The organism is Mesorhizobium sp. B2-4-17 (assembly GCF_006441275.1).
Taxonomy (GTDB): Bacteria; Pseudomonadota; Alphaproteobacteria; order Rhizobiales; family Rhizobiaceae; genus Mesorhizobium.
This window is the reverse complement of sequence record NZ_VFUX01000040.1, coordinates 1-55,064: the sequence shown is the minus strand read 5'-3', so window position 1 is coordinate 55,064 and position 55,064 is coordinate 1. Positions and strand designations below refer to the sequence as shown.

The following is a 55,064-nucleotide window of genomic DNA, read 5'->3' as shown; positions in this document are numbered from 1 at the left end:
TCTGGATGCCGTTGCTCTCCTGGCGGGTGTAGATCTCGCCCTTGAAGTCGAGCACGCCGATCATCTCGCGGCCGGTCGACTTGTTGAACTCCTCGACCTCCGGCATCGGCTCGGTGAGCAGGTACATGTGCTCCATGGCCAGCACCGGCAGTTCGACGCCGACCATGCGCCCGATCTCGCGCGCCCACAGGCCGCCGCAGTTGACGACATGCTCGGCATGGACCGTGCCCTGTTCGGTGACGACGTTCCAGGTGCCGTCCGGCTGCTGAGTCAGGTCGACGACGCGGTTGCGCAGCACGATCTCGGCGCCGAGTTTCTTGGCCGCCTTGGAGTAGGCGATGGTGGTGCCCGAGGGATCGAGATGGCCTTCGACCGGGTCCCACATGGCGCCGACGAAATTCGTCTCGTCCATCAGCGGGAACATCGCCTTGGCTTCGGACGGGGTGATCAGTTCGGTATCCATGCCGAGATAGCGGCCCTTGGCATGGGCGAGCCGCAGGAAATCCATGCGCTCGGGCGTGTCGGCCATCATCACGCCGCCGGTCAGGTGCAGCGAACAGGACTGGCCGGATATTTCCTCGATCTCCTTGTAGAGCTGGACCGTATAGGCCTGCAGCTTGGCGACGTTGGGATCGCCGTTGAGCGTATGGAAGCCGCCCGCCGCGTGCCAGGACGAGCCGGAGGTCAGCTCCGAACGCTCGATCAGCATGATGTCGGTCCAGCCGGCCTTGGCCAGATGATAAAGAACCGAGCAGCCGACGACGCCGCCGCCAATAACAACCGCTTTTACATGGGATTTCATGAAGATAGGTCCATCTTTGAAGAGATTTAATCGAGAGAGCAGGGCGTGAAAACAAAGCGCAAATCGGATACGGCGATGTTTTCGGTCAGCTTGCCGTCAAGCGCGGCAAGGATGGCTTCCCCCACTCCGTCGCCGCTTCGCGGCGCCACCTCTCCCCCCTCCGGAGGGAGAGGAAAGGCGCCGGCTGGAATCGCCGCGCACCCTTCCTCTCCCCCGTCGATCGGGGGAGAGGTGTCGAGCGCAGCTCGACGGAGTGGGGGTCGACCGTTCGTCAACAACATTGGTCAGAAGTCCGTCGGCGCGCCGCCTTCGGCCGTGCGCTTCGCGACGAAGGCGTTGAGCTCCTCGCGGATGGCTGGATCCATGTAGGGCTCGTCGTAGGAGGCCAGACGTTCCTTCCACACCTTGTTGGCTTTTTCCATCGCTGTCGGCGATCCGGCTTCAGCCCAGGTCTCGAAATTGCGCCAGTCCGACAGGATCGGCGAATAGAAGGCGGTCTTGTAGCGATCCTGGGTGTGCTGGGTGCCGAAGAAGTGGCCGCCCGGGCCGACCGACTGGATGGCGTCGAAGCCCAGCGCTTCTTCCGACAGATCGAGCGGCGTCAGGAACTCGGCCACCATCTGCAGCAGGTCGATGTCCAGAATGGTCTTCTCGTAGGAGCAGCGCAGGCCGCCCTCGAGCCAACCGGCCGCATGCATCATCAGGTTGCCGCCGCCCTGGACCGCGCCCCACAGCGAGAACACGCTCTCATAGGCCGCCTGCGCGTCGACCGTGTTTGCAGCGCAGGTGTTCGAGGTGCGGTAGGGGATCTTGTAGCGGCGTGCAAGCTGACCGCCGACGAGTTGCGCCTTCATGTATTCGGGCGTGCCGAAGGCAGGTGAACCGGACTTCATGTCGACATTGGAGGTGAAGCCGCCATAGCCGACCGGTGCGCCCTTCTTCACCATCTGGGCAAAAGCGATGCCGGACAGCGCCTCGGCGTTCTGCTGCACCAGCGCGCCGGCGATGGTGACCGGGGCCATGGCGCCCGAAAGCGTGAACGGCGTGACGATGACGACCTGGCCCATGCTCGACATCTGGATGATGCCTTCCATCATCGGCACGTCGAGCTTGAGCGGCGAATTGGTGTTGATAATGGTGAATACCGACGGCTCCGCCATCAATTGCTCGCGGCTGATGCCGCGCGCGATGCGAGTGATCTCGATGCCGTCCACATTGCGCTCCTTGCCCAGCGAATAGATGTGGAACACCTTGTCGGTGAGCGTGGCGAGGTCGCGGACGCATTCGAGGTGACGGACCGACGGATGGATGTCGGTCGGCTCGACCGGATAGCCGCCGGTACAGTTCAAGATGTTGTGCATCTGCGCCAGGCGCAGGAAATTGCGGTAGTCCTGCTGGTTGCCGGGCCGGCGGCCGCGATCGATGTCGGAGCAGTTGGGCGCCGACGCCATCATCGAGATGATCAGATTGTTGCCGCCGAAACGCACATTGTGCGCGGGATTGCGAGCATGGATGGTGAATTCGGACGGACAATGGGAGACCAGTTCGAGGATCATGTCGCTGTCGAAGCGTACCCGCTCGCTGCCCTCACGCACGTCGGCGCCATGCGCCTTCATGATGCGGCGGGCCTCGTCGTGCAGCACGTCGACGCCGATTTCCCTGAGCACGCGCAAGGAGGCGAGGTGGATCGATTCCAACTCGTCCTCGGATACCAGCCTGGTCGGCTGCAACGGGTTTTTCAGCTGGCGGAAGGCAGGCTGCTCGAACGCGGCCGAGCCACCGGCGCGTTTTCCGGCGCGGCCGCCCCGACGGGCGCGATCGGTTGCCGGAGCCGGTTCGGCGGGTTGAAGGGCGGCGGTCATGAGGAGCCTCGTAGGATGCGAAAGTGGGCGGCATAATGGACCGGCGGCGGTCCGGCCATTGCGGAGGCGGCGACCACTAGAGCGAGGGAAGCGACATGCCGGAACGGCAGTTGCATGGCGGGGACCTCACCTTGTCACCATGACGCGCCAGCAAGTGCTGAGCGCGGCCGAGTGAATGGATGCCGACGGCGCGCGCGTTACAGTACCGTCTTTTACTTCTGATATACTTGCGGGCTGAACGTCTTTGGAGGGACAGCCCCATGCCTGATGTCGTCAAGGTGCGTGCCGCGACCAACAACGAAGTCGCGTTCCTTTCCTGGGACATAGACGGGATGATCCCGGACTGCCTCGGCTTCGAGATCGTGCGCCTCTATCCCGATACAGGCGAAGAGCGTTGCCTGGCGTCCTGGGTGCCCTTCAAGGGCCAGAGCAACAAGGACTGGATTCCCCAGGATACCGGCGTCTGGCCGGTGCAGAAGACCTTCTGGCGCGATCTCACCGTGCGGCGGCGCCGCGACAGCATCGACGTCAGACCTGACGGTGAATTGATTGCCTATCGGGTGCGCCCGGTAGGCGACATGAAGCCCGGCCTCGATCCAGTGCCGGTGCGACCCGAGCAGGTCGTCGACGGCAAGCCCGCCTACACCGGGCCGGCGCGGCCGCTGGGCTATCTCGGCCAGGGCGCGGTCAGCCCACCGATCTTCCTGGGGCAGATGTTCGGCAAGGCGCGTGTGGCCTTCACCAATGGCGTGCTGTCGACGCAATGGATGTCGCATGCACTGGCGGAAGCCGGCATCAAGGTCGGGCAGCGCGACAAGATCAGGGCGGTGCTGCAGGATCCGACCAGCAAGATACGCGCCTACCTGCATGGCGATGTGCCCGACGTGCTGACCAGCCTGTTGAAACGGGCCAAGACGGACGGCGGCACCGTCCGGCTCGCGCTTTACGAGCTTGGCGACGACGAGCTGTGCGACGCCATCATCGCCGCGAAGGATGTCGTGGAGGTCATTCTTTCCAATTCGGGCAAGGACGACCAGACCAAGGCCTGGGACGCCGGCAACGCGCCCTACAGGAAGCGCCTGCACGACGCGGGCGTGGTGGTGACGGATCGCCTCTTCAATAACAACCACATCGGCCACAACAAGTTTGCCGTCTACCGCGACGCCCAGGGGAAGCCGCAAGCGGTGATGACCGGCAGCACCAACTGGACGTCGACGGGCATTTGCGGGCAGTCCAACAACGCCTTCATCCGCGACGATCCTGCAATGGCCGAAATCTTCGACGCCTACTGGGACCGCATGAAGGCCGACGTGTTTCCGCCGCCGGCCTCGGAAAGCGCTGCCGGCCGCGTGGCACAGACGCAAGGCGTGCCGTTTCGCAAGGAGAACCACATGCCAAACCCGCTGAACGGCGCCACGGCGGCGCTGGACGGCATGACGATCTGGTTTTCGCCGAACGATCCCGACCGCAACAAGAAGGACATCTCGGTGCGGCCGGTGGATCTCGAGGATGTTTTCGCCCGCATCAAGGCTGCGAAGCGGGCGGTGTTGTTTCTGGTGTTCAATCCTTCGCTGCTCGGCGAAAACTCGATCGTCGACCAGGCCGTCGCGGCGGCGAAGGCCGATCCGAAGCTGATCGTGCAGGGCGCGATAAGCGACGAAACCGCCATGCCCAACTATGTCGCGCCGACCAAGGATCCGGTGACCCACAAGTCGAACAAGGATGACAAGGCGCCCTTCGTCTATCCGGAAAAGATCTGGGAGGCGCCGAACGTTTCCATCGTGCGGGCGGCGAACCTGACCGGCGCCACCATCGCCCGCGACTTCCAGGCCGAGGTGCTGACCGTCGGCCATGCGATCGTGCACGACAAGATCGTCATCATCGATCCGATGGAGGAGAACGCCACCGTCATCACCGGCAGCCACAATCTCGGTTACAAGGCCTCTTACGAAAATGACGAGAACCTTGTGATCGTCGAAGGCGACAAGACCTTCGCGGCCGCCTACGCGGTGCACATGCTCGACGTGTTCGACCACTACAAGTTTCGCGCTTGGCGGAGGACGATCGGCAAGGGGCCTTCGGACGATGACGGACTTTCCATCGACGACCAGTGGCTGAAGCCTTACGCCGACGGCAAGAAGGGCGCGATCGCCCGCTATTTCCCGTAGCGTGGCCTGCCGCGCATCTCAGGCTCATCCGATCCAGGCCCGCTCGGCCACGATCGGGCGCACAGGCCGATTGGCGCAAGCGGATTTCGCTTGCCGGCCCTTTCCTTCCCCCGATCGTACCGGTAGCTAATGACGCCTGCCGCGCGGAGGTCAGCCGGCACTTCACATGGATTGACTGCATGGTCGCAACCGGCTCGAGCGAAGGCGAAGCGCGGACGCAGTGGGCAGCGCTCGCCGGCGTCACCGCGGCACTTGCCATGTTCGGCGCCGCGCAGGGGTTGAGCTCGCCGCTGTTCACGCTCCTGATGCAGAAGCAAGGCATGTCGCCAGGGTTGATCGGCCTGTCCGCGGCGACGATGCCGCTCGGGCTGATCCTGTCGGCGTCATTCGTGCCGGCGGCTGTCCGCCTGGTCGGTGCGCGCACGCTGGCGGTCGGCTGCTCGCTGATCGGAGCGCTGTGCTTCCTGGCCATCGGCTATCTGCAGAACTGGGTGGCCTGGTACGTGATCCGCTTTCTGATCGGCGTGGTCATCAACCCGCTCTATATCCTTGGCGAAGTGTGGGCGCTGTCGCTGGCGCCGCCCTCGCGGCGCGGCCGGGTGATGGGCGTGTTCAACACGCTGATGGGAGCCGGCTACGCCGCCGGCCCGTTCACCCTGACACTGGTCGGTACGCAGGGCTGGGCTCCCTTCAGCGTCGGCATTGGCGGTTTCGTGCTCTGCGCCGTCATCCTGCGCCTTGTCTCTTCGAAGCTCACCGGTTTCGAGGATGATGGGCAGCCGGCCGGCAGCTTTGCCGGTTTTGCCCGGCTGGCGCCGGCGCTGCTGCTGGCCGTGCTGGTCTCGGCCGCCGTCCAGCAAAGCACCTATGCGCTGGTCCCGGTGTTCGGTGCTGGCTATGGCCTGCCGGAAGCCGTGCTCGCCGCGCTGGTGATGGCGCTGTCCCTGGGCAACATCCTGCTGCAGATCCCGCTTGGCCTGCTCGCGGAACGCTTCGGCGGCCGCCCCATGATCCTGGCCTGCGCGGTGGCGACGGCGGTTTGCGCGGCGCTGCTGCCGCTCACGATCACGACGCCGCTGATCTGGATGGTGCTGCTGGTGATGGGCGCGGTCGGCTATGGCGTCTATACGATGGCGCTGGTGGAACTCGGCAGCCGCTTCAAGGGCACGCTGCTCGTCACCGGCAATGCGGCTTTCGCCTTGCTGTGGGGCGTAGGCGGCATTGTCGGCCCGCCCGGCGCCGGCCTGCTGATGCAGGGCATCGGCCCGCTGGGCCTGCCCGTGGTGATCGCAGGGCTTGATGCCATGCTGGTCATCTTCGCGCTCTATCGCTCGTCCGTGCGCCGGAGCGGCAAGGCGTGATGGTGGCGGGTTCGGACGAAGTCGCGGGAGGGCCTGAATCTTCTGCTCATATGCGGCAGCTATTGAATATCGGAGATCGCATGTCGATGTTGCATGCCGAAGCAATCGGAGATTCCATGACCAAGCCCATCGCCAAGCCAGAATCCGCTCATGAAGACCCCTTCCTCTGGCTGGAAGACAGGACGAGCAAGCAGTCGCTCGACTGGGTGCACCGCCAGAACGAGATCACGACAGGCGAATTGCAGGGCGATCCATCCTATCAGGCGTCGTTCCAGACGGCGCTCGACCTGATGACGGCGGAGGACAACATCGCTGTCGGTGCGGCCATTGCCGGCCATGTCTATAATTTCTGGCAGGACAAGACCAATGCACTCGGCCTGTGGCGCCGTACGACCGTCGCTTCCTACAAGACCGACAAGCCCGAGTGGGAAACGATCATCGACTTCGACCAGCTCGCGGCTAAGGAGGGGATCAAATGGGTCTTCAGCGGCGCCAGCCGGCTCTATCCGGACTTCAGCCGCTGCCTGCTCTCGATGTCCCCGGACGGCGGCGACGCCAGCGAGATGCGCGAGTTCGACATCGAGACCAAGTCCTTCATCGAGGACGGATTCCGTGCGCCGGCTTCCAAGTCGGGTTTCGGCTGGCTGGACAAGGACACGGTCATCGTCTCGGCGGCCTTCGAGAACGCGGACAAGACCGAATCCGGTTATCCGCGCGTGGTCAAACTGTGGAAGCGCGGCACGAAACTCGAAGACGCGACGCCGATCTTCGAGGGAAAGACCGAGGACCTCGCCGTCGGCGCCGGCGTCGAATTCGACGGCGAGAAACGTCATTTGTTCCTGGCGCGAACGCTCAATTTCTTCGCATCGCACAGTTTCCTGCATCTGCCATCAGGCGAAAACAGGCGCATTCCGCTGCCCGACGACGTCACCGACACAGCGCTTTTCAAGGATCAGCTGGTATTCGGGGTGCGCACCCCCTGGACGGCGTCGGACGGCACGGTGTGCCAGCCGGACGGGCTCTATTCGCTCGATTTCGCGCATTGGATCGAAACCGGCGGTTTTGGCGCCATCGAAACCTTGTTGGCGCCGGCATATCGCGTGTCGATTGCCGGGCTCGCCAGAACGCAGGACCGGTTGTTCATCAGCCTGATGGACAATGTGCGTGGCAAGGTGCTCGTCTGCCAGCGCAAGGACAGCGCCTGGTCGCTGAAGCCCGTCGCACTGCCCGAAAACGGCACTGTCGGCATCAGCCATGCCGAGCATTTCGGCTCCAGCGTGTCCTTCTCCTTCACTGATTTCCTGACGCCGAGTTCAATCATCTGGTCCGATGACGATGGTGAGACGCTTGCGACGGTGAAGTCGCAGCCGGCGCGTTTCGATGCCTCGCCGCTGATCTCGGAGCAGTTCGAGGCGCGCTCGAAGGATGGTACGATGATCCCATACTTCGTCGTGCGGCGTTGCGACCAGAAGGGGCCGGTGCCGACGCTGCTCTACGGCTATGGCGGCTTCGAAGTGCCGCTGCTGCCGGGCTATGCCGGTGTGCGAGGCAGGCTGTGGCTGGAGAAGGGCAACGCCTATGTGCAGGCTTGTATTCGCGGCGGCGGCGAGTTCGGGCCGGCCTGGCACCAGGCCGCATTGAAGGGCAAGCGCCAGAACGGCTTCGATGACTTCGCCGCGGTGGCAGAGGACGTCGTCAGGCGCGGCATCGCCACGGCTGCCTCTCTCGGCATCCAGGGTGGCTCGAATGGCGGGCTGCTGACCGGCGTTTCCCTGACGCAGCACCCGGAACTGTTTGGCGCTGTCATCGTCGAGGTGCCGCTGCTCGACATGCTGCGCTACACCGAATTGCCGCCGGGCGCTTCGTGGATGGCAGAGTATGGCGATCCGTCGAAGCCGGAAGACGCGAAATGGCTATCCGCCTATTCGCCCTATCAACATGTCACTGCCGATACCGCCTATCCGCCGGTGCTCTTGACCACATCGACCGCCGACGACCGGGTTCATCCCGGCCACGCGCGCAAGATGGCGGCCCGCCTCCAGGAGGCCGGGCACGCGAAGGCGCTGTTCTTCGAGGAAACCGAGGGCGGACATGGCGGGCGTGGCGACCGCCGGCCGCAGGCCGCGCAGACGGCGATGAAATACGTGTTCCTGCAGAGGGCGCTGAGCGTCAACCCATAGACACATTCCCTCATGGGCCAAGCGAAGGGTGGTTCACGTCGACCAGCCTTTGCTCTAAGGTGCCGACCATGGCTCTCGTCAGGATATTGGTCAGCGCAGTTGGGGCTCGCGCATTCAGGGTCGCGGTGACACCGTCACCGCGCACGCTGCGCGCCGAGCTTTTGCGGCTGTGCGCCCGCATCGGCTATTCGCCGCCTGCCTGCCTCTGATGCATTCGCCCCGGCGCAGCCGGATTGAATCCAGAGGAAAGATCAGACATGACCTATCAAAATTATTCGCTGAAGCAGCTTCAGCAGATCGACGCCGCGCATCACCTGCATCCCTTCACCGACCATAGGGAATTGCGCGAGGCCGGCTCGCGCGTCATCACTCATGCCAATGGCCCGTTCATTTACGATTCCGAAGGGGCGGAGCTGCTCGACGGCATGGCCGGCCTGTGGTGCGTCAACATCGGCTATGGCCGGGACGAACTGGCCGAAGCCGCCTATGCCCAGATGAAGGAACTGCCTTACTACAATTCCTTCTTCAAATGCTCGACGCCGACGCCGGTGCTGTTGTCCAAGAAGCTGGCCGAAATCGCGCCACGCAACGTCAACCAGGTGTTCTATGGGTCATCCGGTTCGGAGGCCAACGACACCGCGTTGCGTCTTGTGCGCCATTACTGGGCGCTGGAGGGCAAGCCGGAAAAGAACCGCGTCATCTCGCGCAAGATGGCCTATCACGGCTCGACCATCGCCGGCACCTCGCTCGGCGGCATGGATGCCATGCACAAGCAGCTCAACGGGGCCGTGCCCAACATCGTCCATGTGATGATGCCCTATGCCTACGAACTGGCGCTGCCGGGGGAGAGCGACCATGAGTTCGGCCTGCGCGCGGCCAAATCGGTCGAGGATGCCATCCTCGAGGCCGGCGCCGACAAGGTCGCGGCTTTCATCGGCGAGCCGGTGATGGGCGCGGGCGGCGTCAAGATCCCGCCGGCCAGTTACTGGCCCGAAGTGCAGCGCATCTGCCGCAAATACGATGTGCTGTTGATGCTGGACGAGGTCATCACCGGCTATGGCCGCACCGGCGAGTGGTTTGCCGCGCAGACCTTCGGCATCGAACCCGACACGATCACCACGGCAAAGGCGTTGACCTCGGGCTACCAGCCGCTGTCTGCACTCTTGGTCGGCGATCGCATTGCCTCGACGCTGGTCGAGAAGGGGGGCGAGTTCAACCATGGCTACACCTATTCGGGTCACCCCGTGGCCTGCGCCGTGGCGTTGAAGAACCTGGAGATCATCGAACGGGAAGGCCTGGTCGACCGCGTCAGGAACGACACCGGGCCGTATTTCGCCAAGGCCCTGCAAGAGCGCATTGCCGGGCATGACCTGGTTGGCGAAGTGCGCTCGATCGGACTGATGGGTGCGATCGAGATCGTCAAGGACAAGGGGACCAAGGAACGGTTCCTGCCGTCGGGAAGTGCCGCGGTGACGGTCCGCGATCATGCAATCGCCAACGGCATGATGCTGCGCGCCACCGGCGATACAATGATCCTGTCGCCGCCGCTGATCTGGACCTGCGATACGATCGACATGGCCTGCGAACGTATCGGCAAAGCGCTGGATTTGGCACAGGCGGATCTGCGCAAGCGGTAGGCGAAGCTCGACCGGGCGTTTCTTCAAGGAGACGCCCGGTATCGAGAAGATACCATCCTGGCCAGGGAACGATCCCACCTTTGGCGCGTAATGTGAGCGGCGGTCGATCCGGCCGCGAAGGGGGTTTCCATGAGAAAGACCAGACGTCGACGCGTGCAGGAAGCGAACAGCATCGGCGCGGGCCTGATGCTGGCGCCGATGGTGGCGATGATGCGCCTGCCACTGATGGCCATGGAGGCCCGGAGCGGCGAGCCCTGGAGTGCGGAGACGGCAAGGGCGGTCAGCGAGAAGACCGTCGCAATGGCCGAGGGCGCGGTTGCGGCGCAAATGTCGTTTCTGCAGTCGGCGTCCCGTTTCTGGCCGGAGGTTCTTTCCGGCCAGACACCGTCGCTGCTCAACGGCGTCGCGGCTGAACGGTCGATCAGCGCCGCGCTGAAGCCGGCCAGCCGGGCTGTGAAGGCGAATTTTCGCCGGCTTTCGTCAAAGGCTTGAAACGGGTGCTGCGGAACTCTGATTTTCGGGTTGGCCCGATTCCGGGCGGAAAACCGTTTCACACTTTTCCTGGAGTTGCTTTAAAACCGATCGGTATACGCACCGACGGGAGGCAGCATGGCAGCACAACCGCTCAATCAGCCAGCCGAAATCCCGGCCGAGCTAGATCGCTGGAATTGGGGCGCCTTTTTCCTCAACTGGATCTGGGGCATCGGCAACAACACTTTCATCGCGCTGCTGGCGCTGATCCCGGTCGTCAACCTCATCATGATCTTCGTGCTTGGGGCACGCGGCAGCCGCTGGGCCTGGCAGAACAGGACCTGGCGCGATGCCGAACAATTCCGCAGGACGCAGCGCAACTGGGCAATCGCCGGCCTTGCCGTCTGGGTGGTCAGTATAGGCGGCTGCGCGACGATGGTCGGCAGCGTCCCGTTTATGCTCAAAGGTAATGGTGCCTATCACATGACCATGGATGCCATTCGCGCCGACAGCCGTGTGAAAGCCGCCATTGGTGACGATGTGACCGACAATTTCTGGGTCGGCGGACATCTCAACGTCAATGCGAATGGCGCGGGCGATGCCCAGTTCAGCATTCCCGTTCACGGCGCCAAGGGTAAAGGGACCGTATTTTCCCACCTGGTTCGCAATGCAGGCACATGGAGCATGCGCCTGCTCGTGATCAGGGTGGACGGTTTCGATGCGCCGATCGTGTTGACCAATGAAGATCACGTGCCGATCCCGAACGCCGCGATCGGAATATAGGCTCCAGCCCGGATCGGGCGCGGCGGAAATGCAAAAACCGCGCTCCGTCGGGAACGCGGCTTTGCCAGATACGCATGGCGTTTCGCTACTCAACACTTGGCGAAGGGCTCCGGTACGCGAGACCTGATCCGGAGCGCCGGGCGGATGCGATATGTCCGCCTCGCAATCCGTTTTATAGGGACATCGTTACCGCGGAGTTATCGAGAGCTTAAGCAAATCTAAATTTGCGGCCGTCCTGCCGGGCCAACCAGGAAAAAGCCCTTCAAATCCGTTGGTTACGCAGGGGCGCCGCGCAGAAAATTAATTATACCGGAGAAATCGGCGCCGCCATGCCCCTGGGCGTTGAACAGGGCATAGAGTTGTGCCGCTTCAGCACCAAGTGGCGTCACCGCGCCCGCGCCAAGTGCTGCTTCCTGTGACAGTTTCAGGTCCTTCAGCATAAGGGCGGCGGCAAAGCCCGGCTTGTAATCCTTGTTGGCGGGCGAGGTGGGCACCGGGCCGGGCACCGGGCAATAGGTGGTCAGCGACCAGCACTGGCCTGAAGAGGTCGAGGCGACGTCGAACAGCGCCTGATGCGACAGGCCGAGCTTTTCCGCCAGCACGAAGGCCTCGGCGACACCGATCATCGAAATGCCGAGGATCATGTTGTTGCAGATCTTCGCCGCCTGGCCGGCGCCATCGCCGCCGCAATGGACGATGCGGCCGGCCATCGGCTTGAGGATTGGTTCGGCCGTGGCGAATGCATCGTCGGAGCCCCCGGCCATGAAGGTCAGCGTGCCGGCGGTGGCGCCGCCGGTGCCGCCGGAAACAGGGGCGTCGATCGACAGCAGGCCGTGTTTCGCCGCGATGGCATGCGCCTTGCGTGCCGAATCGACGTCAATCGTCGAGGAGTCGATGAACAGCGCGCTTTTTTTTGCCTTGGAGGCGATGTCCTCATAGACCGATAGCACGTGCTTGCCGGCGGGGAGCATAGTGATGACTACATCGGCGTCCTTCACTGCGGCCGGCGCGTTGGCCATGACGATGACGCCGTGTTCCCTCGCGACGGTCAGGCTCTCCGTCACCAGGTCGAAGCCATGCACCGTATGCCCTGCCTTGACCAGGTTCGCGGCCATTGGATTGCCCATATTGCCGAGGCCGATGAAGGCGATGGTGGTCATAGGGGCGCTCCTTGATTTGGGGTGAGGCCTTTAGGCAGTAGGCAGTAGGCAGTAGGCAGTAGGCAGTAGGCAGTAGGCAGTAGGCGACTATTCGGGTGCAAGTTTGATGATAAGTTGGCGAAGCATTTTTCCGATGCCCTCGGTCGCTAACAGCATCTGATTTGTTTGATCGTGCGTGGCTAAGCCGATTCGTTCGGCGATCTGGAGGTGCGTCTCGAACTCTTTCAGGGAGCCTTGGGCAATCCTGAGAAATTGCTGATAAGAGCCTCTATTGTCTCGGCCGTACCCTTCCGCGATGTTCGCAGGAATGGAGTTGGCTGAACGACGGATCTGGCTGGTGAGCCCATATAATTCTTCTTTTGGCCACGTCTTGGTCAACGAGTAGGTAGCGACGGCCAGGTCCATGGCCTGCTGCCACACGATAAGATCCTTGTACGAATTGATCTTGCCGGTCATCTCTGCCTACTGCCTACTGCCTAGTTTCACCTTCCGATCAAGGCGCGTGCTATGATGACGCGCATTATCTCGTTGGTGCCTTCGAGGATCTGGTGGACGCGCAGGTCACGCACCAGCTTCTCGATGCCATAATCATGCAGATAGCCGTAACCGCCGAGCAGTTGCAGCGCATCGTTGGCGACGTTGAAACCGGTGTCGGTGACGAAGCGTTTGGCCATCGCCGACCATTTGCCGGCGTCCGGCGCCTTGCGGTCGAGTTTGGAGGCGGCGGCATAGAGGAAGATGCGCGCGGCCTGCAGTTCTGTCTCCATGTCGGCCAACCTGAACTGCAAAGCCTGGAACTGATTGATTTTCGAGCCGAAGGCCTTGCGCTCGGCCGTGTAGGACAGCGCCTTGTCGAGCGCCGACTGCGCGCCACCCAGCGAACAGGCGGCGATGTTCAGCCGGCCGCCGTCGAGGCCGGCCATGGCGATGCCGAAGCCCGCGCCTTCACCCGACAGAAGGTTTTCGGCCGGCACCTTGCAATCCTCGAAGATGACCTGGCGCGTCGACTGCATGTGCCAGCCCATCTTGTGCTCGTTGGCGCCGAAGGAGAGGCCGGGCGCGTCCTTCGGCACGATGATGGTGGAAATGCCCTTTGGCCCGTCCGCGCCGGTACGCACCATGACGGCATAGAGGTCGCTGTCGCCGGCGCCGGAGATGAATTGCTTGGCGCCGTTGAGGATGTAGTCGCCGCCGCTCTTTACCGCGCGTGTCTTCAGGGCAGCCGCATCCGATCCCGAGCCTGGCTCGGTCAGGCAGTAGCTCGCCAGCCATTCCATCGAGGTCAGCTTGGGCAGGAAGCGCTGGCGCTGCTCCTCATTGCCGAAGCGATCGATCATCGAGGCCACCATGTTGTGGATCGAGATGAAGGACGAAAAGGCCGGGTCGGCGTGCGACAGCGCCTCGAAGATCAGCACGGCATCGAGTCGGCCGAGCGCGGAGCCGCCGACATCGTCCCTTATATAGATGCCGCCGAGGCCGAGCGGCCCGGTTTCGCGGATCACATCGGCGGGGAAATGTTTCCTGCGGTCCCAGTCGAGCGCGTTCGGCGCGACGCGATCGGTGGCGAACGCCTGGGCCATCTCCTGGATGGCGCGCTGTTCCTCGTTGAGTTCGAACTGGCTGGTGCTCGCATCGACCGCGGCGTCCATGGCGTGCTCCCTATATGCTGGCCAGCTAGCCCGCTGGCCTGTCGTTTTTGGCTTTGCGCGCGCACCAATCTAGACCAATGATGCCGCCGCGCAACCCAACCGATCGCGGAGCGGCTGTGCATCAATGCATGTTCGGAGCCAGATGTGACGACAAAATTCGACGAACTGCTGGAACAGTTCCGCGCCTATCTCGCTTCAGTGGACGATGCCCTGGTGCGAGACGCCGTGGCGCGCATTGGCTGGGACATGCCGGCCCGCGCACTGGAGCCACATACGCTCGGCTGCCTGCGCCATCTCGATCGCGCCGCCGAACTGACGCCGCCGGATGCGAAGCCATTGGTGCAATTGCTGGCGCGGCAGCGCAACGATTTGCATTGGGGGCAGACCTATACGGAGGCTGATTTCGGCAAGGCCTTCATCGACAATTACGGCTGGCTGGAAATGTTCGGTACGCGTGGCCATTTCGCCAATGACGAGGTGGCGGCCGGGCTGCTGATCCTCGGACCCGACATCGTCTATCCCGACCACCATCACGTCGCCGAGGAGATCTATATTCCGCTGACCGGTGGCACAGAGTGGCGCATGGGCGAGGGCGGTTTTCGCAAGCGGGAGGCCGGCGAGGTCGTCCACCACGCTTCGAACGTCAATCACGCCATGCGAACGGGCAAGGAGCCGCTGCTGGCGCTCTACATCTGGCGCGGCGGGCCGTTGGCGCAGAAATCCACGATCACCGGAACCGCGACGCAGGGCCGGAACTGATGGCCAGGGCAATCATGCTGCAAGGCACGGGTTCGGATGTCGGCAAGACGGTGCTGGTTGCCGGCCTCTGTCGCGCCGCAAAAAAACGCGGCCTGAAGGTGCGGCCGTTCAAACCGCAGAACATGTCGAACAACGCCGCGGTCGCCGACATTCCCGGCGACAACAGACGTGGCGGCGGCGAGATCGGCCGTGCGCAATGGCTGCAAGCAATCGCTTGCGGCGTCGCGCCGTCAGTCCACATGAACCCGGTGCTGCTCAAGCCTCAGACCGATGTCGGCGCGCAAATCATCGTGCAGGGCAAGGTGTTCGGCGAGGCGAGGGCGCGCGACTACCAGGCGCTGAAGGGCCGGCTGATGGACGCGGTGCTCGATTCCTGGGCGAAGGTCGGTGAGGACGCGGACCTTGTCATTGTCGAGGGTGCCGGCTCGCCGGCCGAAATCAATCTCAGGAGCCGCGACATCGCCAATATGGGCTTTGCCACGCGTGCCAATGTGCCGGTTGTGCTGGTCGGCGATATCGACCGCGGCGGCGTCATCGCCTCGGTTGCCGGTACCCATCTTATCCTGCCGGAAGAGGACCGACGCATGATCGTGGGTTACCTCATCAACAAGTTCCGAGGCGATGTCTCGCTGTTCGATGATGGTCTGAAAGCGATCGAAAAATTCACCGGATGGCGCTGTTTCGGCGTCGTGCCATGGCTGAAGGCGGCGGCAAGGTTGCCTTCGGAGGATTCGGTGGTGCTGGAACGGCTTGCGTCCGGCGAGGCGCGCGCGCTGAAGGTGGCGGTGCCGATGCTTGGCCGCATCGCCAATTTCGACGATCTCGACCCGCTCAAGGCCGAACCTCAGGTCGAAGTGGTGTTCGTACCGCCCGGTACACCGCTGCCGGCCGATGCCGGGCTGGTGGTCATCCCCGGCTCGAAATCGACGATCGGCGATCTCCTGAAATTCCGCGAGAATAGCTGGGATCGCGATTTGTTGGCCCACCGCAGGCGGGGCGGCCATATCGTAGGCATTTGCGGCGGCTTTCAGATGCTTGGCCGTATGGTGCGCGATCCCGATGGTATCGAAGGCAGCGTTACCGAGACCGAAGGGCTCGGCCTGCTCGATATCGAAACGGTGATGGAGCCGGAGAAGACCGTGCGCAATGTCAGCGCGCGATCCGTCCCGTTCGACCTGCCGCTTGAAGGTTACGAAATCCATCTCGGCCGCACCACCGGCCCGGACACAGCGCGGCCGTCGGCGATCATCAATGGCGTCGAGGACGGTGCGATCTCGGCCGATGGCAAAGTGATCGGCACCTATATGCACGGTCTGTTCGGCGCCGACGGCTTTCGTGGAAAATTCCTCGAAAGCCTGGGGATCAAGGGTGGCGGCATCGACTACCGGGCCGGAGTCGAGCGGGCGCTGGACGAGGTCGCGGCCGAGCTGGAAGCCCATCTCGACTGTGACGCGATTTTCGCCCTGGCCCGCTGAGGCGCGCCGATATTCAGGTGATGCCGGCCTGCAAACGCCGGTTTCCTGCGCTTCCGGTGCTCACGTACTTCAAGTACGCTCCGCTCCGGTTCTCGAAACCCGTCATTTTCGGCTCGGCCTGACCTGAACCTCAGCACGCCTTAGGTTTGCTCAGGCCTTCTCGCCGGCCTTCGGCCAGTAAGTGCCGAAGGACCAGACATTGCCTTCCAGGTCGCGGCAGATGAATTCGCGGCTGCCATAGTCGCGGTCGGTTAGTTCCTGGATGATCGTGGCACCGGCTTTCTTTGCCCTGGCGTAGGCGGCATCGGCATCGTCGACGGCGATATAGATCGACTTGCCGCCGCCCGAACCTGGCTCCCCGACCATCTTGCCGTAGTCGTCATCACGCACCGTGCCCAGCATGATCATGGAGGAGCCGAACACCAGTTCGGCATGATGAACGACATCGCCGTCGCCATAGCGGGCACGGACGCTGAAGCCAAAGGCTTCGCACAGCCAGTCGATCATTTTCGCGGCATTCCGATAGCGCAGGGCAGGGTAGAGCCGTGGTGCTTCAGTGCTGCTGTTCATGTCGATCTCCTTCGGTTGGTTGGTCGATACCCAGTCTGGGCGAAGGCCGTTCCAGCGTCTTGAAGAAATGTTACCTGACCGAAAGCGCCGTCGGCGTCTCGCCTGCCAGCTCACGGAATTCGCGCACCAGATGCGCCTGGTCGGCATAACCGCAATCGGCGGCAATGTCGGCCCAGTCAGCGGTTTGCTGCCGCGACAGGCCGAGCGCGCGGTTGAAGCGCACGATGCGCGACAGCGTCTTGGGACCGATGCCGATGGCATTGGAAAAGCTGCCGGCGAGATGTTTGCGGCTCCAGCCCAGTCTCTCGGCGAGCGATGCAATCCGTGTCCGGCCGCCCGATGTGACGATGCGGTCATAGGCCCACGCGATCTCCGGCGGCGTTTCGGCGGCGCTCGCAAGACGGGCGGTGACGAAGGCTTCCGCAAGATCGAAACGCGCCGTCCAGTTCGGCGCGTTGCCAAGCCGTTCGCGCAGCGCCATGCCCTCAATGCCCAGCACGTCGTCGAGCACGACCATGCTGTCGGTCAGCTTGCTCATCGGCAGGCGAAAGAAGCGGCGCGCGCCAAGCGGCGTGAAATTGATCTGGACGCAGCAGGCGGCGCCGAAGGATTCGATCATCAAAGGTCCGGCGAAGAGGCCGGCGGCGAAGCTGGCGAAGCGGTCATTGTCATCAGGCGCCTTGCCAAGGCCGATGGCGAAGGGCTCTGCGAAGCTGATGACCAGCGGCACGGTCAGCGAGGCGTATTCGACATTGCAAAAATGGCCGGCAGCGGTTTCGCGATAGCCGCAAATGTCGGTGACAACGCCCTCAAGCGCGGGATCGGGAAGAAGCCGGCGCATCTCGAAGCGTCCAGATATGGAGCGGTCCTGTTCCGTTCGGCGCTGCATCTCGATTGGCATTGGCCACCCTTCCGCCCGGCCAATCCAACATTATTCGAACAGTGGCTGTCTATCAAACGCCGATCATGACACGCAGCGGGTTGGCCGGGTCGGCCAGCAGTTTCGCCGCCAGTGCCACACACACGATCACCAGCAGCGGCTTGATCAATCTGGCGCCGATGCGCATGGCGAGGCTGGCGCCGAGGCGGGCACCCAGGAACTGGGCAACGCCCATCATCAGGCCGATCTTCCAGGAGATGACGCCGACCGCGGCGAAGACAATGAAGCCGCCGATGTTGGAGGCGAAGTTGAGCAGCTTGGTATGCGCCGTCGCCTTGAGCACGCCATAACCGGCAAGCGCCACAAAGGCCAGCATATAGAAGGAGCCCGCACCAGGCCCGAACAACCCGTCATAAAAGCCGATTGCCGGCACCAGGGTCAGTCCAAAAAGGAAGGGCGACAGGCGCTCGGCCCGGTCGACATCGTTCATGTTGGGCTTCAGGGCGAAGTAGAGCGCAATGGCGATCAACACCAGCGGCAGCAGGGCGCGCAACAGGTCGCCGGGAACGATCGTGGCCAGCAAGGCGCCGACGGCGCTTCCGGCAAGCGCCAGCAGGGCCGGCGGCAATTGCCGGCGCAGGTCGACATGCCCCTTGGAGGCATAGTGGATCGTCGCCGACCCGGAGCCGAACATGCCTTGCAGCTTGTTGGTTCCAAGCGCCTCGACCGGTGAAAAACCGGCAAGCAGCAGTGCCGGGATGGTGATCAGCCCGCCACCGCCGGCAATCGAATCGACAAAGCCCGCGGCAAAAGCGGCGAAAGCGAGCATGGCGACAGTCTGCAGGCTGAGGTCGATCATCGAGATGAGGAAGCGTCACTTCGCTGAGATATCAGGCGTTCGACCACGACGATCCCGTTTGCGCAAGGCTGATTCCGCGCTAATTATTGAAGAGGAATCGGAAAGGGGCTCTGATGGCGTTCGCATTGATGGACCAGATACGCTCTATCTTCGACGGCGACCCTGGCGTGCGCAAGGTGGCGGACGACCCGGTCCTCTCGGCGGAACTGTTGATGTTGTTCCGCATGATCCTGGCGGACGGTACCGTCAGCGAGAGCGAGATGATTGCCTTCCGGCGCATCTGCAAGGATGCTTTCGGTATCCCCGAGACCAGCATCGACAACGTCATCGAATATCTCAATGAGTTCGGTTACGAGACCAATGGCTCGCAGGCGATCGCGCTGTTTCGCGATCTCGACATCGAACGACGCAAGCAATTGGCCCGCCACATGGCCGAGATCGCGAAGGCGGATTCGCAACTGGCCGAGACCGAGGTGCGCCTGCTGCGCCGCACGCTCGACCTGCTCGACATCAGCCCGGTCGATGTGGTGCAGCCGGAAGACTAAGGTCGAACAGCTTGCTCACCCCTGTTCCTGCATTCTTCGCGCGATCGCTCGGTGCAGGTCCGGTGCAGCGGTGACCAGGGCTCGCGCGGCTTCTGACTGCGGGTGATCCAGCACCTCGCTCGTCTTGCCGCGCTCGACGATCTTGCCGTCATGCATGACCAGCACCTCGTCCGTGATGGCGCGGGCGACGGTCAGGTCGTGGGTGATGAAGAGGTAGGCGATACCGAGTTTCTGGTTGAGCCCGGCGAACAAATCGAGGATCTGGGCACGGATCGACACATCGAGCGCCGAAACCGGCTCGTCGGCGACGACCAGCTTGGGACGGGTGATGATGGCGCGGGCGATCGACAGGCGCTGGCGCTGCCCGCCGGAAAATTCATGCGGGTACTTGTCCATGTCGCGCTGGTCCAGGCCGACCTCATGCAGCGCATGCGCGACCATCTCACGGCGCTCGGCGGGCGTCGGTTTTTTGTCCAGTACATGCAAGGGTTCGGCGACCAGTCTTTCGACCTTCTGGCGCGGGTCGAAGGAGCCATAGGGATCCTGGAAGACAACCTGCATGTCGCGCCTGGCCGCTTTCAGCTCGGCTTCGCTCTTGCCGGTGATGGTTTCGCCGCGAAACCGGATCGTGCCCGAACTCGGCCGGTCCAGCGCCAGGATCATGCGCGCGAGTGTCGACTTGCCGCAGCCGGAGCGGCCGACCAGCGCCACCGACTGTCCGGGCGCCATCGACAGGGAAACATCGTCGACGGCACGGATATCAGGCGCGCGCCGAAACAGCGAAGTACGCCGGCCGGGATAGTCGCGGGTCACGCCTTCAACCTGAAGCATGGGTTGGCCCGGCCCGGCGCCGTGTGGCCTGGCGCGTGCCGGTACATGCATCGAGGCTTGCGCCAGCTGGCGCGTATAGGGATGAAGCTGTTCCGACAGCGTGCGCGCGGTGTCTCCGGCCTCCATCACCTCGCCGCCGCGCATGATGGTGATGCGGTCGGCCATCTCGGTCACCACGGCGAGATCGTGCGAGATCAGCAGCAGACCCATGCGGCTCTCCGCGACGAGGTCGTGCAGGAGGTCGAGGATCTGCGCCTGCAGCACGACGTCGAGCGCTGTCGTCGGCTCGTCGGCGATCAGCAGTTTTGGTTTCAGCGCGCAGGCAATGGCGATAACGACACGTTGGCGCTGGCCGCCGGAGAGTTCGTGCGGATAGCGCGACAGCGGGAATTTCGCCGAGGGAAGGCCGACACGGTCGAGCATTTTTCGCGCCCGCTCCTCGGCCTCGGCGCGCGTCGCTTTGGTGTGCCAGCGTATGCCTTCGGCCACCTGTTCGCCGATGGTCTTGACCGGGTTGAGGGCAGTCATCGGCTCCTGGAACACCATGCCGATGTCGTCACCGCGCAGCGCGCACATCTGGTCCTCGGTCGCCGCAAGGATATCGATGCCGTCGAATGTCACGCGTCCGGCGGCACGTGCAGCGTGCGGCAGAAGCCGCATCACGGTCAGCGCGGTCATCGATTTGCCGGAGCCGGACTCGCCGACCAGTCCCATGACCTCGCCAGGCGAGACGGAAAGCTCCATGTCCTTCAGGATTTGCGTATCGCCGATGGTCAGCGACAGATTGTCGATCTCAAGCAGGCTCATCGCTGCCGCCGCGATTTGGGGTCGAGGATGTCGGCGATGCCGTCGCCCAGGAGGTTCAGGCCGAGCACGGTGATGACGATCGCCACGCCGGGGAAGATTGCCGTCCATGGCGCCACCACCATGCGCGTCTGCGCATCGAACAGCATGCGGCCCCAACTCGGCATTGGCGGTTGGGCGCCGAGGCCGAGATAGGAAAGCCCGGCTTCGGCCAGGATGCCCAGAGCGAACTGGATGGTGCCTTGCACCAGGAGCAGCGTGGCGATGTTGGGCAGGACATGTTCGACAGTGATCTGCGTGCTGCTCTTGCCGGCGGCGCGCGCGGCAAGGATGAATTCGCGCGGCCAGATCGCCAGCGCGCCGGCGCGGGCAACGCGGGCAAAGACCGGGATATTGAAGATCCCGATGGCGATGATGGCGTTGACTGCGCCCGGCCCGAAGATGGCGGTGATCATGATCGCCGACAGCAGCGCCGGGAAGGCGAAGACGAGATCGTTGATGCGCATCAGCGCTTCGTCGACGAGGCCGCCGCGGGCCGCGGCAAAGGCGCCGAGCGGCACGCCGACACCCATGCCGATGCCGACCGCGACCAACGCCACGGCAATCGAATTGCGCGCCCCGACCATGATCATCGACAGGATGTCGCGGCCGAAATGGTCGGTGCCGAACCAGTGCGCCAGCGCGGGGCGTTGGGTTTTGTCCGCTATGACCAGCTTCGTCACGTCGTACGGCGTCCAGACATAGGAGACGATGGCCATCGCCAGTATCAGCGCGGTGATGACGAAGCCGCTGACGAAAGCGGTGTTCCTGAACGCCTTGGCCAGGATGCCGCTGAAAGTGTCCTCGGGGATGTCGATGCGCAGCGTCATTGCCGGGTTCTCAGGCGGGGATCGACCACCGCATAGGAAAGGTCGACGACGAGGTTGACGGCAATGACGGCGGCGACCAGCAGCATGACGACGCTTTCGACGACGATCAGGTCGCGCTGGGTGATCGCCTGGAATACCAGTCGGCCGAGCCCGGGTAGGTAGAAGACATTCTCGATGATGATGGTGCCGGCGAGCAGGAAGGCGAATTGCAGGCCAAGGATGGTCAGCACCGGGATCATGGCGTTACGCAGCGCGTGGCGCCACAACACGGCGCGGTAGGGCAGGCCCTTGGCGCGGGCGGTGCGGATATAGTCCTCGTTCAGCACCTCGATCAGCGCCGAGCGGGTGACGCGCGCCAGGATCGCGGCCTGCGGCAAAGCAAGCGCCACCGCCGGTAACAGCAGCGATTTCAGCGCCGGCCAGGCGCCGGCGGCCCAGCCTGGAAAACCGCCGGCCGGCACCAGGTGCAGCCAGACGGCGAAGACATAGATCAGCATCAGTGCGAACCAGAAATTGGGCACGGCCACGCCAAGCTGCGCCGCGCCCATCGCCACCGTGTCGCCGACCCGTCCACGCCGGCTGGCGGAAAACAGCCCGACCGGAATGGCGATGATGGTGGAGAGCGCCAGCGCGATCAGCGCCAGCGGCAGCGATACGGCAAGCCGTTCACGCACGAGATCGATGACCGGCACCGAATAGGTGTAGGATCGGCCGAAATCGAGGCTGAGCAGGCCGCCGGCCCAGTGCAGGTAACGCCAGGCAAGCGGCGCGTCGAGACCCATCTGGTTGCGCAACAGCTCCACCTGGTCGGCGCTGGCGTTCATGCCCAGCATCAGCCGCGCCGGATCGCCGGGGAGGACTTCCAGCACGGCGAACACCACGATGGAAGCCAGCACCAGCGTGGCGATGGCTATTGCGAGGCGCTTGAGAAGGTAGGCGGTCATGGGAGGTGGGGAACCGCAACTTCGTCATCCTGGGGCGAAGCAGGAGCGAAGCGACGTCGCGAAGACCCCAGGATCCATGCCGTGACAGAAGTCGAAGAGCGCGGCGGTCCAAAACCAGCGTTGCCTCTTTCTGTCTCCAACTCACGTTCCCCCAGGTTCTGCGTCGCAGCATCGCTCATAAGTCACGGAATGGATCCTAGGGTCTACGCAGTTCGCTGCGCTATCTGCTCCGCCCTAGGATGACGAACCGTTGTGCGAGCCTCACTCGCTCCATTTCACCTTGGTCAGGTCGTTGGCAGGGATCGGCGCGTTTTCCCACAACCCCTGCAGCTTGGCGTCCCAGACCCCGACCTTGGGCAATTCGTAGAGGAAGCCGACCACGGCATTGTCGGCAAGGATCTTTTGCGCTTCGGCATACAGTTCCTTGCGCTTGGCCTCATCCGAGGTCAGATCCAGATCGGCGATGATCTTGTCGAAGGTCGGGTTGTCGTAATTGAAGTAGTAGTCCTTGCGCGAATAGATGCCGATGTCGTTCGGCTCGGTGTGGGAGACGATGGTCAGGTCGTAGTCTTTCTTGGTGAACACCTGATCCAGCCACTGCGCCCATTCGACCGGAATGATCTCGAGATTGATGCCGACGTCGCGAAGTTCCGAAGCGATGATCTCGCCGCCGAGCCGCGCATAGGAGGGTGGCGGCAGTTTCAATGTGGCCTTGAAGCCGTTCTCCAGCCCGGCCTCCTTCAAGAGTTCCTTGGCCTTGTTGACATTGTGCGGATAGAGACCGGTGAGGTCGACATAATATTTGTTGGCCGGCGACATATGCGAGCCGATCGGCAGACCGAGCCCGGCCGAGGCGCCGTCGATGATCGCCTTGCGGTCAAGCGCGTAGGAGATCGCCTGCCTCACCTGCAGCTTGTCGAAGGGTGGCTTCTTGTTGTTGATGGACAGGATGGTCTCGCCTTCGGTCGCGCCGACCACGACCTTGAAGCGCGGATCGTCCTTGACCTGAGAAACGCTGTCGGGGTCGAAGAAGGGGAAAGCCTGTATGTCGCCGGAAAGCAGCGCCGGCACCGCGGCGGCGGCATCGGGAACGATGCGGAATTCGGCCTTTTCGAGGAAAACAGGGGCGCCCCAGTAATGGTCCGATTTCACGAGGGTGATGGATGAACCCTTGGCCCAGCTCTCGAATTTGAAGGGCCCGGTGCCGATCGGCTTTTCCTTGTTGGTGTCGGCGGATTTCGGCGAAACGATCACCGCGTCGCCCCAGCCCATATTGTAGAGGAACGAGCCCTGCGGGTGGGCGAGCGTGACCTTCACGGTGGCGGGATCGACCACTTCGACTTTGTCGATGGCAGCAAAGAGCTGCTTTTGCGCGTTGATGGAGTTTTCCGCGCGGGCACGGTCGAGCGAAAACTTCACGTCATCGGCACTGAAATCGGTGCCGTCGTGGAATTTCACGCCGGTATGCAGCTTGAAAGTGTAGACCTTGCCGTCGTCTGAAACGGTCCAGCTCTCGGCCAGATCGGGCAGAACTTCGCTGTTCGGGCCGATGCGGGTGAGGCCCTCGAAGACGTTGGCGTATGTGACTTCCCTGATAGCCGCGGCCGCTCCTGCCGTCGGATCGAGATGCGGAGGCTCAAGCGGAATGCCGATGACCAGATCGGTCCTGGCGGCAAACGCCGACGTGGCGGTTGCGAACGCCAGCACGGCAGCGGCCAGTAGGGTCTTCCACAGTTTCATCGCTGAACTCCCCATGTGCTCAGATGCTCAAGCCGGCGGATAGAAGCGTGATTTCGCGCGGGAGTAAATTGCGTTTCGTGCTGTCGCGTCACGCGAAGTGAAATGTTTTTGCGCCGCGGCCTAATCATGCAGCCGTGCCGCGCAGCAGCACGTTGAGGCCGATCGCCATTACCTTGGCCGATTCCACCATGTCCGATATGCCGACCCACTCGTCCGGCCGGTGTGCCAGGTCGAGAATGCCCGGCCCATAGGCGATGCAGTCGTAGATGTGGCCGATCCGCGCAACGTGCTTCTGGTCGTAGGTGCCGGGCGAGATGACGTAATCGGGCTCGCGGTCGAAGATCGCATGAATGCCTTGCGCCACCGCCTTGACCACCGGCGCGTCGCGCTCGGTCATCAGCGGCAACACTTCCATCAAGTCGCGGATCTCGTAGTCGAACTTTTTGCGTTCGCGCTTCAGCCTGTCGAGAATATCAGTCACTTCGCCCTTGACCGTGGCGAGATCCTCTTCGAGCAGGAAGCGGCGGTCGATGGTCAGCCGGCAGGAATCGGGCACGTTGGGCGAGGGCAGGCCGGGCCGGAAATCCTCGGTCTGGCCGCCATGGATGGAGTTGATGTTCATGGTCGAGCGCCTGGCACCTTCAGGCACAACGGGCATGCGCGTCATCTTGCGGTCGAGAGCCGGGAACAGTTCGTCTTCGAAGGCCTGCAGCACGGCGCCCATATGGCGTACCGCATTGTCGCCGAGGAAGGGCATCGAGCCGTGGGCGATCTCACCCTTGGTCTCGATCTCCGCCCACCAGACGCCGCGATGGCCAAGGCAGATGCGGTCCTTGTTCAATGGCTCAGGGATGATGACGTGGTCGACCCTGGGTTTCGAGAAATAACCGAGCCCGGCCAGATGGGCGACGCCGCCGAAGCCACCGGATTCCTCGTCGACCGTGCCCGATATTTCGATGGCGCCGGGAAAATCGGGGAAGACTTCCATGAAGGCTTCGACGGCGATGATGGAGGCGGCCAGGCCACCCTTCATGTCGCAGGCGCCGCGGCCGTAGACCTTGCCGTCCCTGACGATGCCGGCAAAGGGATCGACGGTCCAGCCGTCGCCGGCCTCGACCACGTCGATATGCGAATTGAAGTGGACGCAGGCGCCGGGTGATCTTCCGTCGAAACGGGCCACGACATTGACGCGCGGGTAGCGATCGGTGTCGCCAGGCGTGCCTTCGGCGCGGATGAACTCGGTTTCGAAGCCGCGCTTCTTCAGCCGCGCGCCGATATATTCGGCGCAAGGCCGGTAGGCTTCGCCCGGTGGATTGATGGTTGGAAAACGGATCAGGTCGCCGGTCAGCGCCACCATCTCGTCGCGCCTGATGTCGATTGCCTCGAGGAGTCGCTCGTTCATGCCGCGAGTTGAGCAGCGATCCCTGTGGTTTTGCAAGCCCCTCGATCGAGCCGTGCGGCGCGTCGTTGCGGCAACTATTGCGGGAAATCGTTCAAATTCGCTGCGTTGGATTGGCGAATTGGTCAAGGAGTATGTGCTATCTGTTCATCGCCATTAAAAAAGTGAAAACAACGTGATGGCGGGCAGGCAAGGGGCAATCAAAGGGGTTTGATCGTATGAAAAAGTTCTTTTTCGTGGCAGCGATGCTGGCAACCGCGCTGTTTGGTACATCGATCGCAAGTCAGGCGGCGATGCTGGTGGCGAATATCGACGTGTCGTCGCAGACGATGACCGTCCGGTATGGCTCGGCGGTTTACCGGTGGGCCGTGTCCACCGCCCGTCCGGGCTATTTCACGCCGCGCGGCACTTACCGGCCGCAGCGGACCGCGCGGATGTGGTATTCGCGAAAATACGACATGTCGCCGATGCCTTATTCCGTGTTCTTCCGCGGTGGCTACGCCATCCATGGAACGGGCGCCGTCAGGCAACTCGGCCGCCCGGCTTCGCATGGCTGCGTGCGGCTGCACACGACCAATGCCGCGACCTTCTATACGATGGTGCGGGAAGTGGGCCTCGGCAACACACGCATTGTCGTCAGCAATTAATGTCGTCCAAATCGGCTTCGTCGGCCGGCATAGAACTCGCGTTCTCGCCGGCGGCTGGCTCAAGCGTCTGAGACGGGAGCTGGCTTGGGCCGCCGTTTGCGCCGCCAGTTGCTGATCTCCCAGCGCTTGTGGAACCACATCCACTGGCCAGGATCCTCGCGCACCCAACGCTCGACCACGTCGTTCAGCATCTGGGTGGCGGCGGGGACGTCGACGCTGCCGTCGGCCGTGCGCGGCAAGACCAGCTTGTCCTCGATTTCGAGGCGGAAGCGGTTGCCCGGCAGCCTGACACAGCGTGCCGGATAGACATCGCAATCGTAGTGGCGGGCAAGGGTGCCGAGCACGCGATTGCTTTGACAGGGACGGCCGAAGAAGGTCGTCTTTAGGCCATTGGAGAATTTCTGGTCGACGAGAACGCCAATGTTGCCGCCGTTTTCCAGCACCCCGGCCAAGGCAAACGAGGCGCCGGCCATCGACGGCAGCAGCGATCCCATGGTCGAGCGGCGCGTTGAAAGGATGTAGTCGGCGAGGTAGGGGTTGTTGGGCGGGCGAAACAGCGCCGTGATGTTCATGCCGAAGGTGGCCGCCGCTACCGGCAGCAGCTCGAAATTGCCGAGATGGCCGGTGAAGACGATATGCGGCTGCTTTTCGGCCGCGATCTCGATGAAGTGTTCAGTGCCCCTGACCTCGATGCGGCCGGGCTTGCTGGCGGCCGGGTCATAGTCGAACAGGGCGTCAAGGAAAATGTATTCGGCGGCAAGCCGGGCCATGTTGCCCCACATATCGGAAGCGATGGCCTGGATTTCGCCCTCGCTCTTTTCCGGATAGGCCTTGCGCAAATTGTCGATGGCGACCTGGTGACGCGCAACCCTTGGACCAATGAGGCGTGCGACGCGGTCGGCGAAATTCAGCGCGCTGTCGACCGGCAGCAGGCGCAGCATCGACATGATGATCATCGCGGCGCGTGCAACCAGCCAGTAATTCACTTGGCGCAGCTGCCGACCATAGCGGAACTTCAGGTCGCGGCGAAGCTTCTTGAGCACGGAAATCAGGGCCTAGGCGACGCGCAGGATGATCTTGCCGAAGACGTCGCGGCCTTCCATGCGCTTCAGCGCTGCATCGATATCGTCGAAGCCAACCTCGGTGTCGATGACCGGCGCGACCTGTCCGGCCGCCATCTTCTGCATGGCGTTGGCCATGTTCTCCATGCGGCAGCCGAACGATCCCAGAAGTTTCAACTGCTGCTGGAACAGCTGCATCAGGTTGATCTGCGTCGACACGCCTGATGTCGAGCCGCAGGTCACCAGGCGGCCGCCGCGCTTCAGGCACAGCATCGAGCCGGCAAAGGTATCGGCGCCGACATGTTCGAACACAACGTCGACGCCTTTCTTCTTCGTCAGCTTGCGCACGACGCCTTCGAAACGGTCGTCGCGGTAGTTGATGACATGGTCGGCGCCAAGCGCCTTGGCCTTTTCGATCTTGTCGTTCGACCCGACCGTGGTGATGATCGTGCAGCCCATGCGTTTGGCCAGCTGGATCGCGGCCGAGCCGATGCCGGAGCCGCCGGCATGGATGAGGATGGTCTCGCCGGGCTGAAGCTTCGCATTGTCGAACAGCATGTGCTCGACCGTGCCAAAGGTGACGGGAGCCACCGCGGCGCCGATGTCGCTCACGCCAGGCGGCGCTGGGACCAACAGGCGCGCCGGCAGGTTGATCTTCTCCTGCGCGAAACCGTCTAGGTGGAAGCCGTGGACACCGGAAACATGTTCGCAGAGATTGTCGCGGCCTTCGCGGCAAGCACGGCAAAGGCCGCAGGTGCGGGCGCCGTAGATCGACACCAATTGCCCGGGCAGCAGGCTGGAGACGCCTGGGCCGACCGCCTCGACCTCGCCGGAGGCTTCCGCGCCGACGACCAACGGCAATTTGCGCTTGGCGAAGGCCATGCCGCGCCAGCCCCAGACGTCGATATGGTTGAGCGCCACCGCCTTGACGCGCAGCGTGACTTCGCCGAGTGCGGGCGGCGGGGGAGGCGGCAGGTCCACCGTTTCAAGACGGCGGTCCTCGATAAGTTGCAATGCGCGCATGGAGCCTGTCGGTTCAGTGGGACTGAAAAAGGTCGCTTAGACCGGTTCCCGCGCCATGACAAGGCAAGTGTTCTGGCCGCCGAAGCCGAAGGAGTTCGACAGAACGCTGCGAACCTCGGCATTGCGCTTCTTGTTCGGCACCACGTCGAGCACGATCGCGGGGTCAGGATTGTCGTAATTGATGGTCGGCGGAATGACGCCTTCGCGCATGGTCATCAGCGAGAACGCGGCCTCGACGGCGCCCGCCGCCGACAGCGTGTGGCCGATCATCGACTTGTTCGACGAGATCGGCATCGAGCCGATCCGCTCGCCAAACACGGTCGACAGCGACAGATGCTCCATCTTGTCGTTTTCCGGCGTCGAGGTGCCGTGCGCATTGACGTAGTCGATCTCGTCTTCGCCCAGGCCGGCATCGGCAAGGGCAGCGCGAACGGCCGCGATCGCCGGCGAACCGTCCGGCTTGGAACGGGTGCGGTGGAAATCGTCCGCCTTTTCGCCGCAGCCACGCAAAATGCCAAGAACGGTCGCGCCACGGGCCAGCGCTGCTTCCAGCGATTCCAGCACAAGCGCGCCGGAACCCTCGGCCAGCACGAAGCCGTCGCGGTCCTTGGAAAACGGCTTGGAAGCTTTTTCCGGAATGTCGTTGTGGGTCGACAGCGCCGACAGCAGCGAGAAACGGATCAATGCCTCGGCGGTCGCCGAACCATCGGCGCCGATGGACAGGGCCCGGTCGCATTCGCCGCGACGGATCGCCTCGACACCGAGCTGGATGGCGGTGGCGCCGGAGGCGCAAGCGGTCGACAGCGTGATCGGCAGCCCGCGCGTGCCGAACCGGTCGGCGAGCCGGTCGGCGATCGAGCCGAACTGGGTGGTCTCGAAAATGTCGAGTTCCTTCAGGCCGCGCGCCACCCGCAGCAGCCTTTCGGCGCCGGCGTCGTCCTTGTCGGAATTGTAGAGCGAGAAGCGTTCGTGCCAATCGAGCTCGACCGGCGGCGAGGCGAGGAACAGCGGCCCGCCGAAATCGCTGGAATCGAGACCGGATTCGGCCACGGCTTCACGCGCTGCGGTTTCGGCCAATTCGTAGGTGAGGGGGCTGGCGCCCTTCGAACTCGACGGCAGGAAATCGACCATGCCGGAGATTCGGGTGTTGAGGTGATCGACGGGAAAGCGGGTGATCGGGTGGATGCCCGACTTGCCCGAGGTCAGCGCCGCCCAATTATCGGCCTTGCCGACGCCAAGCGAGGTCACCACGCCGATGCCGGTGACGGCGACGATCGGCCTGCCCATGTGATCTCTGAGATTGGCCATCGGAAGCCCTCAACCTTTTATCGTTACAGCATCGCCGAACAATGCCGCCTTACGCAGCGTTGACCAGCGCCATGCCCTCGAATTGGTGATAGCCGATCGCCGTTGCAAGGACGGTTCCGGGAATGCCTTCGAACGGCTTCTCGGCGGCGGCATCAAAGACAGGGTAGGCGGCCTTGCGGTCGACGGCCAATGCGGCCAGCGCGACGGCGAACGGAAACTGCGCTTCCTTCATGTGCCCGGTCAGCGTTGAGAAACCGCGCGCGGCGATTGCCGGATTGGCATCGAGCGCCGCTTTCTCGGCGGTGGTTGCCGCATGCGCGCCGGACGCGCCCGACATGGCGAGCAACTTGCCGTTCGGCAGCTTCGCCCGGGCGAGCAGTGCGGCGATCTCGGCGTCGAGCTCTCCGCGCGACCGCCTGGCGCGGCCGGAAACGACCGGTCCGAGCTCGGCATAGATATTGCGCCCCCGGCTCATCGCGTGTTCGCGCTGCTCCAGCACAAGGAAGGCACCGCCGGAGCCAGACACCACGCCGCCACCCTCGGCGCCCTGCCTTTGCCAGACAGGCATCCACGGGCCGCGATGCAGATAGCCGGCCAATTCGTAGCCGAGCAACATGTCGGAATGCTCGGTCTGGAAAGCGCCGCCGACCAGGATGTGTGTCGACTGGCCGGAGCGGATGCGCGCGGCGGCCGTCTCGACGGCGGCGACGCCGGCGCCTTCCTCGCCCATGAAGGTTCTGGACGAGCCGGTCACCTTGTGGACGATGGAGATGTTGCCTGCGAGCAGGTTGGAAAGCTGGGCCAGGAACAGGGTAGGCCGCAATTCGGTAGTCAGCTTCTCATTGAGCAGCACATCGCGGTCATTGCGGCTTTCCGAAGCGGCGAGAATGGCGGCATCGACCGCCTCGTCGCGCTCGCCGCCGCCGGCGGCGACAACCATATCCATGGTGGCGCAGAGATCATCATTGCCCTTGATGCCGGCATCGTCGAGGGCAAGTCCGGCCGCATAGGTGCCGAGCCGCTGCCAGGTTTCCATCTGCCGCTGGTCGCCGCGCTTGGCGATCTGGAGGTTCCAGTCGACCTCCGGCAGCGGATGGATGGTGTAGGGCGCAAAGCGCGCCGCTTCGAGCACCGGCTGCAGGCCTGGTTGCGCGAGCTTCTGCCAATGGGCTTCCGGGCCTTCTCCCAATGAGGAGACAAGGCCGATTCCAGTGATGACGACGTCGCGGGGGCTGCTCATGAGCGGCTTTGTGGGTCAGGCGGCGAAGCGCGTCAAGGTCGCGGCGCTCAACTGGCGTCAGGCGGTCTTGGCGGCAACCAGCGCGTCGATCTTGGCGCACAGGTTCTTCATGACGAAGTAATCGTCGGTGGAAGCCTTGCCGTCATTGACTTCCTGGGTCCACTTTTCCAGCGGCACCTTGATGCCGAATTCCTTGTCGATGGCGAAGACGATGTCGAGGAAGTCGAGACTGTCGATACCGAGATCGTCGATCGTGTGGCTTTCGGGCGTGATGGTGTCGATATCGATCTCGCTGGTGTCGGCAATGATCTTGGCGACTTTGTCGAACGTGGTGGACAAGGGCTTTTCCTTCTTTGCGGGCGGAATCTGTCCGCAGCTTGTTTGGGCGCTGTCTAGTCGGTTTTTCCCGGCAGGAAAAGGCCTGATGAGCCGGGCGCAGATGGGAAGCATGCCAAGAAACGCAAGAAGGCCCGTGGGTCAAGCTGGCAGTTCCGCCGGTTGATGTTCCGGCAGCTGCCGGCGATGGCAAACCGCCGCCGTCTTGCCGGTCCTCGGCCGGTCCTCAGAAAGTGACGCGGCCGAGCACGCGCAGGCCGTCGCCCTGCGGCTCGACGACCACGGCCTCGCCCTCGCGCGGCGAGATGCCGGTGAGCGCGACGATGTTTTCCAGGTGGGTGACCATGACCAGATTGTCGGAGCCGGAATAAGCGCGGATTTCCTTCAGGATGCCGGCGATCTGCGCGGCCTTCTGCCCATCGTCGCCCTTCAAGAGGTCGAGCGGCGCGAACAGTTTCGGCTCGGCCTCGAAGGCGATGCGCGCTGTGTCGAGGCAGCGGCAGTAGCGGCTGGAGAGCACGCGCTCAACCGGCGCCGCGCGGGCGGCAAACAGGGCGCCTATCCTGCTCGCCTGCTGCTTGCCGCGCGCCGACAGGTTGACCTGGGTGCCGCAGTTGTCGATGTCGAAATTGGCGGGGTCACTGGTGCCGGTGACCATGGCGTGGCGAAGCAGAACCACATGGCCGCCGTCACGCAGCAGCGCCCACCCGGCATCCGTTGCGTGGGCCGCCACAGGCACAACAAGCAGGAACAACGCCAAGGCCAATCGGAACATCGTCACCTTCCAGGAGCCCGGCATCGGCCTCCGACGATTCGCATATAGGCATTGGAAGGCAGACACAAAGACAAGCCAAGAACCGGCCGCGTTCCGAGCCTCACTTTTTAGCGAGTTGCTTCCTCACCAGATCGATCTTCTGGCCGGCAAGATGACAAACCATACGTTGCGTTTCCAGAAGAGTTCGCCGACTTTCAGATATTCCGGTGGTCATCGCTGGGGCAGCTACTGTGGATATTGCCGCGATTGCGCCCCGGGCATGGCTCGCCTATCCCTGAAAAAATGTCTCCGCTCACAGAAACCGTCCTCTTCGTCTTCAGCCTGGTCGCGCTCGGCTATCTCGCCGGGCTTACCGGCTATCTCAGGCCGGCGAGCGGCGAGGGCATATCCGATTTCGCGGTTTCGGTGGCGATGCCGCTGCTTTTGTTCCAGACCATGGTGAAGGCGGATTTCCACGGCGTGGCGCCCTGGCCGCTGTGGGGCGCCTACTTCACAGCGGCGGCGATCACCTGGACCGCCGGCCATGTCGTCATCACGCGGATATTCGGACGCGATGCCCGCGCCGGCGTCGTCGGAGGCGTCTCGTCGGCCTTTTCCAACATCGTGCTGCTCGGCGCTCCCTTCATCCTCGGCATATTCGGCCCGAGTGGCTTCGAAGTTCTGTCGTTGCTGGTTTGCGTGCACCTGCCGATCATGATGATGGCGTCGATCGTGCTGTTCGAAATGTTCGGCCGCGGCAGTGGCGAGCATGTGCATCCGCTGCGGGTCCTGCACAGTTTCCTGAAGCGGCTGTTCATCAACCCGCTGATCATCGGCATTCTCCTGGGGCTGGCGTGGCGGCTCGGCGGCGTACCATTGCCGGCCCTCATGATGCGGCTGGTCGAGGCCTTGGCAAACACCGCCGGGCCGGTGGCGCTGTTCGCCATGGGGCTCAGCCTGCGCCGCTTCGGCATATCGGGCAATGTGCGGCCGGCACTGGCGCTTTCGGCGCTGAAACTGTTCCTGATGCCGGCGCTGGTTCTGGGCTTCGTCTGGCTGCTCGGCCTGCCGCCCTTGACAGCCAAGGTGGCCGTCGTGGTGGCGGCGCTGCCGTCCGGCATCAATTCCTATCTTATCGCGGTGCAGTTCAACACCGGCCAGGCGCTGGCATCGAACCAGATGACGATCGCCACCGCCTTTGCTGCCGTTACCGCGGCCTTCTGGCTGACGATTGTTTTGCATGTCTTTGGGTAGGATGTGTCGATACACACAGCGAACCACGGTTGCTCTCGTTATGGGCTGGCCCAAGCCCTATATGCCATCTTGCGATTGCTTGCGGGCCTTGCCCTAGGTAAAGAGCAGGCTCCAGTCATGCGCACGCTTCACGCAGAATTCACAGACCGGCCCGTTAGCGCGCCGAACGGAGGATAGACCATGCTTCAGAAAACCAGCCATTTCATGCGGCAGGCCAATCTCATCAATGGCGAATGGGTCCCGGCCGACAGCGGGCAGACGGTCGACGTCACCAACCCGGCCACCGGTCTCAAGATCGGCACGGTGCCGAAGTCGGGCAAGGCCGAAACGCGCCGCGCCATCGAAGCCGCCGATGAGGCATTCAAGACCTGGCGCAAGACCACCGCTCTCGATCGCTCGAAGCTGCTGCGCAAGCTGCATGACGCGATGATGGACAATCAGGACGTGCTGGCCGACCTCTTGACCATCGAGCAGGGCAAGTCGCTGTTCGAATCGAAGGGCGAGATCGGTTCGGCCGCTGCTTATATCCTGTGGTTTGCCGAAGAAGGCCGCCGCGCCTATGGCGACATCGTACCGTCGCCGTGGGCGGACCGCCGTATCCTGGTGACCAAGGAACCAGTCGGCGTCATCGCCGCTATCACGCCGTGGAATTTCCCGTCCTCGATGCTGGCCCGCAAGCTCGGTCCGGCCCTGGCCGCCGGCTGCACCGCCGTCGTCAAGCCGGCCTCGCAGACGCCGTATTCGGGTCTCGCCTGGGGCGCGCTCGTCGAGGAAGTCGGCTTCCCCAAGGGCGTCGTCAACATCCTGACCGGCGCCGCCGGTGAGATCGGCGATGAGATTTGCGCCAATCCGCTGGTCAAGAAGATCACCTTCACCGGCTCGACAGAGGTCGGCAAGATCCTGATCCAGAAATCGTCGACCACGGTCAAGAAGGTGTCGATGGAGCTTGGCGGCAACGCGCCGTTCATCGTCTTCGACGATGCCGACATCGACCGTGCCGTCACGGGCGCCATCACTGCCAAGTACCGTAACTCCGGCCAGACCTGCGTCTGCACCAACCGCTTCCTCGTCCAGGCGGGCGTTTATGACAGGTTCGTCGAGAAGCTGGCCGCGGCCAGCAACGGACTGAAGGTCGGTTCCGGCCTTGAGGAGGGCGTGCAACAGGGACCGCTGATCGACGAGAAGGCGGTCGAGAAGGTCGAGGAATTCATCGCCGACGCCACCTCCAAGGGCGGTAAGGTTGTTGCCGGCGGCAAGCGCCATGCGCTTGGCGGTTCGTTCTTCCAGCCGACGGTGATCGCCGACGCCACGCCCAAGATGCGCTTCATGAAGGAAGAGATTTTTGGCCCGATCGCACCGGTGTTCAAATTCGAGACCGAGGAAGAGGCGGTCGCGCTCGCCAACGACACCGAGTTCGGCCTTGCCTGCTATTTCTACACCGGCGATCTCGGCCGCGCTTTCCGGGTCATGGAAGGCCTGAAATACGGCATGGTCGGCGTCAACGAAGGTCTCATCACCACGCCGGAGGCGCCGTTCGGCGGCGTCAAGGAATCGGGCCTGGGCAAGGAAGGCGGACACCAGGGCATCGAGGATTACCTCGATACCAAATATGTCTGCATCGGCGGCCTCGGCCTCTGATAGAGCTTCCCGGATGGGAAGGCCGTTGGCCCTCCCATCTCTCATGGAAGACCAGCCGAACTTTTCTGGATCAACTGGCGTTTGCGGGCATGGCGATGAAGGACGGCGAGGTTTTCGGCACGACTCAGGCAGGCGAGCCGGTGCGCCGCTTCACGATCAGAGGCGGCGGCCTCACCGCCAATATCATCGGATTTGGCGCCATCGTCCAGGATTTGCGCCTGACCGGGCACGATGCACCGCTGGTGCTCGGCTACGGCAATCTGGAAGCCTATGAAACCGATACTGCCTTCTTCGGCGCGGTGGTTGGCCGCTATGCCAATCGCATCGCCGACGGCCGCTTCACGATTGGCGGCAACCGTTACCAGACGGAACGCAACTTCCTCGGCAAGCATACGCTGCATGGCGGCTCGCAAGGCTATTCGCATCGGCCGTGGGCGGTTTCGCTGCATGGCAGGGACTTCGTCACGCTGACGCTGCACGATCCGGACGGTGCGATGGGTTTTCCCGGCGCGCTCGACGTCACTTGCACCTACCGGTTGAAGATCCCCGGGACGCTCAGCGTCGAACTGACGGCGACCTGCGAGGAGCCGACGCTGTGCAATCTCTCCCAGCACTCCTATTTCAACCTGGATGATGGCGGCGCCGGCGACATCCTCGACCACCGGATGATGCTCAATGCCGGCGCCTATCTGCCGGTTGATGGCGACATGATCCCGACCGGCGTGGTCAAGCCGGTTGACGGCACGCCCTATGATTTCCGTCAGGCACGGCCGTTGCGCATGGAAACCGAGGGCGAGCAGCTTCCCTACGACCGGAATTTCTGCCTTGCCTCGACGCGTGGGCCGCTGAAGCAGGCGTCATGGACGCAAGGGGCGAGTTCAGGTGTCGAAATGGAGGTCTGGACCACGGAGCCCGGTATTCAGCTCTACACTGGTCAGTACGTGACGCCGCGCACCGGGCTGGAGGGGCGCGGCTACAAGCCTTTCTGCGGCTTCTGCCTGGAGCCGCAGACATGGCCGGATGCACCGAACCGGCCGTATTTCCCGCAGGCGACGCTGTGGCCTGGCGCGATCTACCACCATGTGACGGAATACCGGTTCCGCCTGCCTTAAATCTCCGAGGATCAGGTTGGACCTAGGCCGTCGAACGCAGTTCGCAGAGTCTCGAATGGCGCCAGCGCGCCGCTAACCTGCACCACGGCGGCGGCGACACGATGGGCCCGGCGGACGGCTTCCCGAGGGCCATGACCGGCAAGACGCGCCGCGAGATAGCCGCCATTGAAGGAATCGCCGGCGCCGGTCGTGTCGGCGGGGGCAGCGACATGGATCGCGGGCACATCCTCCACTGTCGCGTTTTCGGCAACCAATGCCGGCTGCTCGCCATTCTTGACGACAACTTCGCCGACCTGTCGCCCGAGCCGCTCCGCGGTTGCCCGTGGCGATGCATCATCAAACAGCATCTGCTCGTCGGGGAAGGTCGGCAACGCGATGTCGGTGACATCAAGCGCTTCGACGATCGCCGCCTGCGCGTCCTGGCGGTTGCGCCAGAGCCGTGGCCGGTAATTGGGATCGAAGGCGATCAGCGAGCCAGCCGCCCGCGCCTTGGCCAGGGCCGTCACCAGCGTTTTGCGCGCGGCCTCGTCCAGAATTGCCAAAGTGATTCCGCTGAAGTAGACAAGCGACTGATTTTTCAGGCTTTTCGACAGTGCCTCAGCGTCCGACGCGAGCTGCCGTGCGGCGGCGTCGCCGCGCCAGTAGGTGAAGGAGCGCTCGGCGCCGGTCAACGTGATCGCATAGAGGCCGGGGCGCGCTCCCGGTATCACCGGGCTGGAGCCGATGCCGATGCCGTTTTCGACGAAGAAGCCGATCTGGCCCTGCGAGAAGGGGTCGTCGCCGAAGGCCGAGACATAGGTTGCCGGCCGGTCCCCGCTCAACGCATGCAGCGCCCACAGTGTGTTGAACGTGTCGCCGGCAAAACCCATGCGCCAGTTGGGGCCGGTCTGCCCCGACAATTCGAGCATGCATTCGCCGATCGAGGCGACGCCGTTTCCCGCCATCTGCAATCCTCCAGTGATTTTGGTGCTGTAGCTTTTTGCCGGCGACAGCGCCATGCTTGGCAAGCAGGCTTTTTTCCGCCACAGCGTTTCCCACGGCCTGGCGGGATGCGATCCTCCCGGCAGAACGTTGTCCGCAGAAGAGGAACTGGTTTGGCATCGTTATGGCGTTATCTCCTGGCAGGTCTTGGTCTGGCTGCTCTGCTGGTCGGCGTTCTCGCGATCGTCTATCTGACCGCGCCGCAATCGGCACAGCCCATCGGCCCGGATGTCTCGCGGACAAAGACCACGGACAACGGGCTGTTCATGGCGAGCTTCGCGCCGGAGAGGGGCGTCGTGCGGCAGGGCGAGCTGGAATCCTGGCTGCTGACCTTGAAGACGAAGGCCGGTGCGCCGGTGGAGGGGGCCGCGATCACCATCTCCGGGGGAATGCCGCAGCACAATCACGGCCTTCCGACCAGCCCGCAGGCGACCGACTATCTCGGCGACGGCCGCTATCGCATCGAGGGGGTGAAATTCACGATGAGCGGCTGGTGGCAGCTGCACTTCGCCATCTCGGCCACCGCCGGCTCCGACACGGTGCTGTTCAACGTGGTGCTGTGAGCGATCGATGAAGCGTCTTTTCTTCTTTCTGGCGCTGACAGTGGCGGCCATCCTCGCTGGCTGCGGCAAACCGGATTTCTCCGACGCCGAGAAGAAGACCATCGCTTCTCTGGCGTTGAACACGCTGCCGCTTCTGAAGCCCGACACCACCAACCGTTTTGCCGACGTGCCGGCGGCCGCGGCTTTTGGCTCGACGCTGTTCTTCGACGTAGGGATGAGTCGCGACGGTACGGTGTCCTGCTCGACCTGCCACAAGATCGACCGGCAGTTCCAGGATGACCTGCCGCAGGCGGTGGGCATCGGCCGCACCAACCGCCGCACCATGGCGCTGGCCGGCGTGGCGCGCGACCCCTGGTTGTTCTGGGACGGCCGTCGCGACAGTCTGTGGGCGCAAGCGTTGACGCCGCTGGAAAATCCGCTGGAGCAGGCGGGAAACCGCGCCGCCTATGCGCACTACATCAAGGCGCGCTTCGGCGAACGTTATGAGCGCATCTTCGGGCCGCTGCCCGATTTCTCCGGCATTCCGCTCAATGCCAGCCCGCTTGGAAGCGATGCCGAGAGGGCTGCCTGGAACGCGATGAGCGACGCGCAGCGCGACGCCGTCAACCGCGTCTATGCCAACATAGGCAAGGCGATCGCGGCCTTCGAACGCTCGATCGAACCGGCACAGACGCGTTTCGACCGCTTTGCGCTCGACCTCGTCACAGGCGCCGAGCCGAAAGACGACGCGGCCTTTTCCAGGGAGGAGATCCTTGGGCTGAAACTGTTCATCGGCAAGGCCAATTGCGTGACCTGTCACAACGGCCCGCGCTTCACCGACAACGGCTTTCACAACACGGGCGTGCCGCCTGTCGCAGGTCTGCCGCCGGATCGCGGACGCATCGACGCGGTGGCACAGGTAGAGGCTGACCCGTTCAACTGCTTCGGCGCGTATCGGGATGGCGACGTCAGCGCCTGCGGCGAGTTGCGCTTCATGGTCAAGGACGCGCCGGAACTGATCCGCGCCTACAAGACACCGTCGCTGCGCGGCGCGGCAACACGCCCGCCCTATATGCACGCCGGTCAGTTTTCGTCGCTCGACGAGGTGGTTGCGCACTACGCCAAGGCTGCACCGAGCGTCGAAGGTGTATCCGAAATCCATCCGCTGCAGCTTTCGGATCGCGAGCGCGCGGCGCTGGTGGCGTTCCTGAAGACGCTTTCGGAATAGGCTCTGTTTTCTTATTTGACCATAATCTCGTCCGAAAACCGGCGTCTGCTTTTCGGGATCATGGTCATCGATCCTTCACCGTCTCCATCGCCACGAAGGTGGAGGTCTGCGCGACATGAGGCAGGGCCGAAATACGCTCGCCGAGCACGCGGCGATAGGCGGCAATGTCCCTGGTGCGCACCTTCAGCAGATAGTCGAAGCTCGACGCCATCATGTGGCACTGCTCGATCTCCGGCACGCCCTGAACGGCGCGGTTGAAAGCGTCCAGCGCGGCGGAACGGGTGTCCGACAATTTCACCTGGACGAAGGCGACATGGCCTTCGCCCATGCGCTCCCGATCAATGATCGCCTGGTAGCCTCTGATAAAGCCGTCCTTCTCTAGCCGCTTCACCCGCGCTTGCACGGGTGTCTTGGAAAGACCGACCTTTGCCGCCAGTTCGGACATGGAAAGCCGGCCGTTGCTCGCCAGCGCCGACAGGATGTTCCTGTCGATCCGGTCCAATTGGTCTTCTGTCATGAAAAACATAGTCCGTTTAATGAATTTATGGCGCTATGATAGATCATATGGGCTAAAATGTCGATTTCTTTGGACCGACTAAAATTCGCGCCTGTGCTAGCTTGCGCCATTCGGTCCGGTGACCGCCGGGCCGTTCCCTTATGCTTGCTCATAGGACCGCCATGCCGCTCGACGCCATCCGCCAGCAGATCCGTGCCAACTACCTGCCCGACGAAGACGAGGCGCTGAAGCGTCTGGCGGAGACGACGGGGCTCTCGGCCGAGAACCGCAGGGCGATTTCGGCCCGCGCCGCCGACCTGGTGCGGGCGGTGCGCGGCTCGTCGGATCCACGGCTCATGGAGGTCTTCCTCTCCGCCTATGGCCTCTCCACCAAGGAAGGCGTGGCGCTGATGTGCCTGGCCGAGGCGCTGCTGCGCGTGCCTGATACCGAGACGATGGACGATCTCATCGCCGACAAGATCGCGCCGCACGATTGGTCGGCGCATTCTGGCGGTTCGAGCTCGATCTTCGTCAATGCTTCGACCTGGGCGCTGATGCTAACTGGCCGCGTACTCGACGAGGGCGAGGGCGGCATCGAAGGCACGTTGCGTTCGATGGTGCGGCGATTGGGCGAGCCGGTCATCCGCAAGGCGGTCGCCGCCGCCATGCGCGAAATGGGCGAGCAGTTCGTGCTCGGCCGCACCATCGCGGAAGCCGTCAAGCGCGGCAGGCCGATGATCCAGAAGGGCTATCTCTATTCCTTCGACATGCTGGGCGAGGCCGCCCGCACCGAGGCCGACGCCTTGCGCTACCACAGGGCCTATGCCGACGCCATTTCCTCGCTCGATTCCGGTTCCAACAGCCCCGACATCCGCCAGAACCATGGCATCTCGGTCAAGCTCTCGGCGCTGCATCCACGCTATGAGGTGGCGCAGAAGGAAGAGATGCTGCCGGTCATGGCCGAGCGCCTGCTGACGCTGGCGCTCGCAGCGCGCCATTCGCGCATGGGCCTCAATATCGATGCCGAGGAGGCCGACCGCCTCGATTTGTCGCTCGACGTGATCGAGCGGGTGCTGGCCGAGCCGGAACTCGCCGGCTGGAATGGTTTCGGCGTCGTCGTCCAGGCCTATGGGCCGCGCGCCGCGTTTGCCATCGACTGGCTCTACGCGCTGGCGAAGAAGTACGATCGCACCATCATGGTGCGGCTGGTGAAGGGCGCCTATTGGGACACCGAGATCAAGCGGGCGCAGACGCTTGGGCTTTCCGGCTATCCCGTCTTCACCCGCAAGGCCAACACCGACGTCTCCTACATAGCCTGCGCCAAGAAGCTACTTGGCATGACCGACCGCATCTATCCGCAATTCGCCACGCACAACGCCCACACCGTCGCGGCCATCCTGTCCATGGCGGGAGATCGCGATTGCTTCGAGTTCCAGCGCCTGCATGGCATGGGCGAGGCGCTGCACGAGACGGTGCGCAAGGCCGAAGGCACGCGCTGCCGCATCTATGCGCCGGTCGGCGCGCATTCCGACCTGCTGGCCTATCTGGTTCGCCGGCTGCTGGAGAACGGCGCCAATTCCTCCTTTGTGCACCAACTGACCGACGAGGATGTCGAGCCGGAGGACATTGCCCGCGATCCGCTCGATACGATCGAGCACCAGGGGCCGGCCGCCAATCCGGCGATTACCCGGCCTTCCCAGATATTCGGAGCCGGCCGCCGCAATTCGAAGGGATTCGACATCACCGACACGGTGACGCTCGCGGCAATCGACAAGGCAAGGGCGGCCTTTGCCGGGCCGGACCGCTGGCACGCCAAGCCGATCACGCGCGCCGCGGGCGCCGGCAAGCAGCGCCCGATCGTCAATCCGGCGAAACCCGGCGAGGTGGTCGGCACGGTTCACGAGGCCACCGCCGAGCAGGTCTCGACGGCCGTGCGCATCGCGGTGGAAGCACAGCCGGCCTGGGCTAGACGTCCAGTTGCCGAACGTGCCGCCATCCTCAACCGCGCCGCCGATCTCTATGAAGCCAATGCTGTCGAATTTTTCGCGCTGGCAACCCGCGAAGCCGGCAAGTCGTTGGCCGACGGGGTCGCCGAGGTGCGCGAGGCCGTAGACTTCCTGCGCTACTACGCCGCCGAGGCGGCAAATGCCGAAGCGGGCACCGAGGCGCGGGGCGCCATCGTCTGCATTTCGCCGTGGAATTTCCCGCTCGCCATTTTCACCGGTCAGGTCGCGGCGGCACTCGTCACCGGCAATTCGGTGATCGCCAAGCCGGCCGAGCAGACGCCGCTGATCGCCTTCCGCGCCGTCGAATTGCTGCGCGAGGCCGGCGTGCCGGAAGACGTTATCCAGCTTCTGCCAGGCGACGGCCCGTCGGTCGGCGGGCCGCTGACCGCCGACCCGCGCATTGCAGGTGTCTGCTTCACCGGGTCGACCGAGGTCGCCAAGCTGATCGAAAAGCAGCTGGCCGAGACCGCCGCGCCAGATGCCATGCTGATCGCCGAGACCGGCGGCCTCAACGCCATGATCGTCGATTCCACGGCCCTGCCGGAACAGGCGGTACGCGATATCCTGGCCTCGGCCTTCCAGAGTGCGGGCCAGCGCTGTTCGGCGCTGCGCGTGCTCTATGTGCAGAAGGACGTCGAGAAGAAGATGCTGGAGATGCTGAAGGGCGCGATGGAAGCGCTCAACGTCGGCGATCCCTGGCTGATCTCGACCGATGTCGGTCCGGTCATCGATGACGAGGCCCAGGCCTCGATCAGCGATTATTGCACCAAGAAGGGCCTCGAGGGCAGGCTGATCGCCAAGCTCGAAGCTCCGAAGGACGGCCGCTTCGTGGCGCCGCACGTCTTTCGGGTCAAGGGCATCGAGGAGATGGAGCGCGAGGTATTCGGGCCGGTGCTGCACGTTTCGACGTTCGACGCCGACGAGATCGATGCGGTGATCGCGGCGATCAATCGCAAGGGCTATGGCCTGACCTTCGGCCTGCACACCCGTATCGAAGGCCGCGTGCAGCATTTCGTCGACGGCATCCATGCCGGCAACATCTATGTCAACCGCAACCAGATCGGCGCCGTGGTTGGATCGCAACCGTTCGGCGGCGAGGGGCTGTCCGGTACGGGACCAAAGGCCGGCGGGCCGCACTATCTCCGACGCTTCCGCAAAGGCCCCGAGGCCGGCACGCATGTGCAGGACGGCCACAAGGTGACGGCGACCGAACTGGCCGACAATCTGCCGGATCCGGCGCTTGGCGGCTGGTCGACCCGGCCGGACCGGATCGCCATCCTGCGCAAGCATCTGCGCGGCAAGGGAGCGGCGGCGATCGCTGCCGCCGCCGGCATCGATTTCGGCCAGGTCGATTTGCCCGGGCCGACCGGCGAGGCCAACACGCTGTCGCTGTCGCCGCGCGGCCGGGTGCTGTGCCTCGGTCCCGACGCTGATACGCTGCTTGCCCAGACCATCCAGGCGCTCGCCGCCGGCAATGCGGTGCTTGCCGTGGCACCCGGAGCGCCGGCCGCACTTTCCGCATTGATCGGGAAAGGCCTGCCTCTGGCCGCGATCGATGGCCGGCCCGATCCGGTCGAGGCGCGGTCGTTACGCGTCGATGTCGTTGCTTTTTCCGGGACGCCCGAGGCGGCGCGCATCGTGCGCAAGGTCATTGCCGAGCGCAGCGGACCGATCGTGCCGCTGGTCAGCGAGGTGCTCAATCCGGCGGCCTATGCGCATGAGCGGGCTGTCTGCGTCGACACCACGGCGGCGGGCGGTAATGCGAGCCTGCTCGCCGCGGCCTGAGCCGGCGCGGCTGGCCTCGACGGGCGTGCCGCGGCACGGAAATTTTCCGACCTCGTGGCCCAAACCGTGTGCGACGCGAAAAGCGTATAGCCTTCCGCTATGCGGCCGGCGCGCGGCGCTCTAGCATGTCGATGCCGAGCAGGTTGCGCACATTCGGCCGCGCCGCCACGAGGTCGGCGATCGTGTAGCGGGCCAGCACGGCGAAGAAGGCGTTGAGCGCCTCGCGCAACGCCGAATTCAGCGCGCAGCTGTCGACCAGCGGGCATTCGGCGGCGTCGTTCTCGAAACATTCGGCCATGGCGAAGCTTTCCTCGGTGACGCGCACGACGTCGAACAGGCTGATCGCCTCGGCTGCGCGGCCAAGCCGGACGCCGCCATTCCTGCCGCGCACGGTCTCGACAAGGCCGTTCTCGACCAGTGGCTGCAGGATCTTGAAAAGGAAAAGCTCCGATACGGAATAGGCGGCCGCGATCTCTGGAATGCGGCTCAACCGGTCATTATTGGCGGCACAGTACATCAGGATGCGCATGGCATAGTTGGTTTGGCGCGTTAGCCGCATCTTGTCCTCGCTAGGCGCTGGCGCAACCCACGCCAGATTCCAAAACTTTGCCGCGCGGCTCCCATCCGGAATTCGAATTCGCCACGCTGGCCTCGATCCGAATATGGCTTATACCTTGGAATAATTCCAGACTGCCATCGTTTGATAGATGAATATTCTCGTCAACTTTATGTGCGCAGTGGAGCGAAAAGCTTAGGAAAACGGTCGTCGCGGGCATTTTGGCGGCCGAAGCACTAGATAGGCTGGGATCGACGAGGAGCGGCTCATCATGTCTCAATCGGCCCAGTCCCTGGCGCCCGTCCGTTTCGACACCGACGCGGCCGCCAAACTCTCCGCGCTGCGGCGAACCAAATTCATCGCCACGGCCGCTCTGGCGCTTTGCGTGCTGGTGTTTGCGCTGGCCAAGTCGTTCCAGGGCACCTATCCGTGGCTGGGGTTCGTCGCTGCCTTCGCCGAGGCGGCGACCATTGGCGGCCTCGCCGACTGGTACGCGGTGGTGGCGCTGTTCAGGCGGCCGCTCGGGCTGCCGATCCCGCACACCGCCATCATTCCGGAAAACCAGAACCGCATCGCCGATAATCTCGGCCGCTTCATCGAGGTCAACTTCCTGGCGCCGGAACCGGTGCGGGAAAAGCTGGCCGAGGTCGATTTTTCAGCGCTGGTCGCCGACTGGCTGGCCGACGCCGAGCGCGCCGCCGGCCTGTCGCGCTTCGTCGTGCGGCTGGTGCCGCAGACGCTTGCCGCCGTCGAGCAATCCGGATTGCGCGGCTTCGTCACCAGCCGCATGCTCGAGCAGATCGAAAAGGTGCCGTTGGCGCCACTGGCCGCCGAACTGTTGTCGGCACTCACCGATGACCGCCGACACCAGAAGCTGTTCGACGAATTCATCAAGGTGATCGGCCGTTTCCTCAACGATGAGCAGGCGCTGGCGACGATGCGCGAGAAGATCCGCGAGGAACTGCCATCGCTGTTCAACCTGTTCAGGGCCGACGCCTATCTGCTGAAGAAGATCGTCGCCTCCGCGGGCTCCCTGCTCGACGAGGTCCGGGCCGATCCCAACCATCCAATGCGCGCCGAGTTCGACCGATTCGCGCAAGGCTTCGTCGAGCGGCTGCGGACGTCGAAGCAGTATGCCAGGCGTGCCGAGAAGATGAAGCACGATTTCCTCGCCAGACCGGAAGTCAGGGCGCTGGCCGGCGATATGTGGGAGAGCCTCAGCCTGTTCATCGAACAGGACGCCAAGGCGCCGAATTCGGTGATCCGCGCGCATCTCGCCAACATGTTCGTCGAGGTCGGGCGGCACCTTGCCGGCGATGCGCAGATCCGGGCCGACATGAACCAGGGGTTCGTCGTGGCGCTGGCCTCCTTCGTCGAGAGCCAGAAGAGCGGCGTGTCGAAATTCATCGCCGATCAGGTCAAGCGCTGGGACCTGGCGCAACTGACGCGGCTGATCGAGATGAACATCGGCAGGGACCTGCAATATATCCGCTTTAACGGCATGATCATCGGCGGACTGGCGGGCATCGTGCTCTACACGATCGAGCTGCTGCTCCCGGTCAATTGATGCGCCTCGCTCGCCAGGCCTGTGTTCGAAATGGACATACGGCAGCCCAGTGCTATTCTCCCGACGAGGGCACCGCATCCGCGGCAACAGGGGAGAAGACACTCATGGCAAAGCAACCGGAATCCGATTCCTTCATGGACATGTTCGGCAGGTTCGGCCGTGACCTGAAGGTGCCCAATGTCGATGTCGAGGCGATCCTCGCCCATCACCGCAAGAACCTCGAAGCCTTGGAGAAATCGGCGCGCGTCAGTGCCGCCGGAGCGTCCTCGCTGCTGTCAAGACAACGCGAGATGCTGCAGGACACGCTGCGCGAGGTTGCCGACATGGCGCAGAGCTACCGGGCGCCGGGGAACCCCCAGGAACTCCTGGCCAAGCAGACGGAGTTCGCCAGGAAATCCTTCGAGGCCGCCCTGAAAAATGCCGGTGAAGTGGCCGAATTGGCGAGGGAATCGGGCACCGAATCGATCGATATCCTGCGTGCGCGCATCAAGGAGGCGATGGAGGAAATCCGCGCCGGCTATGGGCAGAAGTAAGGCTTCGATGGGCTGCGGTTCCGCCTTCGGCCGGGGGCGCCGGTTCGCAATCCCGCAACCTTGCGCATAGTTGCACCAGCGCAACGCTATCGCTCACGCCCGTTCTTGACAGTCAGAAAATCCGAATTCGACCTGCCATTGCAAGGCAAGCCATGGCACGAATCGGCCGGAATTCAGCGGAACGGAATCATGCGCGACGAATTGACAGAAGCAGTCAGTTCGTGGTCCGGAGGCGCTGCAAGCTATCGGGAAAGCAGGAATGACTGAAGTACGGCCTAAAACGCCGCCAACCTACGAGCAGTTGAGGACGATGTCCGGCCAGGAGCTCGGCGTCTCGGAATGGACCACGGTCGACCAGAACCGTATCAACCAGTTCGCCGAATGCACCGGCGACCATCAATGGATTCATGTCGACCCCGAACGGGCGCGGCGGCAGAGCCCGTTTCGCACGACGATCGCGCATGGCTATCTGACGCTGTCGATCATCGGCGCGCTGGCGCTCGGCATGGGCATCGTGCCGGAAAATACGCAGGCCGCCTTCAATTACGGCTTCGACAAGGTGCGCTTCCTGGCACCGGTCAAGGTCGGTGCGCGCATCCGGCTGCGCACCACGCTGCTTTCCATGGAAGACAGAGGGCCTGGCCAGTACCTGATGAAGGCCGCCAACACCGTCGAGATCGAGGGTGAGGAGAAGCCCGCCTTGACGGCGGAGACGCTGGTCATGCTCTATGAGCGCCGTAAACGGGCAGGGGCCTGAGCGGTGTCCGCCCAAAGCCCCCCGCAGGTCACGCAATCCCGGGCTGCGGACGGCCGGAAATGCGCAACGATAAGAGCGCAAGCAACAGTGCAGCCAGCGCCAGGGCGGTTGCCGTCTCGAAGGTGACCTGCATTCCCCGGGCGGCCGAGGCGGAATTCACCACGTCCTGACCTGTTCCTTGCCGAGCACCGGCCGATGCGACCGCGAATATTGCGCCCATCAGGGAAGCGCCGGTGATGAGGCCTAGATTGCGCGACAGGTTGAGCAACCCCGATATGACACCACGCTCGCCGGCGCCGACACCGCTCATGACAGCCGCGTTGTTGGATGTCTGGAACAGGGCGTAGCCGAAGCAGGTGACGGTGATCGGACCGACATAGCTGGCAATGCCGAGCGTCGTCATGGCGAGCGACAGAAGGGCTGTACCCGTGGCGAGGCTGATCAGGCCGGCGACCATCATCCTGTGGGCGCCAAGCCGATCCGAAAGGCGCCCGGCCAGCAGCGCCGACAGGGTCGAGACGAGCGGCCCGGTCGACAGCACCACGCCGACCGTCGCGGCATCGAGTCCCAGCCCCCGCGACAGATAGAACGGGCCGACGACCAGGGTCGCCATCATCACCGTGGCGACGATGAAGCCCATGGCCAGGCTGGCGCTGAGCCGCAGATCCCGGAAGCCGGCAAGCTGGACCAGAGGGTTCTTCACGCTCCTCTGTGCGACAGCGAACAGCACGATGCCGAGGGCGGTGACAGCCAGCAGGCCGACATTGAGCACGCCGAAATTACCCCGGCCAAGCGTCATGGCCATCGCATAGGCGGCCAGCGTCAAGCCCAGCAGGACAGTGCCTGTCGCGTCGAACTTGCCTTGTTGGGCTGCCTTGTTGCCGGCAGGCAGCGCGCGCCAGGCGAGGGCGAAGGTCAGCAGGCCCAGCGGGACATTGACCAGGAAGATCGCCCGCCAGCCGAGGCCGGCGATCAGCAGACCGCCGAGCGACGGGCCGAGTGTGGTGCCGATCGCGGACATGGCGCCAAGCAGGCCCATGGCACTGCCGGTCCTTTCCCTGCTCACGGTCTCCGCGACAAAGGCCAGCGTCAGCGCCATCATCAGCGCCGCGCCAAGTCCCTGCACGGCTCGGGCGGCGATCAGCAGCCAGAGCGTCGGCGCGAGCCCGCAGAGCACCGATGCCGATGTGAACAGCGCGATACCGCCGAGCAGCAACGGCCGGCGCCCGAACATGTCGGCCAGTCGCCCGGCGCTGACGATCAGCGTGGTGATGGCAAGGAGATAGGCGAGAACCACCCATTGCACGGCTTGAAATGGCGCGCCGAACACCTGCATCAGCGAGGGCAGCCCGACGCTGGCAATGCTGGTTCCCAACGATGACAGCAGCGTGGCGAGCGACAGGCTTGCCAGTGCCCTGCCGGCGGATTTTTGTGAAGTTGATATCGGCCTCTCCCGATTTTGCTTCGCGACTGCCATGGCGATCTCCTTTGCGCTTGCTCCGAACCGGAGCTGTTGGAGATCTAGTCTTGTGGATGATATGGCGGAAGGCGCAGCATTTGCATGATATTCGTGCATCAGACGCTACATCATGTTATGAACCATTGATGGCGTCACCCGATCTCAATCTGCTCTTCGCACTCGACGCCTTGCTGGCGGAAGGCAGCGTGGCGCGGGCCGCGCGTCGTCTGCGGCTCAGCCCCTCGGCAATGAGCCGGACGCTGGCGCGGTTGCGCGAGGCAACGGGCGATCCGCTTCTGGTCCGAGCCGGGCGCGGCCTGGTGGCGACGCCGCGAGCGGAGGAGTTGCGGCGGCAGGTCGGCCGTGCCGTCCAGGACGCGGAGGCGCTGCTGCGTCCCGCCGAGTTGCTTGATCTTCGGCGCTTGGACAGGGTCTTTACGCTGCGTACCAACGAGGGTTTCGTCGAGGAGTTCGGGCCTCGTCTCGTCGCCCGCGTCGAGGCCGATGCGCCGAGGGTGCGGCTGCGTTTCGCCGCGAAGTCCAATAAGGACGCGATGTCGCTGCGCGACGCGGCGATCGACCTGGAAATCGGTGTCGCCGGCGAAACCGGACCCGAAGTGCGCATCCAGGCGCTGTTTCGCGACCGATTCATCGGTGCCGTGCGAGCTGACCATCGCCTGAGCGAGGGCACGGTGGCGCCCGAGCGCTATGCGGCGGGCCGGCATATCAGCGTTTCCCGGCGTGGCCGCGAGAAGGGGCCGATCGACGAAGCCTTGGGCACGTTTGGCCTGCAGCGGACGATCGTGTGCATGGTCTCGGGTTTCTCGGCGGCACTCGCCCTGGCACGCGCCTCGGACCTGATTGCCAGCGTGCCCGAACGGCACACTGCCGGCGCGCGGGCCGGGATGCACAGTTTTGCACTCCCGGTCGCCACCGTGGAAGTCACCATCTCCATGCTCTGGCACCCACGTCTCGATGCCGACCCGGCGCAACGCTGGTTGCGTGAGTGCGTGCGGGAGGTCTGCGCCGGCCGCTGATCAAAGAGGGCCTGAGATCACCGCTTCATCGCGGTTTCCAGCACTTTGAAAATCCGCTCGTCTCCACACTGGGCGACGTTGAAGCGCAGGAAACGGCTCGCTGTCTGCGACAGGCTGAACGCATTGCCTGGCGCCAGCACGACATTGTCGGCGAGGGCGCGGCGTGCGACTTCGGCCGCGTCAACGCCATCGGGCAGGCCGCACCACAGGAACAGGCCGGCCGGCTGGTCGATCCAGGGCGTGATGCCGATTGCCTTCAGCCGGGCGCCGGTCTCGACCATGGCGCGCGCAAGCTTCACGCGCAGCAAATCCATATGCTTGCGGTAGCTGCCATCCTTCAGCAGCATCAGGGCCAGTTCGGCCGCCAGCCGTCCGCCGCCGAAGGTCGTGGCGATCTTGAGGTCGGTAAGGCCATCGATCCAGTCGCGGGGCGCGGCGATGAAACCGCAGCGGATCGACGCCGACAGCGTCTTGGAGAAACTGCCGATGTGGACGACGCGGCTGAGACCATCGAACGCCGCCAGCCTCGGGGCAGGGGCGTGCTCGAAATCGGCGAAGATGTCGTCTTCGACAATGGTCAGGTCCGACTGATCGGCGAGCTTCAACAGACGGTGCGCTGTGACTGGCGACAGGATCGCACCGGTCGGGTTGTGGATGGCGGAGTTGGTGATGTAGAGGCGCGGCCGGTGTTCGGCAAGCGCCTGCGCAAACAGCTCGATATCCGGTCCTGACGGCGTATAGGGAACGCTGACGACCTTGGCGCGATGGGCGCGCAGCAAAGCGTGGAAATTGAAATAGCAGGGGTCGTCGACCAGCACCGTGTCGCCAGGTTCGATCAGGAACCGGCACAGGAGGTCGATGGCCTGCGTGCCCGATTCCGTCAGCATGATCTGTTTGGGGGAGGCTTCGATGCCATACCCGGCCATGCGGCGCGCCAGCAGCTGCCGCAGTGGCGGCAGGCCAAGCGGCGTTCCGTAATCGGCAAGCGCGATATCTTCGGCACGCGCCACCGTGCGCAGGGCGCGGCGCAAGCCGGCCTGGGGCATCCAGGAGGCCGGCAGCCAGCCGCAGCCGGGTTTCAGGGCCTCGCCGCTGGCATCCAGCGACTGGCGTGACACCCAGAGCGGATCGACGGCACGGTCGAGCCGAGGACCGATCTCGGCCAGCGACAACGGCGCCAGCGATCCGGCGGCGTAGAAGCCGGAGCCCGGCCGGGAGCGGATCGCGCCCTCGGCGGCGAGCCGCTCATAGGCTTCGACGACGGTGGACTTTGACACCTGCATGGATTTTGCGAAGGCCCGGATCGAGGGCAGCCGGGCTCCCGGTGTCAGGCTGCGCGCGGCAATCCTCTGACGGATGGTCGCCATGACACTCTCCACCAGAGTTTGTGAGCCATTGGTTTCGAAGGCGATATCCGTCATCCGTACTGTCCGATTGACCATTACAGTTTCGCGAAATTGTACCCCATTGTCTCTGGCTGCACCATGGACTTCCGGCCGATAGAGGCAAAAGAAATAGGAGCCTGCAATGGACAAGACCGCGAGCGGTTGGATGAATGGACTTATCGGCGTGCTGATCTTCAGCGGCTCGCTGCCGGCGACGCGCGTGGCGGTCGCGGATTTCGATCCAACATTCCTGACATCGGCCCGGGCGGCGATTGCCGGATTGCTTGGCCTGGCGATGCTGCTTCTGTTCCGGCAGAAACGTCCGGAGCGCGGGGATCTGCTGTCTTTGGTGATCGTCGCGCTTGGGGTGGTGGTCGGTTTCCCCCTGTTGACCGCGCTGGCGCTGAAGCACGTCACCTCCGCGCATTCCATCATCTTCGTCGGCCTGCTGCCGTTGGCGACCGCGATCTTCGGTGTGTTGCGCGGCGGCGACCGTCCCCACCCGGGCTTCTGGCTGTTTTCATGTCTGGGCAGCGCGCTGGTCGCGGGTTTCGCCCTGGTCCAGGGCGTGACCGCTTCACCGGTCGGCGATGGTCTGATGCTCGCCGCCATCATCGTCTGCGGGCTGGGCTACGCCGAAGGGGCCGCGTTGTCGCGCCGGCTTGGCGGCTGGCAGGTGATTTGCTGGGCGCTGACGCTGTCGCTGCCGATCATGCTGGTGCTGACTTTCGCGACGCTGCCGCAGTCCTTTGCCGATGTCGGCTCCCATGCCTGGATTGGTCTCGCCTATGTCTCGCTGTTCAGCATGCTGATCGGCTTCGTGTTCTGGTATCGCGGCCTGGCGCAAGGCGGCATAGCGGCGGTCGGCCAGTTGCAGCTGCTGCAGCCTTTCTTCGGCCTTGCGCTGGCGGCGACCCTGCTGCACGAGAAGGTCAGCCCGCTGATGATCGTCGTCACGCTCGGCGTGGTTCTTTGTGTTGTCGGTGCGAAGAAGTTTGCGCGGTAATTCGGGAAGATATTCCCGCACCTAGAACTTCGTCACCACCCCAATGCCGATGCCCTCGAAGCCACCCATCGCCATCAACGCCGCCGGGGCTTCGTCAAGGCTGATCTTCTTGCCGACCAGAAGTTCGGGCTTGAGCTTGCTGGTGCGGATCATCTCCATCAGTGCTGGGTAGCGATAGGCCTGCATGCCGTGGCTGCCGAGGATTTCGAGCTCGAAGGCGATCACCTTGTCCATTGGCACTTGCGGGCGGGCGTGCTCGCCCAGCATCAAGCCGACCTGCACGTGGCGGCCGCGCCGGCGCAGATTGGCGATCGAATTGAACGATGTCGTGGGGTGGCCGAGCGCGTCCATCGACATATGCGCGCCGCCATTGGTGATCTGCTTGACCGCTTTGACCACATTCGGCGTCGTCGAGGCGTTGATGGTGGCGACCGCGCCGATCTTCCTGGCGAAGTCCAGCTTCTCGTCGGAGAGATCGATGCCAATGACATTGGCGCCCATCGAACTGGCGATCATGATCGCCGACAGGCCGACGCCGCCGCAGCCGTGCACCGCTACCCATTCGCCCGGTTTCACCCGGCCCTGATCGACGATGGCGCGGAACGAGGTAACGAAGCGGCAGCCGAGGCTGGCGGCGGTGGCGAATTCCATCTCGTCGGGCAGGCGCACCAGATTGGTGTCGGCATGCTCGATGGCGACATATTCGGCGAAGGAGCCCCAGGCATTGAAGCCGGGCTGGGACTGGTGCTCGCAGACCTGGTGATTGCCCGACGTGCATTCGAAGCAATGGCCGCAGCCGACGGCGAACGGCACCGTGACGCGTTCGCCCGCTTTCCAGCGGGTGACATGCTTGCCGGCGGCAACCACGACCCCGGCCAATTCGTGGCCCGGTACATGCGGCAGGCGGATATCGGCGTCATGACCCATCCAGCCATGCCAGTCGCTGCGGCAGAGCCCGGTCGCCTCGACCTTGATGACGACGCCGTCGGTTGTCGGCTTCGGATCGGGAACGGTCTGGATCGTCGGTGCTTCGCCGAATTTCTCGAAGACGACGGCTTTCATAGGTAACTCCACCCTTGAAACGGCATACGCTACCGGAAACGATAGACGATTCCCTGACCGGTCAAGCGGAAATCGATTCCGCCAGAGCGGCAGCAATTCCGCAGGCTTGCCTATTCGGCATCGATCTGGTTCTGCGGCGCAGCTTTCTGGAAGGCTGGCAGCGCCATGCAGGCGGCGTTGATGCGCGCGATGGTCGGGTAGGGCGCCAGGTCGACACCGAAGCGCGCATTGCTGGTGACCTGTGCCGAGAGGCAGATGTCGGCCAGCCCCGGCGCTTCGCCATGGCAGAATGTTCCGGTCCACGGCGAGGAGGCCAGAATCTTTTCAAGCGGCCCGAAGCCTTCGTTGACCCAGTGGCGGAACCAGTTGGTGATGTCCTGGTCGCCAGCGCCGAAAAGGGTGCGCAGCGAGGTCAGCACGCGCAGATTGTTCACCGGGTGGATGTCGCAGGCGATCATCTGCGCCAGCATCCTGACACGCGCCCGGTCCGACGGATCCTTCGGCAGCAATGGCGGATGGGGCTGCGTCTCGTCGAGGAATTCGATGATCGCCAGCGATTGCGTCAGCATCATGCCGTCGTTCCATACGATTGTCGGGACCAGCCCCTGCGGATTGAGCGCGAGATAGGCGGGCTCCAGATGCTCGCCGTGGCGCAGGTGATGCGGGACGTAGTCATAGCTCAGCCCCTTCATCTCCAGCGCGATCCGCACCCGGTGTGAGGTGGAGGAGCGATAGTAATTGTGCAGGACGATGTCGCTCATGATCCGGGCTGGCCGATGGCGATCTCGATCGTACCAATGCCGTCGACGCCGCCGGTCATCGTCTCGCCCGGCTTGACCGCGCCGACACCGGCTGGCGTGCCTGTGAAGATCAGGTCGCCCGGTTGCAGTTCGACTGCCTCGCTGCAGATCGACACGATGTCGGCCACCGGCCAGATCAGTTCGGACAGATCGGCATCCTGTTTCACCGCGCCGTCGACTGCGAGCCAGATACGCCCCTTCGCCGGGTGTCCGGATTTCTGCGCCGGAACCAGCGGGCCGCAGGGCGCGGAGCGGTCGAAGGCCTTCGACCAGTCCCATGGCCGCGCTGCCTTCTTGGCGGCATCCTGCAGATCGCGGCGGGTGAGGTCGATGCCGACGCCATAGCCCCAGACATGGTCCAGCGCCTTGTCGCGGGCGATCCAAGAACCAGCTACACCGATCGCGACAACCAATTCGATCTCGAAATGCAGGTTTTCGGTCAGCGGCGGGTAAGGGATCTCCGTGCCGGAATCGACTACTGCGTCGGCCGGCTTGGTGAAGAAGAAGGGCGGATCGCGCTCGTCATTGCCGAACTCGCGCGCGTGCGCGGCGTAATTGCGGCCGACGCAAAAGATGCGCCGCACGGCAAAACGCTGGGCTGAGCCACTGACGGCGACAGAAGGCGTTGGCGGCACGGGTAGGACGAAGGCGGTCATGTTGAACTCTAAAATAGATGTAGGAAGGCGGCACCTTCGGCCGATTTCGAGAGCCGGGCAAGCGCCGCATTTGGCGCGGCAGCACTTCGCAAAAGGTCGTACAAGGACTCCAGATGGCGGCGGTATACTATTTGGCAATAATCCGCTCGTGATCGCGGGGCTACCTTATGCCGCAAACTGAACGGGGCTCGAAACCAACGCCATGACGTCAGCCACTGATCGCGCCCGGTTTCTGATCATCGACGATCATCCGCTGTTTCGCGAGGCGCTGCACAGCGCCGTGCAGATGGCTTATCCCGAGGTCGACACGGTGGAGGCGCGCTCGATCTCGGAAGCGCTCGATCTTCTGGCCGACGCAAAGCCGTTCGACCTCGCGTTGCTCGACCTCAGCATGCCCGATGTGCACGGGTTCGATGGGCTGCTGCAACTCAGGACCCGCCATCCGCGCCTGCCGGTGGTGATCGTGTCGGGCTATGAGGAGCCGAAGATCATTTCGGAGGCACTCTCCTACGGCGCCGCCGGCTTCATCCCGAAATCGGCGCGCAAGAGCGACCTGGCCAATGCTATCCGCTCGGTGATGGACGGCGCGATCTATGTGCCGGAAACCTATGAGGGCCAGCCGCGGGACGCCGACAGCAGCAACCGCGCCGACATGGTCCAGCGCCTGTCGACGCTGACGCCGCAGCAGTTGAGGGTGCTGCAGATGCTGCGCCAGGGCCTGCTCAACAAGCAGATCGCCTACGAGCTGCAGGTCGGCGAGACCACGGTCAAGGCGCACGTCTCGGAGATATTGCGCAAGCTCAATGTCTATAGCCGCACGCAAGCGGTGATCGAAGTGTCGAAGCTCGACAATGCGGAGTTGTTTCGCGATCAGGCGGGGTTTTAGTCTTCACCCTTCCACTCATGGGAGGGTCGATCCGGGAAGCAGAGCGGGGTGGGAGTGCCACGCGGCGCAATGTCGTCATCCCCCGGCGCTATGCGCCGATCCTCCCATCGAGGGTGAGTAGGGAGCTAGAGCATCGGGCGATTAACATGCAACGTAGCCTGCCTGTTTGAGATAGTTCCAGCATTCGGTTGGATCGAACAT

Annotated in this window: 50 protein-coding genes; 23 read left to right on the top strand and 27 right to left on the bottom strand. The window is 63.7% G+C overall.

The features are described 5' to 3' along the window. A partial coding sequence (locus tag FJ548_RS26015) for an FAD-binding oxidoreductase (protein WP_140779379.1) occupies positions 1-802 on the bottom strand: 802 nt, incomplete at its 3' end. Between the two features lie 284 nt (positions 803-1,086). Beyond that, positions 1,087-2,664, bottom strand: coding sequence for a trimethylamine methyltransferase family protein (locus FJ548_RS26005; protein WP_140607630.1), 1,578 nt, complete (start codon positions 2,662-2,664; stop codon positions 1,087-1,089). Between the two features lie 260 nt (positions 2,665-2,924). On the opposite strand from FJ548_RS26005, the gene FJ548_RS26000 reads away from it, so the two are divergent. From FJ548_RS26000 to FJ548_RS25970, 7 genes are all read left to right on the top strand, one after another. Continuing rightward, positions 2,925-4,832, top strand: coding sequence for a phospholipase D-like domain-containing protein (locus FJ548_RS26000; protein WP_140779377.1), 1,908 nt, complete (start codon positions 2,925-2,927; stop codon positions 4,830-4,832). Between the two features lie 179 nt (positions 4,833-5,011). Further along, positions 5,012-6,193, top strand: coding sequence for an MFS transporter (locus FJ548_RS25995; protein ID WP_140779376.1), 1,182 nt, complete (start codon positions 5,012-5,014; stop codon positions 6,191-6,193). 116 nt (positions 6,194-6,309) lie between these two features. Further along, positions 6,310-8,373 (top strand): prolyl oligopeptidase family protein, encoded by a 2,064-nt coding sequence (locus FJ548_RS25990; protein ID WP_140779375.1) that lies wholly within the window; start codon positions 6,310-6,312, stop codon positions 8,371-8,373. 68 nt (positions 8,374-8,441) lie between these two features. Beyond that, entirely contained in the window at positions 8,442-8,582 is a 141-nt protein-coding gene (locus tag FJ548_RS25985) for a capsid protein (RefSeq protein ID WP_140607626.1), read from the top strand. Positions 8,583-8,630: 48 nt separating this feature from the next. Continuing rightward, entirely contained in the window at positions 8,631-10,010 is a 1,380-nt protein-coding gene (locus FJ548_RS25980; RefSeq protein ID WP_140779374.1) for an aspartate aminotransferase family protein, read from the top strand. Positions 10,011-10,139: 129 nt separating this feature from the next. Beyond that, positions 10,140-10,502 (top strand): hypothetical protein, encoded by a 363-nt coding sequence (locus FJ548_RS25975; protein WP_140607624.1) that lies wholly within the window; start codon positions 10,140-10,142, stop codon positions 10,500-10,502. Positions 10,503-10,619: 117 nt separating this feature from the next. Continuing rightward, positions 10,620-11,264, top strand: a complete 645-nt coding sequence (locus FJ548_RS25970; protein ID WP_140607623.1) for a cytochrome c oxidase assembly factor Coa1 family protein — start codon at positions 10,620-10,622, stop codon at positions 11,262-11,264. A 275-nt stretch (positions 11,265-11,539) separates the two neighbouring features. Here FJ548_RS25970 and mmsB read toward each other — a convergent pair whose 3' ends face one another. From mmsB to FJ548_RS25950, 3 genes are all read right to left on the bottom strand, one after another. Then, positions 11,540-12,424 (bottom strand): 3-hydroxyisobutyrate dehydrogenase, encoded by an 885-nt coding sequence (gene mmsB, locus FJ548_RS25960; protein ID WP_140779373.1) that lies wholly within the window; start codon positions 12,422-12,424, stop codon positions 11,540-11,542. Positions 12,425-12,511: 87 nt separating this feature from the next. Continuing rightward, complete coding sequence (locus FJ548_RS25955) at positions 12,512-12,880, bottom strand: four helix bundle protein (protein WP_140607621.1); 369 nt, start codon at positions 12,878-12,880, stop codon at positions 12,512-12,514. 26 nt (positions 12,881-12,906) lie between these two features. Beyond that, positions 12,907-14,073, bottom strand: a complete 1,167-nt coding sequence (locus FJ548_RS25950; RefSeq protein ID WP_140779372.1) for an isobutyryl-CoA dehydrogenase — start codon at positions 14,071-14,073, stop codon at positions 12,907-12,909. Between the two features lie 144 nt (positions 14,074-14,217). On the opposite strand from FJ548_RS25950, the gene FJ548_RS25945 reads away from it, so the two are divergent. Together FJ548_RS25945 and FJ548_RS25940 are read left to right on the top strand one after the other, a co-directional pair. Beyond that, positions 14,218-14,832, top strand: a complete 615-nt coding sequence (locus tag FJ548_RS25945; RefSeq protein ID WP_140779371.1) for a dimethylsulfonioproprionate lyase family protein — start codon at positions 14,218-14,220, stop codon at positions 14,830-14,832. Next, entirely contained in the window at positions 14,832-16,307 is a 1,476-nt protein-coding gene (locus FJ548_RS25940) for a cobyric acid synthase (protein WP_140779370.1), read from the top strand. The genes FJ548_RS25945 and FJ548_RS25940 overlap by 1 nt, the downstream gene beginning before the upstream one ends. Before the next feature lie 150 nt (positions 16,308-16,457). On the opposite strand, the gene FJ548_RS25935 is transcribed toward FJ548_RS25940, so the two are convergent. The 3 genes from FJ548_RS25935 to FJ548_RS25925 all read right to left on the bottom strand — a co-directional run bounded on the left by FJ548_RS25935 (position 16,458) and on the right by FJ548_RS25925 (position 18,616). Then, on the bottom strand, positions 16,458-16,877 hold the full coding sequence (locus FJ548_RS25935; RefSeq protein ID WP_140779369.1) for a VOC family protein: 420 nt from the start codon (positions 16,875-16,877) through the stop codon (positions 16,458-16,460). A 70-nt stretch (positions 16,878-16,947) separates the two neighbouring features. After that, entirely contained in the window at positions 16,948-17,778 is an 831-nt protein-coding gene (locus FJ548_RS25930; RefSeq protein WP_140779368.1) for an AraC family transcriptional regulator, read from the bottom strand. A gap of 52 nt (positions 17,779-17,830) precedes the next feature. Next, positions 17,831-18,616, bottom strand: coding sequence for a TSUP family transporter (locus FJ548_RS25925; RefSeq protein ID WP_140779367.1), 786 nt, complete (start codon positions 18,614-18,616; stop codon positions 17,831-17,833). Between the two features lie 113 nt (positions 18,617-18,729). Between FJ548_RS25925 and FJ548_RS25920 the strand changes: the two genes are divergently transcribed. Continuing rightward, positions 18,730-19,161, top strand: a complete 432-nt coding sequence (locus tag FJ548_RS25920) for a TerB family tellurite resistance protein (RefSeq protein WP_140694218.1) — start codon at positions 18,730-18,732, stop codon at positions 19,159-19,161. Between the two features lie 15 nt (positions 19,162-19,176). On the opposite strand, the gene FJ548_RS25915 is transcribed toward FJ548_RS25920, so the two are convergent. The 5 genes from FJ548_RS25915 to FJ548_RS25895 form a co-directional block, all read right to left on the bottom strand. Then, the gene (locus FJ548_RS25915) at positions 19,177-20,799 is read right to left on the bottom strand and encodes a dipeptide ABC transporter ATP-binding protein (RefSeq protein WP_140779366.1); all 1,623 of its coding nucleotides are present in this window, start codon (positions 20,797-20,799) and stop codon (positions 19,177-19,179) included. Then, a complete protein-coding gene (locus FJ548_RS25910) occupies positions 20,796-21,665 on the bottom strand; it encodes an ABC transporter permease (protein ID WP_140779365.1) in 870 nt (289 codons plus the stop codon). The genes FJ548_RS25915 and FJ548_RS25910 overlap by 4 nt, the downstream gene beginning before the upstream one ends. After that, complete coding sequence (locus FJ548_RS25905) at positions 21,662-22,609, bottom strand: ABC transporter permease (protein WP_140694224.1); 948 nt, start codon at positions 22,607-22,609, stop codon at positions 21,662-21,664. Before FJ548_RS25905 ends, FJ548_RS25910 begins: the two co-directional genes overlap by 4 nt. Before the next feature lie 261 nt (positions 22,610-22,870). After that, a complete protein-coding gene (locus FJ548_RS25900; protein ID WP_140694226.1) occupies positions 22,871-24,349 on the bottom strand; it encodes an ABC transporter substrate-binding protein in 1,479 nt (492 codons plus the stop codon). A gap of 124 nt (positions 24,350-24,473) precedes the next feature. Next, positions 24,474-25,751: an acetylornithine deacetylase/succinyl-diaminopimelate desuccinylase family protein gene (locus tag FJ548_RS25895; RefSeq protein WP_140779364.1), complete on the bottom strand. Its 1,278-nt coding sequence runs from the start codon at positions 25,749-25,751 to the stop codon at positions 24,474-24,476. Positions 25,752-25,966: 215 nt separating this feature from the next. On the opposite strand from FJ548_RS25895, the gene FJ548_RS25890 reads away from it, so the two are divergent. Beyond that, positions 25,967-26,395 (top strand): L,D-transpeptidase, encoded by a 429-nt coding sequence (locus tag FJ548_RS25890; protein WP_140694230.1) that lies wholly within the window; start codon positions 25,967-25,969, stop codon positions 26,393-26,395. A 59-nt stretch (positions 26,396-26,454) separates the two neighbouring features. Here the strand turns inward: FJ548_RS25890 and FJ548_RS25885 are convergent, their stop codons facing one another. The 6 genes from FJ548_RS25885 to FJ548_RS25860 form a co-directional block, all read right to left on the bottom strand. Continuing rightward, the gene (locus FJ548_RS25885; protein ID WP_181168911.1) at positions 26,455-27,438 is read right to left on the bottom strand and encodes a lipid A biosynthesis lauroyl acyltransferase; all 984 of its coding nucleotides are present in this window, start codon (positions 27,436-27,438) and stop codon (positions 26,455-26,457) included. A 12-nt stretch (positions 27,439-27,450) separates the two neighbouring features. Then, a complete protein-coding gene (locus FJ548_RS25880; RefSeq protein ID WP_140694232.1) occupies positions 27,451-28,479 on the bottom strand; it encodes a zinc-binding dehydrogenase in 1,029 nt (342 codons plus the stop codon). 36 nt (positions 28,480-28,515) lie between these two features. After that, a complete protein-coding gene (locus tag FJ548_RS25875; RefSeq protein WP_140763312.1) occupies positions 28,516-29,787 on the bottom strand; it encodes a beta-ketoacyl-ACP synthase in 1,272 nt (423 codons plus the stop codon). A 49-nt stretch (positions 29,788-29,836) separates the two neighbouring features. After that, positions 29,837-31,027, bottom strand: coding sequence for a beta-ketoacyl-ACP synthase (locus FJ548_RS25870; RefSeq protein ID WP_140779363.1), 1,191 nt, complete (start codon positions 31,025-31,027; stop codon positions 29,837-29,839). A 57-nt stretch (positions 31,028-31,084) separates the two neighbouring features. Further along, entirely contained in the window at positions 31,085-31,366 is a 282-nt protein-coding gene (locus FJ548_RS25865; RefSeq protein ID WP_010909964.1) for an acyl carrier protein, read from the bottom strand. Between the two features lie 223 nt (positions 31,367-31,589). After that, entirely contained in the window at positions 31,590-32,138 is a 549-nt protein-coding gene (locus tag FJ548_RS25860) for a histidine phosphatase family protein (protein WP_140607604.1), read from the bottom strand. A gap of 282 nt (positions 32,139-32,420) precedes the next feature. Here FJ548_RS25860 and FJ548_RS25855 point away from each other — a divergent pair, with 282 nt between their 5' ends. The 3 genes from FJ548_RS25855 (at position 32,421) to FJ548_RS25845 (ending at position 36,121) form a co-directional block, all read left to right on the top strand. After that, positions 32,421-33,371 (top strand): AEC family transporter, encoded by a 951-nt coding sequence (locus tag FJ548_RS25855; protein WP_140779362.1) that lies wholly within the window; start codon positions 32,421-32,423, stop codon positions 33,369-33,371. A 180-nt stretch (positions 33,372-33,551) separates the two neighbouring features. After that, positions 33,552-35,009 carry an NAD-dependent succinate-semialdehyde dehydrogenase gene (locus FJ548_RS25850; RefSeq protein ID WP_140779361.1) on the top strand — a complete coding sequence of 486 codons (1,458 nt, stop codon included), beginning with the start codon at positions 33,552-33,554 and terminating at the stop codon, positions 35,007-35,009. 89 nt (positions 35,010-35,098) lie between these two features. Then, complete coding sequence (locus FJ548_RS25845; RefSeq protein ID WP_140763307.1) at positions 35,099-36,121, top strand: aldose epimerase family protein; 1,023 nt, start codon at positions 35,099-35,101, stop codon at positions 36,119-36,121. 11 nt (positions 36,122-36,132) lie between these two features. On the opposite strand, the gene FJ548_RS25840 is transcribed toward FJ548_RS25845, so the two are convergent. After that, positions 36,133-37,065: a sugar kinase gene (locus FJ548_RS25840; protein WP_140607600.1), complete on the bottom strand. Its 933-nt coding sequence runs from the start codon at positions 37,063-37,065 to the stop codon at positions 36,133-36,135. A gap of 150 nt (positions 37,066-37,215) precedes the next feature. On the opposite strand from FJ548_RS25840, the gene FJ548_RS25835 reads away from it, so the two are divergent. Further along, positions 37,216-37,665 carry a FixH family protein gene (locus FJ548_RS25835; RefSeq protein ID WP_140607599.1) on the top strand — a complete coding sequence of 150 codons (450 nt, stop codon included), beginning with the start codon at positions 37,216-37,218 and terminating at the stop codon, positions 37,663-37,665. 7 nt (positions 37,666-37,672) lie between these two features. After that, a complete protein-coding gene (locus FJ548_RS25830; protein WP_140779360.1) occupies positions 37,673-38,872 on the top strand; it encodes a cytochrome c peroxidase in 1,200 nt (399 codons plus the stop codon). Between the two features lie 64 nt (positions 38,873-38,936). Here FJ548_RS25830 and FJ548_RS25825 read toward each other — a convergent pair whose 3' ends face one another. Continuing rightward, entirely contained in the window at positions 38,937-39,389 is a 453-nt protein-coding gene (locus FJ548_RS25825) for an Lrp/AsnC ligand binding domain-containing protein (protein WP_140607597.1), read from the bottom strand. A 161-nt stretch (positions 39,390-39,550) separates the two neighbouring features. On the opposite strand from FJ548_RS25825, the gene putA reads away from it, so the two are divergent. Continuing rightward, on the top strand, positions 39,551-43,159 hold the full coding sequence (putA, locus tag FJ548_RS25820; RefSeq protein WP_140779381.1) for a bifunctional proline dehydrogenase/L-glutamate gamma-semialdehyde dehydrogenase PutA: 3,609 nt from the start codon (positions 39,551-39,553) through the stop codon (positions 43,157-43,159). 97 nt (positions 43,160-43,256) lie between these two features. Here putA and rirA read toward each other — a convergent pair whose 3' ends face one another. Beyond that, positions 43,257-43,718: an iron-responsive transcriptional regulator RirA gene (rirA, locus tag FJ548_RS25810; protein WP_137934645.1), complete on the bottom strand. Its 462-nt coding sequence runs from the start codon at positions 43,716-43,718 to the stop codon at positions 43,257-43,259. Positions 43,719-43,986: 268 nt separating this feature from the next. Between rirA and FJ548_RS25805 the strand changes: the two genes are divergently transcribed. The 3 genes from FJ548_RS25805 to FJ548_RS25795 all read left to right on the top strand — a co-directional run bounded on the left by FJ548_RS25805 (position 43,987) and on the right by FJ548_RS25795 (position 46,572). Beyond that, positions 43,987-45,282, top strand: a complete 1,296-nt coding sequence (locus tag FJ548_RS25805) for a DUF445 domain-containing protein (RefSeq protein WP_140607595.1) — start codon at positions 43,987-43,989, stop codon at positions 45,280-45,282. 104 nt (positions 45,283-45,386) lie between these two features. Then, entirely contained in the window at positions 45,387-45,815 is a 429-nt protein-coding gene (locus FJ548_RS25800; RefSeq protein ID WP_140694249.1) for a phasin family protein, read from the top strand. A gap of 259 nt (positions 45,816-46,074) precedes the next feature. Beyond that, positions 46,075-46,572: a MaoC family dehydratase gene (locus tag FJ548_RS25795; RefSeq protein ID WP_140779359.1), complete on the top strand. Its 498-nt coding sequence runs from the start codon at positions 46,075-46,077 to the stop codon at positions 46,570-46,572. A 28-nt stretch (positions 46,573-46,600) separates the two neighbouring features. On the opposite strand, the gene FJ548_RS25790 is transcribed toward FJ548_RS25795, so the two are convergent. Continuing rightward, positions 46,601-48,049, bottom strand: a complete 1,449-nt coding sequence (locus FJ548_RS25790) for an MFS transporter (RefSeq protein ID WP_140779358.1) — start codon at positions 48,047-48,049, stop codon at positions 46,601-46,603. Positions 48,050-48,177: 128 nt separating this feature from the next. Here FJ548_RS25790 and FJ548_RS25785 point away from each other — a divergent pair, with 128 nt between their 5' ends. After that, on the top strand, positions 48,178-49,068 hold the full coding sequence (locus FJ548_RS25785) for a LysR family transcriptional regulator (protein WP_140779357.1): 891 nt from the start codon (positions 48,178-48,180) through the stop codon (positions 49,066-49,068). A gap of 17 nt (positions 49,069-49,085) precedes the next feature. Here the strand turns inward: FJ548_RS25785 and FJ548_RS25780 are convergent, their stop codons facing one another. Next, positions 49,086-50,489 carry a PLP-dependent aminotransferase family protein gene (locus FJ548_RS25780; protein WP_181168910.1) on the bottom strand — a complete coding sequence of 468 codons (1,404 nt, stop codon included), beginning with the start codon at positions 50,487-50,489 and terminating at the stop codon, positions 49,086-49,088. Between the two features lie 106 nt (positions 50,490-50,595). Between FJ548_RS25780 and FJ548_RS25775 the strand changes: the two genes are divergently transcribed. Then, positions 50,596-51,459: a DMT family transporter gene (locus tag FJ548_RS25775; protein WP_140779356.1), complete on the top strand. Its 864-nt coding sequence runs from the start codon at positions 50,596-50,598 to the stop codon at positions 51,457-51,459. A gap of 21 nt (positions 51,460-51,480) precedes the next feature. Here FJ548_RS25775 and FJ548_RS25770 read toward each other — a convergent pair whose 3' ends face one another. The 3 genes from FJ548_RS25770 to FJ548_RS25760 form a co-directional block, all read right to left on the bottom strand. Further along, positions 51,481-52,521, bottom strand: a complete 1,041-nt coding sequence (locus FJ548_RS25770; protein ID WP_140779355.1) for a zinc-dependent alcohol dehydrogenase family protein — start codon at positions 52,519-52,521, stop codon at positions 51,481-51,483. A 110-nt stretch (positions 52,522-52,631) separates the two neighbouring features. Then, entirely contained in the window at positions 52,632-53,282 is a 651-nt protein-coding gene (gene maiA / locus FJ548_RS25765) for a maleylacetoacetate isomerase (protein ID WP_140607588.1), read from the bottom strand. Next, entirely contained in the window at positions 53,279-53,977 is a 699-nt protein-coding gene (locus tag FJ548_RS25760) for a fumarylacetoacetate hydrolase family protein (RefSeq protein ID WP_140779354.1), read from the bottom strand. The genes maiA and FJ548_RS25760 overlap by 4 nt, the downstream gene beginning before the upstream one ends. Positions 53,978-54,179: 202 nt before the next feature. Here FJ548_RS25760 and FJ548_RS25755 point away from each other — a divergent pair, with 202 nt between their 5' ends. Beyond that, positions 54,180-54,863 (top strand): response regulator transcription factor, encoded by a 684-nt coding sequence (locus tag FJ548_RS25755; RefSeq protein WP_140607586.1) that lies wholly within the window; start codon positions 54,180-54,182, stop codon positions 54,861-54,863. The last annotated feature ends 201 nt before the right edge of the window (positions 54,864-55,064 follow it).

Coding starts and splice junctions, on each gene's coding strand:
- FJ548_RS25995 (WP_140779376.1), top strand. CDS start 5,012: ATGGTCGCAACCGGCTCGAGCGAAGGCGAAGCGCGGACGCAGTGGGCA.
- FJ548_RS25875 (WP_140763312.1), bottom strand. CDS start 29,787: ATGGCCAATCTCAGAGATCACATGGGCAGGCCGATCGTCGCCGTCACC.
- FJ548_RS25780 (WP_181168910.1), bottom strand. CDS start 50,489: ATGACGGATATCGCCTTCGAAACCAATGGCTCACAAACTCTGGTGGAG.
- FJ548_RS25950 (WP_140779372.1), bottom strand. CDS start 14,073: ATGGACGCCGCGGTCGATGCGAGCACCAGCCAGTTCGAACTCAACGAG.
- FJ548_RS25825 (WP_140607597.1), bottom strand. CDS start 39,389: ATGACAGAAGACCAATTGGACCGGATCGACAGGAACATCCTGTCGGCG.
- FJ548_RS26000 (WP_140779377.1), top strand. CDS start 2,925: ATGCCTGATGTCGTCAAGGTGCGTGCCGCGACCAACAACGAAGTCGCG.
- FJ548_RS25840 (WP_140607600.1), bottom strand. CDS start 37,065: ATGGCGGGAAACGGCGTCGCCTCGATCGGCGAATGCATGCTCGAATTG.
- FJ548_RS25975 (WP_140607624.1), top strand. CDS start 10,140: ATGAGAAAGACCAGACGTCGACGCGTGCAGGAAGCGAACAGCATCGGC.
- FJ548_RS25920 (WP_140694218.1), top strand. CDS start 18,730: ATGGCGTTCGCATTGATGGACCAGATACGCTCTATCTTCGACGGCGAC.
- FJ548_RS25860 (WP_140607604.1), bottom strand. CDS start 32,138: ATGTTCCGATTGGCCTTGGCGTTGTTCCTGCTTGTTGTGCCTGTGGCG.
- FJ548_RS25955 (WP_140607621.1), bottom strand. CDS start 12,880: ATGACCGGCAAGATCAATTCGTACAAGGATCTTATCGTGTGGCAGCAG.
- FJ548_RS25755 (WP_140607586.1), top strand. CDS start 54,180: ATGACGTCAGCCACTGATCGCGCCCGGTTTCTGATCATCGACGATCAT.
- FJ548_RS25880 (WP_140694232.1), bottom strand. CDS start 28,479: ATGCGCGCATTGCAACTTATCGAGGACCGCCGTCTTGAAACGGTGGAC.
- FJ548_RS25940 (WP_140779370.1), top strand. CDS start 14,832: ATGGCCAGGGCAATCATGCTGCAAGGCACGGGTTCGGATGTCGGCAAG.
- FJ548_RS25905 (WP_140694224.1), bottom strand. CDS start 22,609: ATGACCGCCTACCTTCTCAAGCGCCTCGCAATAGCCATCGCCACGCTG.
- mmsB (WP_140779373.1), bottom strand. CDS start 12,424: ATGACCACCATCGCCTTCATCGGCCTCGGCAATATGGGCAATCCAATG.
- FJ548_RS25915 (WP_140779366.1), bottom strand. CDS start 20,799: ATGAGCCTGCTTGAGATCGACAATCTGTCGCTGACCATCGGCGATACG.
- FJ548_RS25770 (WP_140779355.1), bottom strand. CDS start 52,521: ATGAAAGCCGTCGTCTTCGAGAAATTCGGCGAAGCACCGACGATCCAG.
- FJ548_RS25930 (WP_140779368.1), bottom strand. CDS start 17,778: ATGCCAATCGAGATGCAGCGCCGAACGGAACAGGACCGCTCCATATCT.
- FJ548_RS25870 (WP_140779363.1), bottom strand. CDS start 31,027: ATGAGCAGCCCCCGCGACGTCGTCATCACTGGAATCGGCCTTGTCTCC.
- FJ548_RS25760 (WP_140779354.1), bottom strand. CDS start 53,977: ATGACCGCCTTCGTCCTACCCGTGCCGCCAACGCCTTCTGTCGCCGTC.
- FJ548_RS25805 (WP_140607595.1), top strand. CDS start 43,987: ATGTCTCAATCGGCCCAGTCCCTGGCGCCCGTCCGTTTCGACACCGAC.
- FJ548_RS25890 (WP_140694230.1), top strand. CDS start 25,967: ATGAAAAAGTTCTTTTTCGTGGCAGCGATGCTGGCAACCGCGCTGTTT.
- FJ548_RS25900 (WP_140694226.1), bottom strand. CDS start 24,349: ATGAAACTGTGGAAGACCCTACTGGCCGCTGCCGTGCTGGCGTTCGCA.
- FJ548_RS25785 (WP_140779357.1), top strand. CDS start 48,178: ATGGCGTCACCCGATCTCAATCTGCTCTTCGCACTCGACGCCTTGCTG.
- FJ548_RS25790 (WP_140779358.1), bottom strand. CDS start 48,049: ATGGCAGTCGCGAAGCAAAATCGGGAGAGGCCGATATCAACTTCACAA.
- FJ548_RS25990 (WP_140779375.1), top strand. CDS start 6,310: ATGACCAAGCCCATCGCCAAGCCAGAATCCGCTCATGAAGACCCCTTC.
- maiA (WP_140607588.1), bottom strand. CDS start 53,282: ATGAGCGACATCGTCCTGCACAATTACTATCGCTCCTCCACCTCACAC.
- FJ548_RS25895 (WP_140779364.1), bottom strand. CDS start 25,751: ATGAACGAGCGACTCCTCGAGGCAATCGACATCAGGCGCGACGAGATG.
- FJ548_RS26005 (WP_140607630.1), bottom strand. CDS start 2,664: ATGACCGCCGCCCTTCAACCCGCCGAACCGGCTCCGGCAACCGATCGC.
- FJ548_RS25985 (WP_140607626.1), top strand. CDS start 8,442: ATGGCTCTCGTCAGGATATTGGTCAGCGCAGTTGGGGCTCGCGCATTC.
- FJ548_RS25925 (WP_140779367.1), bottom strand. CDS start 18,616: ATGATCGACCTCAGCCTGCAGACTGTCGCCATGCTCGCTTTCGCCGCT.
- putA (WP_140779381.1), top strand. CDS start 39,551: ATGCCGCTCGACGCCATCCGCCAGCAGATCCGTGCCAACTACCTGCCC.
- FJ548_RS25800 (WP_140694249.1), top strand. CDS start 45,387: ATGGCAAAGCAACCGGAATCCGATTCCTTCATGGACATGTTCGGCAGG.
- FJ548_RS25775 (WP_140779356.1), top strand. CDS start 50,596: ATGGACAAGACCGCGAGCGGTTGGATGAATGGACTTATCGGCGTGCTG.
- FJ548_RS25845 (WP_140763307.1), top strand. CDS start 35,099: ATGGCGATGAAGGACGGCGAGGTTTTCGGCACGACTCAGGCAGGCGAG.
- FJ548_RS25980 (WP_140779374.1), top strand. CDS start 8,631: ATGACCTATCAAAATTATTCGCTGAAGCAGCTTCAGCAGATCGACGCC.
- FJ548_RS25855 (WP_140779362.1), top strand. CDS start 32,421: ATGTCTCCGCTCACAGAAACCGTCCTCTTCGTCTTCAGCCTGGTCGCG.
- FJ548_RS25970 (WP_140607623.1), top strand. CDS start 10,620: ATGGCAGCACAACCGCTCAATCAGCCAGCCGAAATCCCGGCCGAGCTA.
- FJ548_RS25795 (WP_140779359.1), top strand. CDS start 46,075: ATGACTGAAGTACGGCCTAAAACGCCGCCAACCTACGAGCAGTTGAGG.
- rirA (WP_137934645.1), bottom strand. CDS start 43,718: ATGCGGCTAACGCGCCAAACCAACTATGCCATGCGCATCCTGATGTAC.
- FJ548_RS25935 (WP_140779369.1), bottom strand. CDS start 16,877: ATGAACAGCAGCACTGAAGCACCACGGCTCTACCCTGCCCTGCGCTAT.
- FJ548_RS25830 (WP_140779360.1), top strand. CDS start 37,673: ATGAAGCGTCTTTTCTTCTTTCTGGCGCTGACAGTGGCGGCCATCCTC.
- FJ548_RS25910 (WP_140779365.1), bottom strand. CDS start 21,665: ATGACGCTGCGCATCGACATCCCCGAGGACACTTTCAGCGGCATCCTG.
- FJ548_RS25850 (WP_140779361.1), top strand. CDS start 33,552: ATGCTTCAGAAAACCAGCCATTTCATGCGGCAGGCCAATCTCATCAAT.